59 protein-coding genes, 1 pseudogene and 1 riboswitch (1 of these 61 running past the window's edge) are annotated in these 57,341 nt (G+C 46.3%); of the genes and pseudogenes, 39 read left to right on the forward strand and 21 right to left on the reverse strand.

Annotation, left to right across the window (positions count from 1 at the left end; translation table 11 throughout):
- Positions 1-64: 64 nt before the first annotated feature.
- Positions 65-973 (reverse strand): proline dehydrogenase family protein, encoded by a 909-nt coding sequence (locus EEX84_RS10285; RefSeq protein WP_123165555.1) that lies wholly within the window; start codon positions 971-973, stop codon positions 65-67.
- Between the two features lie 385 nt (positions 974-1,358).
- Here EEX84_RS10285 and EEX84_RS10290 point away from each other — a divergent pair, with 385 nt between their 5' ends.
- On the forward strand, positions 1,359-2,768 hold the full coding sequence (locus EEX84_RS10290; RefSeq protein WP_123165556.1) for a hypothetical protein: 1,410 nt from the start codon (positions 1,359-1,361) through the stop codon (positions 2,766-2,768).
- 72 nt (positions 2,769-2,840) lie between these two features.
- Here the strand turns inward: EEX84_RS10290 and EEX84_RS10295 are convergent, their stop codons facing one another.
- Positions 2,841-3,401 (reverse strand): shikimate kinase, encoded by a 561-nt coding sequence (locus tag EEX84_RS10295; protein ID WP_123165557.1) that lies wholly within the window; start codon positions 3,399-3,401, stop codon positions 2,841-2,843.
- Positions 3,402-3,515: 114 nt separating this feature from the next.
- Between EEX84_RS10295 and EEX84_RS10300 the strand changes: the two genes are divergently transcribed.
- Positions 3,516-4,568, forward strand: a complete 1,053-nt coding sequence (locus EEX84_RS10300) for a lactonase family protein (RefSeq protein WP_123165558.1) — start codon at positions 3,516-3,518, stop codon at positions 4,566-4,568.
- 166 nt (positions 4,569-4,734) lie between these two features.
- On the opposite strand, the gene EEX84_RS10305 is transcribed toward EEX84_RS10300, so the two are convergent.
- The gene (locus tag EEX84_RS10305) at positions 4,735-5,061 is read right to left on the reverse strand and encodes a hypothetical protein (RefSeq protein WP_123165559.1); all 327 of its coding nucleotides are present in this window, start codon (positions 5,059-5,061) and stop codon (positions 4,735-4,737) included.
- A gap of 3 nt (positions 5,062-5,064) precedes the next feature.
- On the reverse strand, positions 5,065-5,643 hold the full coding sequence (locus EEX84_RS10310; protein WP_123165560.1) for an SCO family protein: 579 nt from the start codon (positions 5,641-5,643) through the stop codon (positions 5,065-5,067).
- A 200-nt stretch (positions 5,644-5,843) separates the two neighbouring features.
- Between EEX84_RS10310 and glgB the strand changes: the two genes are divergently transcribed.
- Genes glgB through EEX84_RS10340 form a run of 6 tightly spaced genes read left to right on the forward strand, consistent with a single transcriptional unit; the run spans position 5,844 to position 14,579 of the window.
- Positions 5,844-7,757, forward strand: coding sequence for a 1,4-alpha-glucan branching protein GlgB (gene glgB, locus EEX84_RS10315; protein WP_240033958.1), 1,914 nt, complete (start codon positions 5,844-5,846; stop codon positions 7,755-7,757).
- A complete protein-coding gene (locus EEX84_RS10320) occupies positions 7,754-8,899 on the forward strand; it encodes a glucose-1-phosphate adenylyltransferase (protein WP_275669731.1) in 1,146 nt (381 codons plus the stop codon). Before glgB ends, EEX84_RS10320 begins: the two co-directional genes overlap by 4 nt.
- A complete protein-coding gene (locus EEX84_RS10325) occupies positions 8,899-9,921 on the forward strand; it encodes a GlgC family sugar phosphate nucleotidyltransferase (RefSeq protein ID WP_123165562.1) in 1,023 nt (340 codons plus the stop codon). The genes EEX84_RS10320 and EEX84_RS10325 overlap by 1 nt, the downstream gene beginning before the upstream one ends.
- Positions 9,918-11,354, forward strand: coding sequence for a glycogen synthase GlgA (gene glgA, locus EEX84_RS10330; RefSeq protein ID WP_123165563.1), 1,437 nt, complete (start codon positions 9,918-9,920; stop codon positions 11,352-11,354). Before EEX84_RS10325 ends, glgA begins: the two co-directional genes overlap by 4 nt.
- 9 nt (positions 11,355-11,363) lie before the next feature.
- The gene (locus tag EEX84_RS10335; protein ID WP_123165564.1) at positions 11,364-13,757 is read left to right on the forward strand and encodes a glycogen/starch/alpha-glucan phosphorylase; all 2,394 of its coding nucleotides are present in this window, start codon (positions 11,364-11,366) and stop codon (positions 13,755-13,757) included.
- 12 nt (positions 13,758-13,769) lie between these two features.
- The gene (locus EEX84_RS10340; RefSeq protein WP_123165565.1) at positions 13,770-14,579 is read left to right on the forward strand and encodes an SDR family oxidoreductase; all 810 of its coding nucleotides are present in this window, start codon (positions 13,770-13,772) and stop codon (positions 14,577-14,579) included.
- Positions 14,580-14,883: 304 nt separating this feature from the next.
- Here the strand turns inward: EEX84_RS10340 and EEX84_RS10345 are convergent, their stop codons facing one another.
- Positions 14,884-16,050, reverse strand: a complete 1,167-nt coding sequence (locus EEX84_RS10345; protein ID WP_123165566.1) for an RNA-guided endonuclease InsQ/TnpB family protein — start codon at positions 16,048-16,050, stop codon at positions 14,884-14,886.
- Positions 16,051-16,328: 278 nt separating this feature from the next.
- Here EEX84_RS10345 and EEX84_RS10350 point away from each other — a divergent pair, with 278 nt between their 5' ends.
- Together EEX84_RS10350 and EEX84_RS10355 are read left to right on the forward strand one after the other, a co-directional pair.
- Positions 16,329-17,315, forward strand: a complete 987-nt coding sequence (locus EEX84_RS10350; RefSeq protein ID WP_123165724.1) for an MBL fold metallo-hydrolase — start codon at positions 16,329-16,331, stop codon at positions 17,313-17,315.
- A 4-nt stretch (positions 17,316-17,319) separates the two neighbouring features.
- Complete coding sequence (locus EEX84_RS10355; protein ID WP_123165567.1) at positions 17,320-17,592, forward strand: DUF3006 domain-containing protein; 273 nt, start codon at positions 17,320-17,322, stop codon at positions 17,590-17,592.
- 53 nt (positions 17,593-17,645) lie between these two features.
- Here EEX84_RS10355 and EEX84_RS10360 read toward each other — a convergent pair whose 3' ends face one another.
- The 4 genes from EEX84_RS10360 to EEX84_RS10375 all read right to left on the reverse strand — a co-directional run bounded on the left by EEX84_RS10360 (position 17,646) and on the right by EEX84_RS10375 (position 20,870).
- On the reverse strand, positions 17,646-17,942 hold the full coding sequence (locus EEX84_RS10360; RefSeq protein WP_123165568.1) for a DUF3219 family protein: 297 nt from the start codon (positions 17,940-17,942) through the stop codon (positions 17,646-17,648).
- 3 nt (positions 17,943-17,945) lie between these two features.
- Positions 17,946-19,103: an acyl-CoA dehydrogenase family protein gene (locus EEX84_RS10365; RefSeq protein WP_123165569.1), complete on the reverse strand. Its 1,158-nt coding sequence runs from the start codon at positions 19,101-19,103 to the stop codon at positions 17,946-17,948.
- 61 nt (positions 19,104-19,164) lie between these two features.
- Positions 19,165-20,253, reverse strand: a complete 1,089-nt coding sequence (locus EEX84_RS10370; protein ID WP_123165570.1) for a YkvI family membrane protein — start codon at positions 20,251-20,253, stop codon at positions 19,165-19,167.
- A gap of 98 nt (positions 20,254-20,351) precedes the next feature.
- Positions 20,352-20,870, reverse strand: coding sequence for a PPC domain-containing DNA-binding protein (locus EEX84_RS10375; RefSeq protein WP_123165571.1), 519 nt, complete (start codon positions 20,868-20,870; stop codon positions 20,352-20,354).
- Between the two features lie 145 nt (positions 20,871-21,015).
- A riboswitch (SAM riboswitch) is annotated at positions 21,016-21,129 on the forward strand.
- Between the two features lie 96 nt (positions 21,130-21,225).
- Here EEX84_RS10375 and EEX84_RS10380 point away from each other — a divergent pair.
- The 7 genes from EEX84_RS10380 to EEX84_RS10410 all read left to right on the forward strand — a co-directional run bounded on the left by EEX84_RS10380 (position 21,226) and on the right by EEX84_RS10410 (position 27,385).
- Entirely contained in the window at positions 21,226-22,035 is an 810-nt protein-coding gene (locus EEX84_RS10380) for a MetQ/NlpA family ABC transporter substrate-binding protein (RefSeq protein WP_123165572.1), read from the forward strand.
- A 67-nt stretch (positions 22,036-22,102) separates the two neighbouring features.
- The gene (locus tag EEX84_RS10385; RefSeq protein ID WP_123165573.1) at positions 22,103-23,131 is read left to right on the forward strand and encodes a methionine ABC transporter ATP-binding protein; all 1,029 of its coding nucleotides are present in this window, start codon (positions 22,103-22,105) and stop codon (positions 23,129-23,131) included.
- Positions 23,118-23,789, forward strand: coding sequence for a methionine ABC transporter permease (locus EEX84_RS10390; protein WP_123165725.1), 672 nt, complete (start codon positions 23,118-23,120; stop codon positions 23,787-23,789). The genes EEX84_RS10385 and EEX84_RS10390 overlap by 14 nt, the downstream gene beginning before the upstream one ends.
- A gap of 18 nt (positions 23,790-23,807) precedes the next feature.
- Positions 23,808-24,584 carry an enoyl-CoA hydratase/isomerase family protein gene (locus EEX84_RS10395; protein ID WP_123165574.1) on the forward strand — a complete coding sequence of 259 codons (777 nt, stop codon included), beginning with the start codon at positions 23,808-23,810 and terminating at the stop codon, positions 24,582-24,584.
- Between the two features lie 16 nt (positions 24,585-24,600).
- Positions 24,601-25,743, forward strand: a complete 1,143-nt coding sequence (locus tag EEX84_RS10400) for an alpha-hydroxy acid oxidase (protein WP_123165575.1) — start codon at positions 24,601-24,603, stop codon at positions 25,741-25,743.
- 15 nt (positions 25,744-25,758) lie between these two features.
- A complete protein-coding gene (locus EEX84_RS10405; protein ID WP_192892955.1) occupies positions 25,759-26,967 on the forward strand; it encodes a CaiB/BaiF CoA transferase family protein in 1,209 nt (402 codons plus the stop codon).
- 40 nt (positions 26,968-27,007) lie between these two features.
- A complete protein-coding gene (locus EEX84_RS10410; protein WP_123165576.1) occupies positions 27,008-27,385 on the forward strand; it encodes a hypothetical protein in 378 nt (125 codons plus the stop codon).
- Between the two features lie 147 nt (positions 27,386-27,532).
- On the opposite strand, the gene EEX84_RS10415 is transcribed toward EEX84_RS10410, so the two are convergent.
- The gene (locus EEX84_RS10415; RefSeq protein WP_123165577.1) at positions 27,533-27,859 is read right to left on the reverse strand and encodes a YflT domain-containing protein; all 327 of its coding nucleotides are present in this window, start codon (positions 27,857-27,859) and stop codon (positions 27,533-27,535) included.
- A gap of 113 nt (positions 27,860-27,972) precedes the next feature.
- On the opposite strand from EEX84_RS10415, the gene EEX84_RS10420 reads away from it, so the two are divergent.
- From EEX84_RS10420 to EEX84_RS10445, 6 genes are all read left to right on the forward strand, one after another.
- A complete protein-coding gene (locus EEX84_RS10420; RefSeq protein WP_123165578.1) occupies positions 27,973-28,707 on the forward strand; it encodes an MBL fold metallo-hydrolase in 735 nt (244 codons plus the stop codon).
- Positions 28,708-28,786: 79 nt separating this feature from the next.
- Entirely contained in the window at positions 28,787-29,794 is a 1,008-nt protein-coding gene (locus EEX84_RS10425; protein WP_123165579.1) for an LLM class flavin-dependent oxidoreductase, read from the forward strand.
- Between the two features lie 18 nt (positions 29,795-29,812).
- Positions 29,813-30,454 (forward strand): NAD(P)-dependent oxidoreductase, encoded by a 642-nt coding sequence (locus tag EEX84_RS10430; RefSeq protein ID WP_123165580.1) that lies wholly within the window; start codon positions 29,813-29,815, stop codon positions 30,452-30,454.
- Positions 30,455-30,661: 207 nt separating this feature from the next.
- Positions 30,662-31,810, forward strand: a complete 1,149-nt coding sequence (locus EEX84_RS10435; RefSeq protein ID WP_123165581.1) for a glycerate kinase — start codon at positions 30,662-30,664, stop codon at positions 31,808-31,810.
- An 82-nt stretch (positions 31,811-31,892) separates the two neighbouring features.
- The gene (locus tag EEX84_RS10440; protein ID WP_123165582.1) at positions 31,893-32,153 is read left to right on the forward strand and encodes a hypothetical protein; all 261 of its coding nucleotides are present in this window, start codon (positions 31,893-31,895) and stop codon (positions 32,151-32,153) included.
- An 86-nt stretch (positions 32,154-32,239) separates the two neighbouring features.
- On the forward strand, positions 32,240-33,529 hold the full coding sequence (locus EEX84_RS10445) for a purine/pyrimidine permease (protein WP_123165583.1): 1,290 nt from the start codon (positions 32,240-32,242) through the stop codon (positions 33,527-33,529).
- Between the two features lie 147 nt (positions 33,530-33,676).
- Here the strand turns inward: EEX84_RS10445 and pepF are convergent, their stop codons facing one another.
- Complete coding sequence (gene pepF / locus EEX84_RS10450) at positions 33,677-35,488, reverse strand: oligoendopeptidase F (RefSeq protein ID WP_123165584.1); 1,812 nt, start codon at positions 35,486-35,488, stop codon at positions 33,677-33,679.
- A 646-nt stretch (positions 35,489-36,134) separates the two neighbouring features.
- A complete protein-coding gene (locus EEX84_RS10455) occupies positions 36,135-36,332 on the reverse strand; it encodes a DUF2188 domain-containing protein (RefSeq protein WP_123165585.1) in 198 nt (65 codons plus the stop codon).
- Positions 36,333-36,577: 245 nt separating this feature from the next.
- Between EEX84_RS10455 and EEX84_RS10460 the strand changes: the two genes are divergently transcribed.
- From EEX84_RS10460 to EEX84_RS10470, 3 genes are all read left to right on the forward strand, one after another.
- Positions 36,578-37,633, forward strand: a complete 1,056-nt coding sequence (locus tag EEX84_RS10460) for an LLM class flavin-dependent oxidoreductase (RefSeq protein WP_123165586.1) — start codon at positions 36,578-36,580, stop codon at positions 37,631-37,633.
- Between the two features lie 16 nt (positions 37,634-37,649).
- On the forward strand, positions 37,650-38,600 hold the full coding sequence (locus EEX84_RS10465; RefSeq protein ID WP_123165587.1) for an ATP-grasp domain-containing protein: 951 nt from the start codon (positions 37,650-37,652) through the stop codon (positions 38,598-38,600).
- A gap of 193 nt (positions 38,601-38,793) precedes the next feature.
- The gene (locus EEX84_RS10470; protein WP_123165588.1) at positions 38,794-38,982 is read left to right on the forward strand and encodes a hypothetical protein; all 189 of its coding nucleotides are present in this window, start codon (positions 38,794-38,796) and stop codon (positions 38,980-38,982) included.
- A gap of 156 nt (positions 38,983-39,138) precedes the next feature.
- Here EEX84_RS10470 and EEX84_RS10475 read toward each other — a convergent pair whose 3' ends face one another.
- A complete protein-coding gene (locus EEX84_RS10475; protein WP_123165589.1) occupies positions 39,139-39,432 on the reverse strand; it encodes a hypothetical protein in 294 nt (97 codons plus the stop codon).
- Between the two features lie 130 nt (positions 39,433-39,562).
- Here EEX84_RS10475 and EEX84_RS10480 point away from each other — a divergent pair, with 130 nt between their 5' ends.
- Complete coding sequence (locus tag EEX84_RS10480) at positions 39,563-40,243, forward strand: hypothetical protein (RefSeq protein WP_123165590.1); 681 nt, start codon at positions 39,563-39,565, stop codon at positions 40,241-40,243.
- Positions 40,244-40,307: 64 nt separating this feature from the next.
- Here the strand turns inward: EEX84_RS10480 and EEX84_RS10485 are convergent, their stop codons facing one another.
- A complete protein-coding gene (locus EEX84_RS10485) occupies positions 40,308-41,573 on the reverse strand; it encodes an erythromycin esterase family protein (protein WP_123165591.1) in 1,266 nt (421 codons plus the stop codon).
- A 19-nt stretch (positions 41,574-41,592) separates the two neighbouring features.
- Complete coding sequence (locus EEX84_RS10490; RefSeq protein ID WP_123165592.1) at positions 41,593-41,862, reverse strand: GNAT family N-acetyltransferase; 270 nt, start codon at positions 41,860-41,862, stop codon at positions 41,593-41,595.
- A 98-nt stretch (positions 41,863-41,960) separates the two neighbouring features.
- Here EEX84_RS10490 and EEX84_RS10495 point away from each other — a divergent pair, with 98 nt between their 5' ends.
- Entirely contained in the window at positions 41,961-42,875 is a 915-nt protein-coding gene (locus tag EEX84_RS10495; RefSeq protein WP_123165593.1) for a catalase family peroxidase, read from the forward strand.
- A gap of 41 nt (positions 42,876-42,916) precedes the next feature.
- Here the strand turns inward: EEX84_RS10495 and EEX84_RS10500 are convergent, their stop codons facing one another.
- The 3 genes from EEX84_RS10500 to EEX84_RS10510 form a co-directional block, all read right to left on the reverse strand.
- Positions 42,917-44,296, reverse strand: coding sequence for a Glu/Leu/Phe/Val family dehydrogenase (locus EEX84_RS10500; protein WP_123165594.1), 1,380 nt, complete (start codon positions 44,294-44,296; stop codon positions 42,917-42,919).
- A gap of 109 nt (positions 44,297-44,405) precedes the next feature.
- A complete protein-coding gene (locus tag EEX84_RS10505; RefSeq protein ID WP_123165595.1) occupies positions 44,406-45,896 on the reverse strand; it encodes a glycine betaine uptake BCCT transporter in 1,491 nt (496 codons plus the stop codon).
- Between the two features lie 115 nt (positions 45,897-46,011).
- The gene (locus tag EEX84_RS10510) at positions 46,012-46,569 is read right to left on the reverse strand and encodes an SLOG family protein (protein ID WP_123165596.1); all 558 of its coding nucleotides are present in this window, start codon (positions 46,567-46,569) and stop codon (positions 46,012-46,014) included.
- A gap of 366 nt (positions 46,570-46,935) precedes the next feature.
- Between EEX84_RS10510 and EEX84_RS10515 the strand changes: the two genes are divergently transcribed.
- Entirely contained in the window at positions 46,936-47,391 is a 456-nt protein-coding gene (locus EEX84_RS10515) for a DUF4878 domain-containing protein (protein ID WP_123165597.1), read from the forward strand.
- An 82-nt stretch (positions 47,392-47,473) separates the two neighbouring features.
- On the opposite strand, the pseudogene EEX84_RS10520 reads toward EEX84_RS10515, so the two are convergent.
- A pseudogene (locus EEX84_RS10520) lies at positions 47,474-47,602 on the reverse strand (IS3 family transposase); the annotation flags it as partial.
- Between the two features lie 47 nt (positions 47,603-47,649).
- Between EEX84_RS10520 and EEX84_RS10525 the strand changes: the two are divergent.
- The 9 genes from EEX84_RS10525 to EEX84_RS10565 all read left to right on the forward strand — a co-directional run bounded on the left by EEX84_RS10525 (position 47,650) and on the right by EEX84_RS10565 (position 55,537).
- Positions 47,650-48,600 carry a threonine/serine dehydratase family protein gene (locus EEX84_RS10525; protein WP_123165598.1) on the forward strand — a complete coding sequence of 317 codons (951 nt, stop codon included), beginning with the start codon at positions 47,650-47,652 and terminating at the stop codon, positions 48,598-48,600.
- A gap of 77 nt (positions 48,601-48,677) precedes the next feature.
- Positions 48,678-48,839 (forward strand): YfhE family protein, encoded by a 162-nt coding sequence (locus tag EEX84_RS10530; RefSeq protein ID WP_123165599.1) that lies wholly within the window; start codon positions 48,678-48,680, stop codon positions 48,837-48,839.
- Between the two features lie 252 nt (positions 48,840-49,091).
- A complete protein-coding gene (locus tag EEX84_RS10535) occupies positions 49,092-50,075 on the forward strand; it encodes an MBL fold metallo-hydrolase (RefSeq protein WP_240033959.1) in 984 nt (327 codons plus the stop codon).
- A 20-nt stretch (positions 50,076-50,095) separates the two neighbouring features.
- Entirely contained in the window at positions 50,096-51,028 is a 933-nt protein-coding gene (locus tag EEX84_RS10540) for a ketopantoate reductase family protein (protein ID WP_123165600.1), read from the forward strand.
- A gap of 99 nt (positions 51,029-51,127) precedes the next feature.
- Positions 51,128-52,864, forward strand: coding sequence for a carbon starvation CstA family protein (locus EEX84_RS10545; protein ID WP_123165601.1), 1,737 nt, complete (start codon positions 51,128-51,130; stop codon positions 52,862-52,864).
- A 70-nt stretch (positions 52,865-52,934) separates the two neighbouring features.
- Positions 52,935-53,192: a cory-CC-star protein gene (locus EEX84_RS10550; protein ID WP_123165602.1), complete on the forward strand. Its 258-nt coding sequence runs from the start codon at positions 52,935-52,937 to the stop codon at positions 53,190-53,192.
- Positions 53,193-53,216: 24 nt separating this feature from the next.
- On the forward strand, positions 53,217-54,149 hold the full coding sequence (locus EEX84_RS10555) for an ArsA family ATPase (protein WP_123165603.1): 933 nt from the start codon (positions 53,217-53,219) through the stop codon (positions 54,147-54,149).
- Positions 54,150-54,154: 5 nt separating this feature from the next.
- Positions 54,155-55,138, forward strand: a complete 984-nt coding sequence (locus EEX84_RS10560) for a zinc-binding dehydrogenase (RefSeq protein WP_123165729.1) — start codon at positions 54,155-54,157, stop codon at positions 55,136-55,138.
- A 90-nt stretch (positions 55,139-55,228) separates the two neighbouring features.
- Positions 55,229-55,537: a DUF4870 domain-containing protein gene (locus EEX84_RS10565; RefSeq protein ID WP_123165604.1), complete on the forward strand. Its 309-nt coding sequence runs from the start codon at positions 55,229-55,231 to the stop codon at positions 55,535-55,537.
- Between the two features lie 40 nt (positions 55,538-55,577).
- Here EEX84_RS10565 and EEX84_RS10570 read toward each other — a convergent pair whose 3' ends face one another.
- Both EEX84_RS10570 and EEX84_RS10575 read right to left on the reverse strand, forming a co-directional pair.
- Complete coding sequence (locus EEX84_RS10570; RefSeq protein WP_123165605.1) at positions 55,578-56,018, reverse strand: YtoQ family protein; 441 nt, start codon at positions 56,016-56,018, stop codon at positions 55,578-55,580.
- A 63-nt stretch (positions 56,019-56,081) separates the two neighbouring features.
- Positions 56,082-56,303: a transcriptional regulator gene (locus EEX84_RS10575; protein WP_123165606.1), complete on the reverse strand. Its 222-nt coding sequence runs from the start codon at positions 56,301-56,303 to the stop codon at positions 56,082-56,084.
- Positions 56,304-56,707: 404 nt separating this feature from the next.
- Here EEX84_RS10575 and EEX84_RS10580 point away from each other — a divergent pair, with 404 nt between their 5' ends.
- On the forward strand, positions 56,708-57,341 hold the 5' portion of the coding sequence (locus EEX84_RS10580) for an exonuclease SbcCD subunit D (RefSeq protein WP_123165607.1). The gene runs 533 nt beyond the window's last position; 634 of the gene's 1,167 nt are visible here — the first part of the coding sequence; the start codon lies at positions 56,708-56,710; its stop codon lies off the right edge, out of view.

Below are 57,341 nucleotides of genomic sequence, written 5' to 3' on the forward strand. Positions count from 1 at the left end.
ACCCGTACGTACGGTGTTGTGAGAGGGGCGAAAATAAGTCAGCTTATTTTCCCTCTACTCGATTCTACTTAGACACAAGGCCCCTTAACGCCAAATTGATGTTCTGTGGCCGTTCCGCTAAGCGTCTCATATAATATCCATACCAGTCCTGACCGAACGGTACATAAGTAGTAAAGGCATATCCTTCCGCCGCCAATTCTTTTTGCAATTCAGTTCGGAAACCGTACAGCATTTGGAATTCGAAACGGTCATTTGAAATGTTATGTTCTTTCACAAACTTCTTCACTTCGTTGATGATGCGATGATCATGTGTAGCGATGGAAGTGAAGCCGGGATCCAGTAAATGGATTTTAATCAGCTTCAAATAATTTTCGTCAATTTCCTGTTTGCTTTGAAAAGCCACTTCCTCGATTTCTTTATAAGCCCCTTTAACCAAACGCAATCGTACGTTCTTCAGCCTTTCCAGATCCTTTTCCGAACGGTAAAGGTATGCCTGGATGACCGTCCCTACATTGCTGAAGTCTTCCATCAAGGCATAAAGAACATCGAGCGTTGGCTGCAAATGAGCATAATCTTCCATATCTATGTTAACGAACATTTCATATTTTGCTGCAATTGTCAGTATCTCTCTCATATTATCAAGACAGAACTCCTGGTCTACATCCAAGCCGACTTGCGTCAATTTTACGGACATATGCGCGTCCACTTCATATGCATGGATGGCTTCCATCGTCTCAATGATATGCTGTTTCGCTTCTGTTGCTTCTTCTTTGCTGAATACAAATTCTCCCAGATTGTCAATCGTTGCACTGATTCCATCATCATTTAATTTTTTGACAGACTTCATCATACTGTCAATATCGGTTCCGGCAACCATTTTACCGGCTCCTAACTTTAAGCCCCATTTTTTTGCACCGCTGTTCAGTAATTGGTTTTTGGACAATGCGATAAAAAAATCTCTAGTTAAACTCACTTCTATTCCTCCTATGCTTTTAAAAGCCGTATTTCTCTCGATAAGCGAGCAGATGATTTCAGAAATTCAAAACTGTGCAACGAGTTAGAATCCCGGGTGAAGGCTGCCAGAAGAACGGCGAAACCTAGCTTAATTATAATTGATATATCGGATTTCGCATATTGCAAATATGTATGAAAAATAAAAAAATTTTCCATACACATCTGCGTTAAAGTTAACTGGTACGAAAGACCGGTGTCTTAGTAGTATAGCCTTTTTAAGCGTCTTAAAACTTCTGTTTTTTAAAGAATTCCAAAAGGAATCAACGGAGAAGGACAACCATTTTTGCTGGAAAGGTGTAAAATAGGGAGGAACTTGCCATGAAATTGGTCAAAGGAGTTTTGTAATGAAAACCATAGCAGCGAAAGGCTTTACTATTTTCATCAGTTTGTATGCATTGCTGCATTTTATTTCCTATTTTGCCGAGTGGCCATCTTTTGAATTGTTATTGTCCATTCTTGGTATTTTCACTTTGGCCTTCGCATTCTGGTTGTTGCCGTTCAATCGGGCGAAGTTGCAGTTTTTCCTGATTTTGACGGCTGTGATCATTCTTGTTTTAACGAGCGACTCCAGCTGGAATGGAATGATAGAAGGCTTGCGGCAAATGCGTAATCTGGTCGGGTTATTGTTTATCGTCCCCATGATCAGTTGGGTTCTGAAAGAAGAACCATATATTGAGGAAATTATGAGTTTTGCTCATAACCTGTTGAACAAAAGCCATAAGTTTTATTTTGGATTAATGGCGATGACACAGGTAATCGCGCATTTTCTCCTTTTTGGAGCGGTGCCGATGATGTATCGTTTTATCGATTCTTTTCTGAAAGAACAAAAAGGGGAAGCGTGGGAGCATTTTAAAGGAACAGCCATTCTCAGATCCTTCGCTCTTTCCACCATGTGGGTCATCAGCATTCCGAGTTTTATCTTTGCTGTTGAAGCGCTGAATGCCACTCTGTGGAAATCCATGCTGTATGGTTTTCTTTTTGCGTTCGCCGGCACTGTCCTCTCAGTGATCTTCATGTCTTTTCAGGAGAAGAAGTACGACGTCGATTTTACGTCTGAACTGAAGGTGGAAATTGATAAAGCGATGCGCAATTCACGCAATACAGGTCGATGGAACAGGGATGTCATCGAATTTGTTTTTCTGTTCATCTCGTTGTTCGGCACCATTTTCATCGTTCATGAGATTTGGGGGTTGGAATTTTTACTGGTGATTCCACTGGTGATTTTTGTGTGGACCTTTCTTTACTTTTTCATTAAAAAAAGAAAGGAGAGCATCGTCAGCGATACAAAAATGTATTTCTCCCGCGGCATCGCCAACCAGGCTCAGCAATTCAGTATACTCCTGGCTGCCGGGTTACTGATTTTTTCATTGAACCAGTCAGGGGTGGGGAGTTATGTAATCAACGGCATGAATTACCTGACTGCCATTGTACCCGTCTTGAATATTCTGTTCCTCATTCCGTTCATCGTCATTTTCATGGGATTTGTGGGGCTAGGACCTTTACAGGCGATTGTATTGGTGACAGGGATATTGGAGGGGGCGGCACTTCCGTATCCGCCGGAACTGATTGTGCTGTCAGTAACTTCAGGAAGCGTGATTTCGATTCTGCTGTCTCCTTTTGTAATGCCGCTGATTATTTTAAGCAGTGTCAACGGACTGAGCGGTTTGAGAAATGGCTTGCACTTTAACTTGAAATTCGCCATCGTCTTTTATTGTATGGTGCAATTGTATATTCAGACCGTCATTTTGTTGTAAAGCCGCATAAAAACGGCAAACAACCGCCTTCTGCCAGTTGAGAAGGCGGTTATTTTATGTGAAAACCTGCTATTAATTTGAGTGAGGAGCATGAATCTCCCAGGACAATTTCAGTGCATCAGCAATGTACTCTGCCGCTTCTTCTGCCTGGAAATTGTCCACTTGTAATGTGGAATGGTTCAACGAATAAATACTTTGTCTTTCATAGAAAAGCCGTTCAATATCCTCCAGGGATCTGCCCTTCAGAAGTGGGCGGCTGTCTGAAAGAATGTGAATCCGCTCTTTCCAGGATTCCCAAGTGATGTCCAAAAACAAGACGACACAATTGGTCATGCAAATTTCCCGGATTTCCTCTTGCAGAAAAGCACCGCCGCCGACCGAAATGACATTCAGAGGCTGTTGGCTGAATTTCCGGATCAATTCTTTTTCTTTTTCCCGGAAGGCTTTTTCACCATACGTCTCGAATATTTGAGGAATCGGCATGGAAAACTCCTTTTCGATTTCCACATCAACATCAATGAAATTACGGTACAGCCTGCGGGCAAGCATTTTGCCGACAGTTGTTTTCCCTACACCCATGAAACCAATGCAAACAATACTTTTTTCTCTGATGGACAATCCGAAATTTCTCAATGCACACACTCATTTCTTTATAGGATTAGGCTTTGTGATATTTCATCTCTAACTTACTTTACATCACACGACCGATAAATTCATGGATTAATAAAACTTTTTGGAGGGATTTTGATGACAGGAACTTATCTGCTTACCGGTTCGTATTCCACTGCAGCAGAAGAAGGCATCAAGTTATGGAAATTTGATGGCTCGACCGGCTCCATTGACCCGCTAGCAGCAACCAAAGGCATTGAACGCCCATCTTTTCTGGCAGTTCACCCGAATGGAAAAAATTTCATCGCCACGAGTGAAGTGGGGGATGGAGAGCTGGTATCTTACAAGTTGGATACCGGGTCAAGCAGCATCTCCGAAATCAACCGCCAGAAGTCAAACGGCGACCATCCTGCTCACGTTTGCATCGATGAAACGGGGAAGTGGGCAATAGCCGTTAATTATTCGGGAGGAAATGTGAACCTGTACCCTTTGCATACTGACGGCTCCCTGGGAGAACTGGCAGATTCCGTAAAACATGAAGGGACAGGGCCCAATAAAGAACGTCAGGACGCAGCGCATCCTCATTCAGTATTTCAACTACCCGGAAAACCCTTATTCTTTGTATCGGATTTGGGGACCGATGAGATTTACACATACGAACTGGACGACAAGAAGGGCAAGCTGAACTTAAAGTTTGTGACAGAAGCACATCCTGGAATGGGTCCGCGGCACCTTGCTTTTCATCCGTCTGAAAACTTCGTGTACTCATTGGGGGAGTTAAACTCGACATTGGCCGTTTATACCTTGAATGCTGAAGGCGAATTAGACCTCACCCAAACGGTTTCGTTACTGCCGGAATCCTACAAAGGAGAAAACACCAGCGCTGAAGTCTGCGTGTCGTCGGATGGCCGCTACCTCTATGCGTCCAACCGCGGCCATGACAGCATCACAGCTTTTACCATCCAGGAAAACGGACAGTTGGAAACGATCGGTTTTGCGTCTTCCGGCGGAAAAGGGCCGCGTCATTTCACAGTGGTTCCAGAAACTCCATGGATGGTAGCCGCCAACGAAGAATCGGATCTATTGACCATTTTGAAAATCTCAGACAAAGGACTGCCCTGCCTGCAAGGTGAACCGGTTCCGACAACAGCGCCGGTTTGTGTAAAAGTAATTGCAGCAGAGTGGAAATAAAAAGCAGGCAAAGATTTTTTTCTTTGCCTGCTTTTCTTATTGTCCAGACTCCAGCGCCCAGCCCCTCGAGGTCGCTTCGGTCTTGCCAGCAATGGCAAAAAGCGCCATTACTTTCAAGCCCTCCAGCGCTTGTCGGGGCTACCCGGGCGCTTGCGCTTTTCTTTCATCACCAATCTGTTGCTTCTTTCTCCATTACGCCAAGCTCTTTCATCAAGCTGACAAACCGGCTGTCATTGTTTCCTTCAAAAGCTTTTTCTGTACACTCGGCATTAGGAGGGTAGCCCAGTTCCCGTGCATGTTCGAGCGTTGATTCTTCCAGAAAATTCGTCGGGTCAGCCTCCTGGAAGCAAGAAGGGGCGATATAGGTCCGGTAATTATGCTCCAGAACCACCCGTGTATCCGGTCCCGGCTGATTATCCCTCGGAAGGAAGAGCAATGCGACCAGGGCTCCTGCAAACAGCACTGCAGCTGCAATCGTCAGTTTCTGCTTCATGTATTATTCCTCCGCAAGCAAGATTTTGGCATCCGCTATAATTTCATCTGTTGGCGGATTGACCCCATTATAATCTTTCATCACCACACCATTTTTATCGACCAGGTAGAATGAGGTGCCATGAAGCACTTGATCATCATTTTCTGGTTTACGGGCAGGAGCTTTAAAGTTTTGAATGGCAAATTCATCGATTTTTTCAGGCGAGTAGCCCGTCAATAAATCCCAGGATGATAAATCAGCGCCGTAACTTTGAGCGTACGACTTCAATACTTCCGGTGAATCCACTTCAGGGTCCACGCTGAAGGAAACAATCCGTACATCCAGCCCTTCTTCTTTTAATTGCTCCTGTAAATCCGTCATGTTCGCCATCATCGGCAAACATACTGTGGTGCAGTTGGTGAAGACGAAATCAGCCAGCCAAACCTCTCCTTGTAAATCGTCCAAGCTTATATCTTCCCTATCCTGATTTATAAATGTAAATTCTTCTATTTCCCAGTTCAGAGGATCTTCAATTGCCGATCCGCATCCGGCCAGCAATAAGCTGAAAAATAGAAGCAAGGGGATCCATCTTTTTTTCTGCAATTGTCCTCGCCCTTTCTTATATTGAAAGTGATCCTCCTAATCGTAGTTGAAAAATACCTGCCAAACAAGGGGCGGATCTCCGCAATTTATGTAAAAATAGCGAACAACTTTCCTTGAAAATACTCATTCTTCCAATAATTTTGTATATTCACAAGGGATTGCCAAGCTCTGCAGCGAATATTGTTAGGAATGATACCGACATGGAAATGATCATTGATGGAGGTGCAATTTTGATTAAGCAGCTTGAATTATTGACACAGGAAAAATTGGCGGATTTCCATAATGGCCGAATGATCGATGCGTATTTATACTTTGGTGTTCACCTTGACCAAGATGCAACCGTATTTACAGTGTGGGCGCCGGACGTGAAAAAAGTGACGGTTGTTTGTTCTGATGCCGGGGAGCTCCAGGAAGAACGTTTTGACATGCAGATGCATCCACTGGATAACAGCGTATGGCAAGTCAGTATTCCAAAAAGAATGGTGGATGTGCGGTATGAATACGAAATTACTGCTGCGGATGGGGAAATCCTAAGAAAATCAGACCCCTATGCGCAGCGAGGGGAAATGCGGCCGAAAACACGGTCGGTCGTTTCTGAAAATTCAAGGCACGTCTGGTCGGACTCGACGCTGCATCAAAAGAAAAATATTGCAACGAATCATTACGAAAAGCCGATGACGATTTATGAGTTGCATATAGGAACATGGAAGCGCAACGACAAAGGCGAGTTTTTGTCGTATCGGGAACTGGCTGATGAGCTGCTGCCCTATATTAAAGAGCTGGGGTTTACCCATATTGAAATTCTGCCGATTACAGAACATCCGTTGGACGAATCATGGGGTTATCAGACAACAGGGTTTTTTGCGCCCACCATCCGTTACGGGACAGCAGATGACCTGAAATATCTGGTAGAACAATGTGCAGAAAATGGAATCGGCTTGTTTCTCGATTGGGTACCCGGCCATTTTTGCGTAGATGATCATGCTTTGGCGTGTTTTAACGGCACTTATTTATATGAAGAGGCCAGACCCGAACGCCGGACAAATCCGGACTGGGGGACGCTGAACTTTGACGTGCAAAAAGGCGAAGTCGTCAGCTTTATCCTGTCCAGTGCCCATTACTGGTTAAGTGAATTTAAATTTGATGGGTTGCGGATGGACGCTTTGGTGAACCTGCTTTTTATCCCGAACCGTCCGGAGAGGCCCCATAATGACGAAGGGGCTGATTTTCTCCGGAATTTGACAACGAGTTTGAAGCAGCACTACCCCGACGCCATTTTAATCGCAGAAGATGCATGGCATTATCCGGATGTGACAAAAGATGTGAAAGATGGAGGCGTGGGATTCCATTATAAATGGAATTTCGGCTGGATGCGGGACACTCAGGATTATATGCAACTGCCGCCATCCGAGAGGCCGGATGCCCATAAAAAGATCAACTTTGCGATGATCTATTATTACAATGACCGATTTATCTCTACTTTTTCGCACGACGAATTTGTCCATGGCCGCGGTTCATTATTGAACAAGTTTCCGGGGACCATCGAAGAGAAGTTTCATCAACTGCGGCTGCTTCTTGGGTTTTGGATCACTTTTCCAGGGAAGAAATTATTGTTCATGGGGCAGGAATTCGGTCAATTTGAAGAATGGAAGTTCCAACCGGAATTGGAATGGTATTTGCTGAAGGAACCAAAGCATTTACAGATGGCCACATTCACGAAAGAGCTGCTCGCTTTTTATAAAAGCGAAAAAGCATTATACGAATTGGATGACCGGCGAGAAGGATTTACCTGGTTGGATGCCAACAATCACGAGCAAAGTGTGGCATCTTTTATTCGCAGGGGCTTTTTGCCACAGGATGAATGTGTTGTTGTGTGCAATTTCTCCGACCGTGATTATGCAGAGTTCACGGTTGGTGTACCGGCAGAAGGAGATTATGAACAAGTGTTTTGTACAGCCCATAAAATGTATGGAGGCGGTACAGAAGCCACAGAAACGGTTTGCCGGTCGACGGATATTCCAGCGGATGAACAAACCCATTCCATCAAAGTCGAGTTGCCGGCATTTGCTATGTGCGTATGGAAACCAAAAAGGGAAAGAGGCGAGGCCAAGTGAAAAAAGAAATTGTCGCCATGTTATTGGCGGGCGGGCAGGGAACCCGTTTAAAAGAATTGACGTATACGGTTGCCAAGCCGGCTGTCCCGTTCGGCGGAAAGTACCGGATCATCGACTTTCCTTTATCAAATTGCCTGAATTCGGAAATTCATACTGTCGGTGTCCTGACGCAATATCAACCCCATATCCTGCATCATTATATTGGAATTGGTACACCGTGGGATTTGGACAGGCGCAATGGAGGGGTTACAATGCTGCCTCCTTACGCAGAAAAAGAAGGCATTAAATGGTATGACGGTACAGCAAACGCCATCTATCAGAACTTGCGGTTTCTGGAACAGTACGACCCTGAATATGTCCTGATTTTATCCGGGGATCATATTTACAAGATGAATTATGAGTTGATGCTGGAGTTCCATAAGCAAAATGATGCGGATGTGACAATCTCGGTCATTGAAGTGCCTTGGGAAGAAGCCAGCCGTTTCGGTATTATGGAAGCAGATGAGAACATGAAAGTGAAAGAATTTGCGGAAAAACCGGAAAAGCCGAAAAGCAATTTGGCTTCCATGGGCGTCTATATCTTTAATTGGCAGAAGCTGAAAAAGTACTTGAAAATCGATGTGGAAAACGAAGAATCCACCCATGACTTCGGGAAGGACATTATTCCGCTGATGCTCAGCGAAAAAGAAAAACTGTTTGCTTATCCTTTCAAGGGCTATTGGAAAGATGTCGGTACCGTCGCCAGTTTATGGGAAGCCAATATGGATTTGCTGAGAAGCGATTCAGGCTTGAATTTACACGATTCAGCGTGGCGGATCTATTCTTCGAATCCTCAGCTGCCGCCGCAGGTGATCACGAGAAATGGAGAAATCCAAAACTCACTCGTGAATGAAGGGTGCATCATTGAAGGGGAAGTGTCAAACTCGATTATCTCCCAAAACGTTGAATTGCGGACCGGATCGTCTCTTTCGGAAAGTGTAGCCATGAGCGGTGTCGTAATCGGGCATGATGCAACACTGATCCGCACGATTATTCCACCAAATCTCATCATTCCGGATGGTTTTCAGGCAGAAGGAAAAGACGGGGAAGTCGTGCTGGTGACTGAAGAACTTATCGCCGAATGGAAAGGAAGTGACGAGTAATGCGTTTAGTAGCAGTAGTGGATGCTTCGGTGAACATTCCGGGATTGGAAGATTTGACCATGTACCGATCCGTTGCTTCTGTGCCGTTTGCCGGCCGGTACCGCCTGATTGATTTTGTCTTATCGAATGTAGTGAATTCGAATATCAATTCCGTTGGCATTTTTCCTTCTTATCCTTTTGTTTCACTGCTTGACCATATAGGAATGGGGAAAAGCTGGGATTTGGACCGAAGAAAAGAAGGGCTGTTTTTCCTTCCGGTCGGTTTGCGCAAAGGAAATCATCTCGGTGTGGGCGATTTCGAAGCACTCGAAGAGCATATGGATTTCTTCAGAAAAAGCAGGCAGCAGTACGTAGTAATAACAAATTGCTTTACGGTGTGTCAGTTGGACTACAATGAGATGCTGGATGATCATCTGGCTTCAGGAGCGGACGTTACAGAAGCAGTGAGCAACGGCACATCGTTGAGAACATATATATTGGAAAAGAGCCTGTTGGTCCACATGATCAAGACTTTCCGCCAGCAGCGGGTCATCAGTGTGGAAGACGTCGTTAATCTGAAAAAGAACTATTACACCTATAACCAATATGAATACACCGGGTATCATGCAATCATCAATTCAAAGGAAAGCTATTTCGCTGAATCCATGAAGTTGTTGGAAGAGCCTCATTGGCGGAGCCTGTTTTTGCCGGACCGTCCCGTATATACGAAAGTGAAAGATGAACCGCCGACACGCTACATGGAAGGGTCATCAGTCAAAAGTGCACTCGTCGCAAATGGCGGCCAACTGGAAGGGATTGTCCGGAACAGCATCATCAGTCGCGCTGTGATCATTCAACAAAACGCAAGAGTGGAAAATTGCATCATTATGCAGAAATGCGTGGTGGAGGAAGATTGCGATTTATCGTATGTGATAGCGGATAAAGATGTCCGCATCGAAGCGGGAACCGTTCTTCACGGAACGAAAGAAAAGCCGATTGTACTGCGTAAAGGCGAGCATGTGATGAAGGAGGATGCTATATGAAAATTGTGATGGCTGCGTCGGAATGCATTCCTTTTGTCAAAACCGGCGGCCTGGCAGATGTAGTCGGTTCTTTGCCGAAAGAATTGGCGAAATTGGGGCATGACGTGACCGTTATTCTCCCGAAATACAGTGTGATTCCAGAAGAGCAGCAAGCAGAGTTTTCGCGAGGGGAAGAAATTCCGGTTCCTTTTGCCGAAAAGATGGTCAGCAGTGCACTGTTTACAACGGTACAGCACGAAGTCCGGTATGTTTTTGTGGAACATGACGGATATTTCGGGCGTGAGCAAATTTACGGGCAGGCGGACGACGGCGAACGCTTCGCTTTCTTCAGCCGTGCGGTATTGGCAGTGCTGCAAAACCGGGAATATCCTGCGGACATCCTGCATCTTCATGATTGGCATACGGCATTGATTCCGTTTTTGCTTGAAAAAGATCACCGGTATAAGGACTTACAAGGGGCATTGAAGACCGTTTTAACGATTCACAACCTGCAGTTCCAGGGCGTTTTTCCAAAGGAGTTATTGACAGCTTCACTGCAAATGGACGAACAGTATTTCAATGAACAAGGAGTCGAGTGGTATGGCAACTTGAACATGCTGAAAACCGGAATCCTGTTTGCAGACAAAGTGACGACTGTCAGCCCTTCTTACCGCGATGAAATTCTGACCGAACAGTACGGAGAAGGGCTGCATCCGCTTCTTCAGAAAAGAAAAGCAGATTTACAAGGAATCCTGAATGGGTTGGATACGTCTTTTTATAACCCGGCCACGGATTTGGCGATCGAGATGGAATTCGATTACACTTCAGTGGAAGGAAAAGGGGTTAATAAGCGGGCTGTCCAATCCCGGTTCGGCTTCCGCCAAAGAGGCGACATTCCATTGCTGACGATGATTTCCAGATTGGCAGGCCAAAAAGGGATCGATGTTTTAAAAGAAACGTTACCGGGGATATTGGAGAAAAATGATGTGCAGTTTGTTTTGCTGGGATCAGGAGAAGAACAGTACGAACAGTTTTTTCAGAAGCTGGCCACGGATTTCCCGGGAAAAGCAGCCGTTTATATTGGCTTTGATGAGCCATTGGCGCACCTTTTATACGCAGGAGCAGATATCTTTTTGATGCCATCCCATTTCGAACCGTGTGGGCTCAGCCAATTGATTTCCATGCGTTACGGAACCGTGCCGGTGGCCAATAAAACAGGAGGCTTAAAAGACACAGTCCACGAATACGATGCAGCTCAGCAAGCAGGAAATGGATTTTTAAGTGATTTTTCAAAAGGCGACTCATTCGATGATGCTATTCAACGGGCATTGACGATGTATCAGCAGTCCAGTCATTGGGATAAGATAAAACGAAACGGAATGCAAGGCGATTATTCCTGGTCCCGATCGGCAAAAGAATATGCTGAGGTATACGCAGGAGTCGCTGAAAGGTGATGATAATGGATGTTCCATTCCAAAGAAGAATTCAAAGAGACGTTCAGACGCCACTTGGAACAGCGAGACGGTAAAAAGGATCATGCTGCAGCTTATTCGGTGCTTGCCGGTATGGTACGTGACCATGTACACGAAAATTGGGAATACACGAAAAAGCTGGATCGGCAGGAACACAAAAAACAGCTTTTCTATTTTTCCATGGAATTTTTAGTTGGTCGAATGCTGGGACAAAATCTACAAAATCTGAAGATCCATGACATGGTCGAGGATGGTTTAAGGGAGCTCGGATTTCATTTGACGGACCTGGAAGAGATGGAGCCGGAACCAGGGCTGGGCAACGGAGGGCTTGGAAGGTTGGCTGCCTGTTTCCTGGACTCATTGGCATCGCTGGAGATGTCCGGTCATGGTTATGGTATCCGGTATAAAGGCGGTTTGTTCACGCAGCATTTTGTCGACGGATTCCAGACTGAGCGACCGACAAAGTGGATTGATGAAACGGATGGATGGGATGTAAGAAGGGAAGACTTGGCAATAGAAATCCCTTTTTACGGTGAAGTTCAAATCAGCTTAAAAGATGAATGGAGCCACCCGACATTAAACAATGCTGAGTGGGTGAAAGCAGTGCCTTATGACATGCCGGTAGTCGGAGCTTCGGGCAAACAGGTCAATACATTGCGCCTGTGGCAGGCGGAACCCTCCAATCAGCCACTTCCTTCATCCAAAACCAAAGATGAGTACCTGCAGGAAACCGAAGCGATCTCTGACCGTCTATACCCTGACGATCAACTGGACCCCGGAAAAATCCTGCGATTGAAGCAACAGTATTTTCTGTGCAGCGCTTCCATCCAAACCATTCTGAAAAACCGTGATTTCGAGCTTCATGAAATACCGGAGTACATTGCAATCCAAATCAACGACACTCACCCTGCGCTGGCAGTGCCGGAACTGATGAGAGTATTGATGGATGAAGAAGGTTTAAGCTGGAAGGACGCTTGGGATATTACGGTTCGCACGGTTTCGTATACCAACCATACCATTCTGGAAGAGGCCATGGAAAAATGGGAAATCCGATTGCTGCGGCCTTTGCTTCCACGCATTTACATGATTATTGAAGAAATCGATAGGCGGTTTAAAGAAAGTTTGGAATCGCAGGATATGGACGAAAAAGCATTCCATAAATTATCCATCATCGACAACGGCATAGTCAAAATGGCTGTACTGGCGGTCGTCGGAAGTTACAAGGTGAATGGAGTGGCCAAACTTCACACGGAAATTTTAAAGAAACGGGAATTGAAAGAGCTGTATGGACAGTTTCCAACTAAATTTCACAACAAGACAAATGGCATTACGCATCGGCGCTGGCTATTGAAAGCAAATCCGGAACTGTCCGAATTGATCACAGAATCAATTGGGCCCGAGTGGACAAAAGAACCGGAACGCTTGAAAGAACTGAAGTACTTTGCGCAGAGCCATTCCTTTCTTCAGGATTTTCAAGCGATCAAGCGGTTGAAAAAAGATCATTTGATTTATCACATTGAACGCACGCAAGATATCGTGGTGAATCCTGATTCCATATTTGATATACACATCAAGCGATTTCATGGTTACAAGAGGCAATTGATGAACATCCTGCATGTGCAGATGCTGTATGACCGGATCAAACGGGATGCTTCGTATCGCCCTTATCCCCGCACATTCTTTTTCGGCGGGAAAGCGGCACCGAGTTATCATTTTGCCAAGCAAGTCATCAAGATGATCAATACCGTTGCGGAAAAAGTGAATAATGATCCACTGGCAAAACAGCACCTGCACATCGTCTTTGTGGAGGATTACAATGTATCCCATGCGGAATATATGATTCCTGCAGCTGAAGTCAGCGAACAGATTTCGACCGCCTCCAAAGAAGCTTCGGGAACCGGGAACATGAAATTCATGATGAATGGAGCCCTGACACTTGGAACGGTTGACGGAGCAAACGTGGAAATCTTTGAACAGGCAGGAGAAGAAAATGCGTTTCTCTTCGGACTGCGGTCAGAGGAAGTGATGCGTTACGAAAAAGACGGAAACTATCATGCAAAAGAGATTATTCAGCAGAATCCGGAAATCGAACAATTGATGGAAGAATTGATCAATGGAGACTTGACCGGTGGCAAGCAGCATGGGTCTTTCATTGCACAACAGCTGCTGGATGATAACGACCCGTTTTTTGTTCTGGAAGATATCCAAAGCTATGCGGCAGCCCATGAGCGAATAGTGGAAGCTTATCAAGATTCGTCGAAATGGCTGGAGATGGCAGTGAAAAATGTAGCGGCTTCAGGCATCTTCTCGAGTGACCGGACCATTCAGCAATATTCGGATGAAGTATGGCAACTTCAGCGTTCATTGAGAAAAACGGGAGTGTAAGGAGGACGAAACATGGCGCAGGACACCTTTGACAATACGGATTTAAAAGATTATAAAGCAAGCGGCGTACTCGAAGGAAAAGTGGCAATCGTGACGGGAGCGAGCAGCGGCATCGGCCAGGCAGTGGCGATTGCCTACGCCAAAGAAGGGGCAAAAGTGGTGATCGGCTACCTGGATGATGACGAAGGGGCAGATAAAACCGTGCAGCTGGTTAGGCATTACGGCAGCGAAGCCAAAGCACTGAGTGGTGATTTGAGCAAATCGGACAACTGCGGGAAACTCGTCAACTTCGCATTGGATGAATTTGGCCAAATTGATATCCTGGTGAACAACGCAGGCTATCAATATCCGCAAACTTCTCCTCTTGATATTACGGATGAACAAATGCTGAAGACATTTGAGATCAAATCATTCGCTATGTTCTATCTCACCCGAGCGGCTCTTCCTCATTTGAAGAAAGGCGCACGCATCATCAATACCGCTTCGATCAATGCATACCGGGGACATTCCGATTTAATCGATTATTCGGGAGCGAACGGAGCGATGGTTTCCATGACACGGGCGCTCGCCAGGCGTCTGGTGCGCGAGGAAATTGCGGTGAACGGGATTGCGCCCGGACCGATATGGACGCCGCTCATCCCAAAAACCTTCGGTGATTTGAACCCGAATGTAGCGGATGATTTTGGAGAAGATGTGCCGGCAGGACGTGCGGGGCAGCCATACGAATTGGCAAAAGCCTTCGTCTTTCTGGCGGATCCGCAGAATTCCTATATGACTGGACAAGTGCTGCACATAAACGGCGGCGATTATATGTCTACGTGAAATATAATAAACAAGAGGCTGTCGAGAAACCCGGCAGCCTTCTTTTATTCTGTTCCACGGGAAGCTTTTCCCGTTCTATTGCAATTGTGTTGACATCCTCCCCCCACCTAAAATCCTGGCAGATTTTTGAGGAAGGGGATTCCAACAAAGGAGCCATTGATCGGGACCCTCTTCGTTGAATGGTTACCTTTCCCTCCTCTCCGTCCCGCTCGCCGGTTGAACCGGGGTACGGGTAGAGACTCAGCGGGGCAGGTGTACAGCGCAGTCGGGCGCCTTGCGAAGGGTATAAGACTCTTCGCAGCGGTCAGTTTACCGCAGTCGAAATCGGTGGTCTGGCGGCGATGACAAAACTCGCGTTGACGTCCGCGTTGTGCCGGTAGCCGCAAGAGCACGTGTAGCGAGAACCTCTTCGGTTCGTCTTCAAGGTGGTGCCGCACGCAGCACATTCCTGGCTCGTCTTGAACGGACTGACTTTCTGCACGACCAGCTCGGCTAGCTCGGCTTTGTACGCCAGTTTCGTTTCCAGGTCAAAGAACGCCCAGGAATTCACATTCCGGTCGCTGCGTTTCCAGTATCTCTTCATGGAGCGGATGCCTTTCAGGTCTTCGATCTTGATGATGGATGCACCTTGTGTTTTCGCAAACGCCACGATGTCTTTCGCAATCACATGATTCCAGTAATGGATGATGCGCTGTTCCTTGTTCTTCAGCCGCTTCAGCGCTTTCTGGTTTTTCTTCTGCATCAACGTTCGTCTCAAATTTGAAAACTTCCGGCGGACATGGCCGATTCGTTTGCCGGAAAACAGTAGATACTCACCGGTTGTTTGATCTCCCGCCACCGCAATAGCCTTCAGTCCGCGGTCGACACCGATCGCTTTGCCACTCGTGAGAGAACCTTTCATCTCAAATGAGAGGGCAAAGGAGAAATACCATGTCCCTTTTTTGCAGAACAGCTGGCCGCTGCCTTTCTTCGGCTGGATCGCCGGGTTGATGGATGGATTGTAGTAGTTCGACGTCTCATCCATTTCACCACTCAAGAGATAGTTCACCCAGAATAGCGTATAGGCGTTCGTCTTCAGTGGCACGTACTTCTCCACGGTCAACCGCCCTTCGTCTGCGGTTGGAACGCCCAGTTTGAGAAAGCCGTTGTCGAAGCGGAGATGCCAGTTCTGGTTGTTGAACGGGATGGCGATTTTCTGTCGGAACTGTGGGAACCCTTTCGTTTTGGTGTGTTTCTTCCAGTCCGCATAGCGGGAACAGGCCAGCTTGCGCGCTTCCTGTCGCAACGTGGACGGCAACTGGATGGGCGCGAGTGTCCGGTCGATTTCGGAAGCCTTGGACTCCGGGTTTTCCCGTTTCACACGGATTGCCACGTTGCAGGCTTCGGAAAAAGACGCGCGCATGTCTTCGTACAGGTGGATTTTGGCGTGTGTCGGTTCAAACAGCGGCAGCTTGATGGAAAGGATGGGCACGAAAGGTTCCTCCTTGTTTTCCTATTTCCATCAGCATACCAAAACGAACACACGTTCGCAAATAAATAGACGGACTATTTGAAAAAAACAGGCCAGAGATTCGTCTCCTCCCGAAACGCTGAAGCGTTTTGAGGAAGGAGTCTTTTCGCCAGTTGTGATAAACTTCTTTTGAGAAAGAAGGTGAATTGTTGAAAAACCTCTTGTTTATTTTACATATAATTCTTATTTGCTTTCTGTTTGCCGGATGTCTTCAGGAAACCGACAGACCGGAACAATCAATGGGAAAGGCAGAACCTGCAGCCGATTTGGAAGTGCATTTTATTGATGTCGGACAAGCGGATGCGACGTTGGTGAAATCAGACGACTTCACTGTTTTGATTGATACCGGAAATTGGAATTCAAGTGCTGCCGTCGATTATTTGCATGGGCAGGACATTACAGAGATCGATATCTTAATCGGTACCCACCCGGATGCAGACCACATTGGCCAAATGGACCGCATCATGGAGCAGTTCGAAGTCGGGGAAGTGTGGATGTCCGGAAATACAAGCACATCGGATGTATTTATCCGGACACTTGAAGCGATCGATTCCAGCGGTGCGGACTATTACGAACCCAGAGCAGGAGAGATATTCGATATCGGGGACATTCAAATTGATGTGCTTTATCCCGAAGAAATTACCGGAAAGGCGAACGAAGAATCGATTTCCCTGAAACTGACTTATGGAGAGGTTGATTTTGTGTTTACGGGAGATGCCGGGGTGAAGGAAGAACAGGAAATGGTAAATGCCGGTTTTGATTTGGATGCAGAGATTTTGCAGCTCGGGCATCACGGATCCAATACGTCAACCAGCTCTGAATTTTTGCAGGCGGTTTCTCCAGAGGTGGCGATTTACAGTGCGGGCGCCGAAAATTCATACGGGCATCCTCACGCAGAAGTGATTGCTGCGGCTGAAAATGCAGGAGCAGTCGTGTATGGCACCGATGTCAATGGGACTGTGATTGTGGAGACAGATGGAGAGCGTTATTCCGTGAGCGCCGAGCGGGAAGGTGTGCCGGTTGAAGGAGTGAATCGCTGCATCGATCTGAATGTCGCGTCATCAGCAGAGTTGCAGGAAATCGAAGGCATTGGGCCTGCCTACGCTGAAGACATCATCAGCGGACGTCCATTTGAAACAATTGATGATCTTGAGGAAATCAAAGGCATCGGTCAAGGGACGATTGATCGCATAAAGGCGCAAGGCCTAGTATGTACAGGGGGGTGACGGAATGAAAGGGACACTCGATCGGATTGAAGACGATGGACGCGCTGTGATCCTGCTCGAAGAACTGCAGCAGGAAATTGTTCTGCCGATGGAACGTTTGCCGGCAGGAAGCGACGTGGATTCCTGGTTTGACATTACATTGGAAAACGATGAAGTCACCTCCATTGTCCTGGATGAAACCACTTCCGCAAAAAAAACGGAGCAGGCAAACGAACTATTACAGAAATTGAAAAGCAAAAACTCCGGCAGTAAATTCAAAAGAAATAAGAGAAGCTAAAGAGAAACCCCAGAACCATCACGTAACGTGGTTCCGGGGTTTTATCGCCTGGTTTATGTTTTTTCGATCAGCTCCAAATAATAATCGGCTGTCTGGCCTTCTTTGTACAAATTAGTGATGGAAGTTGAATAATTGGAGATGCTGGCTTCAAAATCCAACTCTTCTTCAGGCACTTTGATGCGAAAATCCATTCCATAGAGCAGTACTGCAATATCGTGATATTCCTCGCTTGTCACTTTAAAATCGAATTTGATTTTTTGCAGCGGCTGTCCCGAAGAGCCGCTGACTTGTTCTTTCTGAAAGTTCAATGCTTCAATTTCCGTGTCGTTGATCCATACTTTTGTCGTCATTTGTTAGTCCACCTTTCTTTTTGTGAAAGCTTCGATTGCTTTTCCTGCCAGTTGGCTCTTGACCATATCTTCCATTGGAGGATTATAAAGGCCGGCACGGACATTCATGTAATGGCGGTGCATTGGATTGGATTGGGATAAAGCGCGGGATCCGACAATTTTCATGGCTTTGTCGACGATACCGATGGCGGCGTTGGTCACTGCGATTTTTGTCACATTGAGGGCTTCACCCATCGAGCTTTTATCGGCGGCGTTCTCATAACGTTCTACAGTGCCATAAAGAAGGTGGCGGGCAGTAACAAGTTCGAGTTCCATTTCTCCGATGGTTTGTCGGATGTTTGGTGCTTCGGCAATAGGCTTTTCCAGTGAAGCCGGTGTATACGTTGCTGCAAAGTCGACGGCATAAGCTCGCGCAGCTGCGGCAATTCCGATATAGCAGGCAGGAATGTGCAGCAGCCAGCCTTTGGCGCCTGCCGGCACTGATGGTGATTTTAATATAAAAGAAGCGGGGACGCGGACATTTTCCAGTACAAGCGTATGGCTTGCCGTTCCCCTCATCGCCAGCATATCCCATGATTCTTCAAAGGACACCCCAGGAGCATTTCTTGGTATGATGACAGTCTCTACTTCACCATTTTCCATTGCTGCGGTGACGAAGATATAGTCGAGGACTGGTGACATGGAAACATACGTTTTTTCCCCATTGACAATCAAGTCGTTGCCGTCGCGAATCGCCGTTGTCCGCGGCAAAGCTCCGCGGGCCGGACTGCCGGCATTGTTTTCAGTAGCCGCCGTATTGATCAGTGCTCCGTTACGCACTTCCTGCAACACCCAGTCAGCAGATTGCTGGAGCCAGTGCCGGTTTTCAGCATACTCGAGCAGGATGCCCACATGCCAGCCAATCGACAAGCCGGTTTCGCCGGAGGCTTCTGAAATGGCTTCCTGGGCAAGTATGTATTCGTATAAGCCAAAGCCCTGACCACCGTATTCTGTCGGAAGCGTCAGTTTGTGGTATTGTATCTGTTTTAACTCTTCGATGTTTTGAAATGGAAATGAACCGAAAGCATCCAGCTCAGCTTCCCGCTGTTGGAAAGCGGGAGTGAGCGATTTGATCTGCCCGATCAAATTCTGTTGTTCCGGAGTTTTGACAAACGCATTCATTAACAATCGCTCCTTCTGATTTGCTCTGTTAAAACCATAACATGAAAAAACCGTCAAAGCGTTATTGCACGCTTTGACGGTTTGCAGGTCCGGTAAGACCAACGGGTTTTACTTTTTTCCTGAATGAAGAGAAAATCAGCGCTCCGACAAGGAAAAGCCCAAGATAGCCGACGACCGGATAGAACATATTGACGAGTGATGTAAAGCCTACAAAACTCAATACATAAGCGATACCTCCGACAACCAATACAAAAATCCTGAATTTGTTGGTACCCATTACGACAAAACGGGCTGAGAATGAAAACAGCATGCTGACAGCCGTATTGTAAATCATACCGAAAAGAATGAAGGACATGAAAAATCCAAGGATTGGAGAAATATCATCGGCAATTTGCAGCATCGGCATTTCGGAGCCGCCGACTGAATCGATTTTCGAGAAAAGCGCCAAATGGCTCAACAAAATCAGAACCCCGATGCCGAGGCCGCCGATAAGTCCACCACGGGCTGCGACTTTTTCATCTTTTTCCGTGCCTCCCATGACGATAGCCATAGAAGCTCCGACAGCAATATTAAATGATACATAATTGATGGACGACAGGAACCAGTTAGGGACTGCTGAAATCTGCTCTTTGGCCAAAGGGTTAAGCTCAGCAAATGACAGCTCCATCGTGGTTAGGCTATAAATCATTAATGCAATGACGGTAAAAACGAGAAAAGGTGTGATGGTTCCAATGACGGCAATGACTTTCTGGACATTCATCATAATGGTCAAAATAACCAGTATCGCCATTACTGTGCTTCCGAGTGCGGAGGAAAGGCCGAACTGCTGGGAGAAAATAGAGCCTGCTCCGGCAATCATGACCACTCCAACACCAAATAAGGTAAGGATGATTATGTAATCCACGATTCGGCCAATCCATTTTCCGCTGATCCCGTAAATCACTTCGCGATGTGAAGTGGTCTTCATCACGCTGCCGAGACGGGTCAGGCTCATACCGAGATAGGCGAACAAAACGGTGGATATTAATGCTCCGATAATGCCAAGGTAACCAAAGCTTGTAAAATATTGAAGAATCTCCTGACCGGAAGCGAAACCAGCTCCCACGATGATTCCGATAAACGCACTGCCCATTTTTATGCTTCTTTTCATACTGTTCCTCCTAGATGTCTGGTCCAAAATCTCAAAAAATTGAACTTATACCAATATAGCAAAAACATACGACTTTCACAACAAAAGACAGAATAATTTCAGTCTTTCGAAACCTCGATGAATGCGGTTTCTTTTTGTCCTTTGGTGACAGGGTAAAATTGATTAACTCCACTTTCTGCGTCCAACTGTCGCAATAATTCCATGCCTTGAATTTCCGTTATCAGCAAATCGACTGTATACACAGGGTTTTCCCCTTTCACTAAATGGCCGCCGAACACTGTTCCTTGTTGGTCGCACATGGTACCGTGGAGATGGATTTCGTATTCGCTGTCCCGCTGGCATACAAGCCCTGTGCCGTTCAGAAATTCAATGGGACCTTCTTTGGAGATCAATTCCCCGTACCCAGCGCCCAGTTTCGAGTCCGGTACAGGCACCAAATAAAAAAATCCTGATTTCTGAAAGCTGCCGAAGCACGTTGAAATCTGTGCATACGTTATGTCATTTGCCGAGCAAAGTTCTTCAATCCCTGTCATCAGGTCTGTCCCTGGCAATAACCGGGCAGCTATCACCTTGCCGGTAGAGCCGTTTGCATAATGAATCCGGGTGGAATCTTTCATTCAAATCATCCTTTCAGTCTTTTATTAATCATATACTACAATAGATAACAAAATGAAAAAATAATAAATATAAAAAGTGTTGACTTTAATTTAGTGATGCGCTAAATTATGTATTAACGTTTCAATAACTGAATTAGCTGATAATCTCTTATCAAGAGTAGCGGAGGGACTGGCCCTATGAAGCTCGGCAACCATTCATGCAGCGGCATGGAAAGGTGCTACATCCAGCAAAACAGGCAACTGTTTTGAAAGATAAGAGAGGATGGATTTTCTTTTGAATTTACGCCTCTCTTTCTTAATTGAAAGGGAGGCTTTTTAATTTATTGAGCGAAAAAAATTCAATGGGGGAAACAACATGAAAAAATTAGGTTTTTTGTCAACGGCGGTATTGGCAGCAGGTTTATTGGCAGGATGTACAGGAAGTGCGGAGTCTGAAGAATTGAGCGAAGACAAATTGGTGATTGGTGTTACTTCAGGACCACATGAACAAATTGTCGAGAAGGTTGCGGAAGTGGCCGCAGAAGATGGATTGGAGCTCGAATTGAAAGTTTTCACTGATTATGTATTGCCGAATACAGCTTTGGCTGAAGGAGATCTGGATGTCAACAGCTACCAGCACGAACCTTTCCTGGAAAAATTCAATGATGACCACGATACAGACTTAGTTACTGTATCTACCACAATTTTAAATCCAATGGGTGTTTATTCAGATCAGTATGCCTCCATTGAAGAACTTCCTCAAGGCGCTACATTCGGCTTGCCGAATGACCCGACGAATGGTGCCCGTGCCCTTTTCATCCTGGAAGAAGCAGGAGTCATTACACTTAAAGAAGGCACAGGACTAACAGCTTCAATTTTCGATGTGGAAGAAAATCCGAAAGAACTGGAATTCATTGAGCTGGATGCCGCTCAAATTCCAAAGCAGTTAAGTGAAGTAGATGCAGCGGCGATCAATACAAACTTTGCGATTGAAGCTGGCTTGAACACTATCAAAGATTCAATTTTGCTTGAGTCAAGCGAATCACCATACGTCAATTACCTGGTAGTAAGAGAAGAAAATGAAAACGATGCGGTGCTTGAGAAATTAACGCAAGCCTATCAGTCAGATGAAGTAAAAGCTTTCATTGAAGAAGAGTTCAAAGGATCAGTTTTAGCAATCTGGTAAAAATTTGGAAAGCCATTGGGCGTTTGAGCCGATGGCCTTTCCTGCTTTAAAGGGAAGAGGGACTAACTTGATACAACTTGAGAATATATCGAAAAAGTACACAACGAAAAAAGGCACCATCGAAGCTGTGAAAGATGTTTCATTGCACGTGAAAAAAGGGGAAATCCACGGGGTCATCGGCTACAGCGGAGCAGGGAAAAGTACGTTGATCCGCTGTGTCAATCTATTGGAAGCTCCTACTGCCGGGAAGGTACGGCTCAATGACAAGGAGTTCACCGAGTTGTCAAAAGCGCAGCTTCTGGCTGAACGAAAAAACATCGGCATGATTTTCCAGGGCTTTAACTTATTGAAAACAGCCACTGTTGGCGATAATATTGCCATTCCACTGAAACTGATCGGTGTGAAGCCAAGTGATATAGCAGCACGTGTTGACAAATACTTGGAAATCGTCGGGTTGACTGACAAGAAAAATGCATTTCCGGGTCAATTGTCGGGCGGGCAAAAGCAGCGTGTGGCCATTGCCCGTGCGCTCGCACAAGAGCCGGATGTATTGCTGAGTGATGAAGCCACCAGTGCTCTTGATCCGGAGACAACCGAATCCATTCTGGATCTATTGTTGAAAATCAACGCAGAATTCGGCATTACGATTTTGCTGATTACACATGAAATGCAGGTGATTCAAAGAATCTGTGACCATGTCTATGTAATGGAAGCAGGGGAGATCGTGGAAGACGGTCCGGTGATCGATTTGTTTTCGCAGCCAAAACATAAGACAACACGGAGTTTCTTAAACACCATTTCACAACGGAAATTGTCAAAGGAATTTGTCGACAATTTGAAAAAGACCGGCTCGGTGCTGCGATTGACTTTCAGAGGCGAGGCTACAGGCGATCCGGTACTGGCGGCCGTTTCAAAAGAATTTAACGTAAAGCCGAATATTTTAACTGCCAATATCATGGAGTTGAAAAACGGGGTGATCGGAAACCTCGATGTCCACATGGCTGGAGAAAAAGAAGAAGTGGCCCGTTCGTTGGCTTTTCTGGAAGCGCAGGGCGTAGTTATAGAGGATTGGGATGATCAATATGGAAAGAATTAATACATTTATCTCAGAATGGCTTCCGATTATCGGAGGTTCTATCGTTGAAACAGCACAAATGGTGATAATTTCCCTTCTTATCTCCACGGTACTCGGAATTCCTCTTGGGATTTTACTCGTTTTAACACGTCGCGGGCAAGCATGGGAAAACAAATGGGTATACCAAATTCTGAACCTGGTCGTCAATATTATCCGTTCGATTCCGTTCATCATCCTGTTATTCTTCATCCTGCCGTTCACCAAGCTTCTTGTGGGAACGACAATTGGTGTTCAGGGTGTAATTGTGCCGCTCGTTATCTATACGGCCCCTTATATAGCACGGTTGATGGAATCTTCCTTGTTGGAAGTGGAAAGCGGCGTCAGAGAAGCGTATGAAGCAATGGGCATTAAAACGCGCCATATTATTTGGAATGTCATGCTCCGTGAAGCTCGTCCGTCCATCGTTCTTGGATTGACGATTGCTACAGTCGGCTTGATCGGGGCTACTGCAATGGCTGGTCTTGTCGGTGCAGGAGGACTTGGTGACTTAGCTTACCGTTATGGCCACTTACGTTACGAAGTGGACGTCATGTACGCCACTGTGTTTGTTTTGATCGTTTTGGTACAGGGAATTCAAAGCCTCGGAAATTACGTGGCAGCACGTCTGAAGAAAGATTGACGAAGGGAGCCAACAGTAATGGGGAACGAATTATATATAGAAAAAAACGGCCCGGTTGCCACATTGGTTATCGACCGTGCAGAACAGCGCAATGCCTTTTCACTTGAAATGTTCCAGAAGTTGCCGGAACTGTTGGAGGAAGTAGCAGCAGACCCCACACTTCGGGTCTTGGTAGTGAGAGGTGTGGACGATCGGGCTTTCTCCGCAGGCGCTGATATCAAAGAGTTTCTGGGCAACCGGCTGTCTCAGGAAAAAGCGAAAAATTACAATGACCATGCGCTGCAGGCAGTGGAAAAGCTTTACCGTTTTCCGAAACCGACGATTGCCCTGATCCGGAAGCTGGCGATTGGCGGGGGCTTGGAACTGGCCATGGCCTGTGATTTCCGTTTTGCTTCACGCAACAGCAAATTCGGCATCACCGCCGCACGTCTCGGCATCATTTACAATTTGACGAGTACGAAACGGCTGATGAATGTCATCGGACCGGTAAAAGCAAAAGAGCTATTGTACACCGGCAAGCTGATTGATGCACAAGAAGCAAAAGAGATCGGAATTATTCAGGAACTGTATGAAGGAGATGCGGCCAATGAGGCGGCATACCAGTTCGCAGGTGAACTGGCGGCCACATCTGCTACCGCGCTCAGAGGCAATAAGAAAGTCATTCAGGCCATCATTGATGGCGATCAATCTGAAAACGAAGAGATTGCTTCCATGATTCTGGATTCTTTTGAATCCGATGATTACAAAGAAGGCATTCAGGCTTTCATGGAAAAAAGACAACCGAATTTTACATAAAAGAGGAGAGAGACCGATGAGCAGCACAGTAAAAGGAGACGCTTTACTGAAGAGCATTGTGTCACAAAACGAGTCGCCTTTGACACATGAAGAATGGGAAGAAAGTGCAAAAAAGAAAATGAAGCCTCATGAATTTGGCCATATCCGTTCAGGCGCGGGGGCGGAAGAAACGCTGCGCCGCAACCGTGAAGCTTTTTCAAAATGGGCAATCGTTCCGCGGATGCTGAACGATGTCTCTTCTGTTGATACGTCGATTAATTTGTTTGGACGTAAATACGATCATCCTTTTCTGCTTGCTCCAATCGGTATGCAAAAACTTGCGGACGAAGAAGGCGATCTGGCATCGGTCAGAGGAGCCGCCAAATGGAACGTTCCTTTTATCACCAGTACAGTTTCCAGCTATTCATTGGAAGATATCGCGGAAGCTGCTGGCTCGAACCCGCGTTGGTTTCAGCTTTATTGGTCCAATAACGAGAAGATTTCCTACAGTATGCTGCAGCGCGCTGAACAGGCAGGATACGAAGCGATTGTCGTAACGGTGGATACGGTTATGCTCGGTTGGCGGGAAGAAGATCTCCGCAATGGCTATTCACCTTTGCGCGCAGGAGTCGGCAAAGCGAATTATGTGAATGATCCGGTTTTCATGGAGTCGTTGACGGATAAAAGTGATGCGGGAGTTATTCAAGGAATTCTGGAAAACGTCTATCATCCTTCTTTTAACTGGAAAAAGATCGAGGAAATAAAAAAAGCGACCAAATTGCCGGTTTTACTGAAAGGGATTTTACACCCGGAAGATGCGATATTGGCGATGGAAGCAGGGATAGATGGTATCATCGTCTCCAATCATGGTGGCCGTCAGCTTGATGGCGTGACGTCTTCGCTGGATGCACTTCCGGCAATTGCCGAAGTAGTCAACGGCAAAATTCCATTGATTTTGGACAGTGGAATCCGCAGAGGAACTGATCTGGTCAAAGCGTTGATCCTTGGGGCAAGCGCTGTCCTTCTGGGCCGGCCTTATATATACGGCTTAGCGACAGCCGGTCAGGCAGGTGTCGAACAAGTGCTTGGAAATTTCATCGAAGAAACGAGAGTCACCCTTGCTTTGTCAGGGATTGCAAAAGTGGCGGAGATGCCTTCGATTAAACTGATCCGACAGTGAGGAGGTTGAGTGACAATGACACAACAACAGGCATTGACAGGCATGCGCGTGATTGATTTGACGCAAGTACTGGCAGGTCCGTATTGCACAATGGTTCTGGGGGATATGGGGGCAGATGTGATCAAAGTGGAAAAAGCGGCGGGTGGAGACGACACCCGCAAAATGGGCCCTTATATCAACGAAGAAAGTTATATGTATATGATGGTCAACCGCAACAAAAGAGGCATGTGCCTGGATTTGAAAGCGCCGGAAGGGCTGGAAGCGTTCAAGCAATTGGTGAAAACGGCCGATGTTTTAATCGAGAATTACCGGCCTGGTGTAACGAAAAAACTGGGCATCGATTATGACACATTGAAAGCGTTGAACCCAGGGCTGATTTATTGCTCAATTTCAGGATATGGACAAACCGGTCCCTACAGCCAAAAAGGCGGCTATGACATCATGGCGCAGGGGCTGACTGGATTTATGGACATGACAGGTGAAAAAAACGGGAAGCCAGTGAAAATGGGCATCGCCATCAATGACATCGCTGCCGCTCAAACAGCTATTCAATCCATTATGGCCTCTTATATTCATCGCCTGAAAACAGGGGAAGGCCAGTACATCGATGTGTCACTTGTCGACTCCGGTTTGGCCTGGACGGTATGGGAAGCAGCGGCTTACTTTGGAAAAGGGGAAGTGGCGACACGAAACGGCACTGCTCATCGGGTGTCTGCTCCTTATCAGGGATACCGCACAAAAGACGGCTCGATTTTGATCGGTGCCGGCAACCAGAAGCTCTGGGAAAAGTTTTGCCTGGAAGTGGCGAACAAACCGGAATGGTTGGAAGAAGCCCGTTATGAGACCAACAGCAAACGAAATGACCATGTCGAAGAGCTGGAGAACGATATCGAACAAGTGCTGACGCAGGAAACATCTGAGCACTGGCTTCGGCTGCTTGAGCAAAGCGGCATACCTTGTGGTCCAATTTATTCCTACGATCAGACATTGGCGGATCCTCATATCGAAGCCCGTGAAATGGTCCAGCAACTCGAACATCCTGTTGCGGGAACGTTAAAGACATTGGGTTTCCCGGCGAAGTTTTCAGAAACGCCGGGTCAATTACGAAAAGCAGCACCGTTGCTGGGCCAGCACAACGAAGAATTGCTGGCGGAACTTGGCTATACACCAGACCAAGTCAGCAAACTGCAGCAAAAGAACGTCTTTCTGACGCGTACTGTATAAAGTGGAAAAAGGACATCTCCTGTTATTGTAGGAGATGTCCTTGACTGTTGAGAAACTTTTGTCGACTTTTCCATTTTACTCCAGGTGGACGCTTTCCGCGGGCATGGCTTCAGCCTCCTCGTCGCTGAAAAGAACGGTGCTCCTGCATCGCTGCGCTAGCTTCGTCGCAAACGAGTCAGGCAAAATGCTTTTGCCCAACTCGCTTCCTGCGGGGTCTTCAGCTCATGTCGCTCCGTCGCTTTGCTCCGTCACTGCTCCCGCTGGAGTCGCCACCTTCCGCTTCATTCAGTTTCCATTATTGATTGTGAGAAGGTTAGAACAAGAAGTTGTAACACATCAATTGATTTTTTATGAAATAGAACATTTTTTAGATATGGAGCAAAACAGCGGAGACTCCAGCGGGATAGCGAAGTGCTGAAATCCACTCGGGCGCCGAGCCCGAGTTAGTTCAGCGCAAGCCCGCAGGAAAGCGGAGCTGTTTTGCGGAATATCGGTTACTGAATTGTTTCTTCACAAGCTAAGGACATCTCCTGTTACTTCGGGAGATGTCCTTTTTTGATATTGATTATTCACCTTTGTTTGCGACGATGACAAGTTTTCCTTCATCCAGGATTTCTTCGTATTCCTCAGCTTCCTGATCAGAAAGACCTGCTGCTGCGAGTTTAGCGCGAAGTTCATCGCCCCGTGAGCTGGTCATGTTCTTCATGCTGTCGAGGAAACCTTGTTCTTTCATGCCGACCGAGCCGGTGTCGAGTGCATCACTGACGTCTTTCGTGCGCTTTTTATCGTGCGCAAAAATATAAATGTCGTCATGCTCGTAGCCCTGTGCCACTAATTTGTCGATTTCTGTTTTCGCTTGTAATGCATTTTCTACAGTTAGTTTTACTGTCACGATGATCCCTCCAATTAATGTCTTACTACTATGCATACCACTTGATTACGGACGCTAAACAACGACTGAAGAATCTCATATGCTAAAATAGACAAAAAGGGAGGAGTGATGTGATGAACGTTACACCTATCGGAATTTGGGGAGGCTACCCAAATAAAAATGAAGCGACTTCATCTTTCTTAATTGAACAGGAAGGTTTCCGTTGTTTGGTTGATTGCGGCAGCGGGGTGTTGGCGGCGGTCCAGAATTATACGTCGCTGAATGAATTGGATGCTGTCATCATCAGTCATTACCATGCCGATCACATTGCTGATATTGGCGTATTACAGCATGCGGCAATGGTCGGTATGCAATTGAAAGAATGGAATGTTCCGCTGCTGATTTATGGTCATGATCGTGACCGGCCGGAGTTCGAAAAACTGTCTTATAAAGGGGTGACGGAAGGACGGTCTGTAAGAGCAGAGGAGACTCTCCAGCTCGGCCCGTGGGAAGTAACGTTTTGTGAGACTATCCATCCCGTTTACTGTCTTGCTTTGAGATTCTCCTCGAAAGGCAAAACGGTCGTGTTTACAGCAGACACAGAGTGGAAAGAAGAGTTGGTCGGATTTTCAGAAGGTGCGGATCTTTTGGTGGCTGAATCGAATTTGTACGAAAAATACATTGGCATCATCAAAGGGCATATGAGCGGGAAGCAGGCAGGAGAGCTGGCGCAGCGCGCGGGGGCGAAACACTTGCTGCTGACGCATTTACCCCAGTATGGCAATGTGAAGGAAATTGAGGAGGCAGCCGCTGGCGCATTCAGGGGCGGCGTGGAAATTGCCCGGATCGGACATACGTATAACGTGTAAGGTACAGGCAGATATCTTGAGTTGAGCATCGTTTGATTCTATTCTTATATAGCATTCTGGAAAGAAAGGAAGTTAAGAAATGAATCAACCAATAAAGCCTGTACCTTTATCCATTCTCGATTTAGTGCCTGTACGCGAAGGCCACACAAGCAAAGAAGCCCTGGAGGACATGGTCGAGCTTGCCCAACATGCAGAAAAACTGGGATATCAGCGGTTTTGGCTGTCTGAACATCACAACACACCGACGCTTGTCAGTTCAGCCACCTCAATACTGATTTCAAAGGTATTGGATCATACCAATTCCATACAAGTCGGCTCTGGGGGAATTATGCTGCCAAACCATTCACCACTTGTCATCGCCGAACAATTCGGCACTTTGGAAACGATGTATCCCAATCGCTTGAACCTGGGGCTTGGACGAGCACCTGGAACCGATATGCAAACAGCACATGCACTGAGAAGGACCACACAGGAGACGGCGTTCGCATTTCCGCAGGACGTGACGGAACTGCAGAATTATTTCAAGCCTTTGGACAGCCAGGGAACGGTCCAGGCTTATCCGGGCGTCGGAACCGAAGTGCCGATTTTCATCCTCGGTTCCAGCACGTCGAGCGCTCATTTGGCTGCCCGCAGAGGGTTGCCGTATGCCTTTGCAGCACATTTTGCTCCTCAGCACCTGGAGCAGGCCATTGAAATATATCGGAGCCAGTTTGAACCCTCGGAATACTTGGAAGAACCTTACGTCATTGTTTGTGTCAATGCCATAGCGGGAGAGACGGACGAGGAAGCTCGCAAACTGGCGACTTCAAGCGATTTGTTTTATTTGAACGTAGTCAGAGGCACGAAGAATTTGCTTCAGCCGCCGGTTGATACAATGGATGGCGTATGGAATTTCTACGAGGAAAATATGGCGCGTGGCATGTCGCGCTATACACTGAAAGGCAGCCAGGCCGCCATAAGCGGACAATTAAAGGAGCTTTTGAACCGGTTGCCGATTGATGAGTTAATGGCAGTTTCCTATATTTATGATCAGGACAAACGAAAACGTTCTTATGAAATCCTGAAACAGGCAATGGATCAACTATAACTCGAGGAGGAGATTGGAATGAAAGTTGGAATTATTGGAGCGACAGGAAAAGCGGGGAGCTTGATCTTGAAAGAAGCGGTTAGAAGAGGGCATGAAGTTACAGCAATCGTCAGAAACGCGCAAAAGCTCGATGATTCCACCATTCCGACTTTGGAAAGAGATATTTTCGATTTGACGTCGGAAGACTTGAAACAGTTTGATATTGTCGTCAACGCATTCGGCGTTCCCGCTGACAAAGCGGAACAGCATGTGGAAGCCGGACGTTCGCTGATAGAAGCGCTGAAAGGGGCTCCTGATACGCGCCTGATTGTGGTAGGCGGTGCAGGCAGCCTGTTTGTGGACGAAGCAAAAACCACAAGGCTGAGCGAAACACCGGAGTTTCCGGAAGCTTTTAAAGCGATTGCCTCCAACCAGGCGCAGAACCTGGCTGATCTGGAACATTCGGAAGGCATCAAATGGACTTTTTTGAGTCCCGCTGCCTTTTTCGATTCAGAAGGCAGACGCACGGGACATTACCAGACAGGCGAAGACGGTTTTCTCGTCAATAAAAAAGGCAAAAGTTATATCAGTTATGCTGATTATGCGATTGCGCTTGTCGATGAAATCGAAAACGCCAAGCACATCAACAAGCGCTTTACGGTTGTGTCTGAAAGCAAATAATGGTGGAACTGAATGATGGTGGACTGCCGATAATCGGCAAAACAGTTGTACTGTAACTTTGCGTATCTGTTGCTGAATCTTTGCAAAGGCATTGACCGGATGTTCTTCGGTCAATGCCATTTTTTGAGGGCGGCTGCCTTTTTATGGCGGGATGCAAACAGAAAAAGAAAGCTCTATACTGAATGTAAAAGACTGGGAGGCGACGGCATGAAAGTTGTGTTGGCACCGGATTCATTCAAGGGAAGTTTGACGGCCCGGCAAGCGGCTGAAGCGATGGCGGCTGGAGTTGCACAATATGACGATACGATCGAGACGGTTCTGCTGCCGGCAGCGGACGGGGGAGAAGGAACGCTGGACAGTCTTGTCCAGTCCACCAATGGCAAAATCGTTGAAACGGTTGTCCGGGGCCCGTTAGGCGAAGAGGTATTGGCCAAATACGGAGTGCTTGGAGACGGTGAAACATGCATCATCGAACTGGCGGAAGCTTCAGGTCTCACGTTAGTGAAGGGCACTGAAAAAAATCCTCTCAGAGCGTCCACATTCGGTACGGGCCAATTGATTGGGCATGCGTTGGATGCAGGTTACCGGAAATTTATTGTCGGTCTCGGCGGAAGCGCCACCAATGATGCAGGAATGGGAATTTTAACAGCCCTCGGCATGAAGTTTCTGCGGGAAGATGGTACGGTTTTGCCAGAGGGGGCAGCATCCCTAAGTGAATTGCACCGAATTGACTGTTCTGGCTTCGACACCCGTATCGCACAAAGTGATTTTGTCATTGCCAGTGATGTAGACAATCCGCTTGTTGGAAAACATGGTGCTTCCGCTGTTTTCGGACCGCAAAAAGGTGCATCGCCGGGCATGGTGGATCGACTGGATGCGGCGCTCACTGTTTTTGCGGACGTGACGGAGCGGCAGACAGGTGTTTCTCTTCATTCAAAAAAAGGTGCTGGAGCAGCAGGAGGATGTGGCGGCGCCTTTCAAGTGTTTTTTCCTTCCCAATTGCGCAGAGGAATCGACGTGGTTTTGGAAGCGATGGATTTCGAAAGACGCATCGAAGGCGCTGATTTAGTGATTACAGGCGAAGGAAAATCGGATGTTCAGACGTTATCCGGAAAAACCCCGTTCGGAATTGCAGAAGTCTGCAAGGGGAAAGGGATTCCTGTTATTCTGCTGTCCGGTGCTGTGGATGGGAAAAGCATCAAAGCGTTGTCGAACATCTTCCTGGATATCCATTCTGCGGCGGAAGAAGGGATGTCGGAAGCCGAATCGATGCAGCATGCCTTTCCTTTGGTGAGAAGGAAAGCGGCTGTTGCAATGGATAGGTATCAAAAACATCACCTCCAATATCGCCATTAAATGTTCACGTTAACCGCTCATCTGAAAACAGCTTTCATGTATAATAAGTAGAAACTTAACCAATAAAGGCGGGAACAACACAATGGATTTTCTTTATTTTCCCGAGGACAAAACTGAGTACATCCCGGGGATCATCTCTGTTATTGTGATTGTTATTTTGTCGGTTCTTATAGTTTGGCTCCTAATGAAAGCTTCCCGAAAAGAAGTGAAGAAATTAGAAGAACAAGGGTATACAGCCTCTTCAGATAATAATCGCAATAACGATAAACTGGTACTGAAAGAAGAAAACGATGCCACGGATTACGATAAAGAAACACATAAGCTGCATGACAAAGAATCCTGAGTTTCTCGGGGTTCTTTTTTTACGGTCTTCAAACAGTGTATACTAACAAGAAGCGCAAGCAACCAGAAAGAGTAGGAGCCGATAATATGTTAAAAAATGTGTTTGGCGGAGTCCAATGGGCGGTATTTTTATTAGCTTCTTCCATTGCAGCTCCAATTGCCATTGCGAACGTCTTCGGAATGGATGCAGCGGATACCGCTCTATTTGTTCAGCGGACTATTTTCGTTCTTGGCATCGCCGGACTCGTCCAGGCAGTAATTGGACATAAACTGCCGATCAACGAAGGGCCGGCGGGGTTATGGTGGGGAATTTTCATTGTCTACGCCGGCTTGGTTGGCGCCATTTACTCGACGATGGAAGAATCACTGCAGGCATTGCAGAGCGGCTTGCTGTACAGTGGCGTATTATTTATCATCTTTGCGTATACGGGACTCGTTGGCAAGATGAAAAAGTTGTTTACCCCGACAGTTACATTTGTCTACCTGTTGTTGCTCGTTCTTCAGTTGAGCGGTTCCATCATCAACGGCTTGCTGGGAGTGGAAAGTCCATCTGACTCTGTGGATGCAGTGGTCCTGTTCGGGGGAATTATGGTGATTGCCATCACATTTCTCCTGATGAATTCAAAAACAGCCTGGCTTAACCGGTATTCCGTCTTATTTTCCATCGGGATTGGCTGGCTGTTGTTTTGGATCATCGGAAAAACGGAGCCGGTTTATTTCCCGGGAAATGCGGTGATCGCTTTTCCGGAAATGCTGGTGTTCGGACCCCTTGTGTGGGACAGCGGAATGTTTGTGACGTCTTTGTTCTTGACCGTCCTGCTCCTGGCGAATATGATGGCTTCCCTTCGTGTAATGGAAATGGTGTTGAAGAATTCTTTTTCCATGCAGCCGGAAAATCGTGTCAAACAGACGTCCGTTGCTTCAGGTATCAACCACATGATTGCTGGTGTGTTTTCCGCCATTGGACCGGTTCCGATTTCAGGGGCTGCCGGTTTTGTCAGCGCAACGAGAAATCCGTCGCTCAAGCCCTTTATTATGGGGGGCGTGCTGGTTGTTTTTATCAGTTTGTTTCCGAATGTCATGGCGGTGCTGGCCGCTTTGCCTGCCCCGGTGGCTTACGCCGTCATTTTTGCCATCTTCACTTCAATGGTTGAAATGGCATTCGTCGAATTATCCAACGAAAAAAATCGGCGGCAGGCCTATAGAGTTTCGGCTTTCGGCTTGATGATCGGTGTGGGCCTTATGTTTGTACCGCCCGAAAGCATGGCCAACTTACCGGTTGTGCTGGCCGCCACTTTATCCAACGGATTAATTTTCGGTACAGTGATGGCGATTCTGATCGAGCAGTTTTTAATGTGGAGAAATCCGGGGGAGTAAGGAAGAGGGCGTTTCTTTGTCGAATTTGCTGAACGCAAATACCCGTCCATTTATCGCAAATAAAAACTCCTAATCGCCAATAACTTAAAATAAACGCAAGTAAAACGAAAAGAAGCCGTTTGCGTCACCGCAAACAGCTTCTTTTTTCTACTGTCCTTCAATTTCTTCTGTTAAGCTGACCAGCTCATCGATCAATTCGCCGATATAGGAGATGGTATCACGCAATGGCTGCTCAGTCGTGATGTCGACACCGGCCATTTTCGCCAGTTCCACCGGTGATTTAGTGCCACCAGCTCTCAGCACTTCGAGCCATTCGTCGACTGCCGGCTGCCCTTCGTTCAAAATACGTTTCGATACTTGTGTGGAAATCGTCAGGCCGGCGCTGTAAGTGTAAGGATACAGCCCCATGTAATAATGCGGTTGGCGCATCCACGTAAGTTCGGCACCTGGTGTGATTTCGACGGCATCTCCCCAGAAATCCTCCAATACGCCGCGTTTGATCGAGTTCAAGACATTGGCGTTGACACTCTGCCCGGCATCGATGCGCTCGTACACTTTGCGTTGGTAGGCGCCTTCCAATAAATGAGTCACGAAGTTGTGGTAATACGTTCTTGAGACGATGGATGCAATGACCCAGCGCTTGAACTTTGGATCATCTGAATTTTTCAGCAGGTGATTGGCCATCAGCATTTCGTTCATAGTAGATGGTGCTTCGATAAAGTACATGGAAGGGCGTGCGTTGAATACGTTCTGCGCCCGGTTGGCATTGTAAAAGTGACCGGCATGTCCAAGTTCATGGGCAAGAACAAATACTTCGTTCATCCGGCCTGTCCAGGAAATTAAAATATACGGATGATAGCCGTGAGGGCTTGAACAGAATGCCCCTGTCGACTTTCCTTTGTTTTGTGCAAAGTCAATCCAGCGTTCGGAATACGAACGGTCCACCATCTCAAGATAGTCATCCCCCATAATTTCCAAGGCTTCATCGATGTATTTTTTGGATTCTTCCACCGTGATTTCCGGGTCGTAGGACGGGTCGAGTGAAATTTTCAAATCAGCGAACGTCATTTTATCCAAGCCATGGACTTTCTGCAGCAACTTGGCATATTTACGCATGTGCGGAGCCAGTTCTGTCGTGATCAAATCGATTTGGCGGTTGTACAGGGAACGGTCAACTTCCTGATCGAACAACAAATAATCGAATACCGTCTCGTAGCCTCTCAAATCAGAAGTGGTTTTTTCTGTCTGAAGATGCGTGTCATATGTTTTTGCAGTGGTGTGCTGATATTCTTTCAGTTTTTCAGAAAACGCAGCAAAGGCAGCGCGGCGCAGTTCCGTATCCGGTTCTGCTTCCCAATCGCCTTCAAATGATACGTAGCTGAGCGGATAGGATTTTCCGTTCACTTCAAAATCATCAAACGACATGTCGACCATTTTTGTCGTGTTGTAAAGCGAGTAAGGCGCATTGAATGTGGAAGAATAAGCTGCCAGAGTCTTTTCCACTTCCGGATGCAACTGGTACTGTTTTTTACGGATCAATTTCTCCAGATACACATGGAATTCTTCAGATTCTTCCATGGCTTTCTCCAAAGTCTCAGTAGGCAATGCCAGCAATTCGCTCGTTACAAAAGACAGTCTGCTGCTGATTTTTGCAGAAGCGGAGCTGAATTTGCTTGCGCGCATCTGCGCTTCGTCGTTTGTCTGGTCCGTACTCAAAGCCAGATTGGAATAGGTGCTGACAGGCACCATTTGTTCTGCCAATTTCATATAGGCCTGCAGTAAAGCGATGACGGAAGCCGGATCGCTTGCCTGTCCTTTGTATTTTTCTTCGAACGCCGCCGAATCTTGCTCGAGGGTGGCCAGAGCCTGATCGAACTCTTCGCTTGATGCAAATAGACTCTCAAGGTTCCATGTTTCTTCTGATGCTATTTCTGAGCGGGGTGGTAAACTTTTAACCATATGATCTCTCCTCTATGTATTACGGGTATCGAACTAATTACTAGTATAACGGCCATTAAAGGAAATGTAAAAATAATCAATAAATTATTTGCAAAATATTTTTAAAAAAACTTTTAAAAATAGGTTTAAGGAAAATAACAAGAGGGTACAAAGTGAATACAAGGCGGAACCACCGTAGGAAGTACGAGTAAACGAGTCAGTTTATGATCGGCTTCAGACGAGGAAATGCACAGCCTTGGCGGAAAATTTGCTTTACTGACGATTGTCACTCTCGTCAAAAACCAAGTGTTATGTTGGTTGGATGTGAAAGTGTACCAAGCAGTAAGAAGTAAGATTTTTTGTGTAAGTGCAATTGAAAGACTGACTGCCAAAAAGTGAAGTCGCTGAGAAGTATACGCGAAACAAAAGCCTGAATGGCAAATGACAGTCAGGAAGAAAAGCTGTAACGACGAGGTGGTAAACATTCGTCAACGTTATGCAGTTTGTAGAAAGAATGTTATCAAATTTTCCGCGTGCGACCCCTCTTCAAGAGGGCATGCAAAAGGGAAAGCATGGTCTGATGAAAAGGACCATGCTTTTTCTTTTGCCTTTATTTAGATGGAAATCCAATAAAAGGCCTTGAAAGCTGAACTTTCAAGGCCTTTTATCAATATTCCAGCTCTTCCACTACATTATGGTCTTCATCCAGGATGATTACCTTGCTCGGACTGTTTTCCTGCGCGAGTTCTTTGGCGGCGTCAATGGCGCCATCTTTTGTAGGGAATGACTCAGTGGGAGCCACGTCTTCCAGTTTCACGATCCAGCGAGACGCAGTTTGATCAGGTGCTACACTGTAATTTTTCATATTAAATCATGCTCCTTTCTTTACGATCCTATTTCTCTCTTCCCTTAGTCACGACTGTTTAAACGGCATAAAAACCGGGAACAATTGCGACTTGAAAAACATTGCCTGAACTGAAAAAAGCCAATTTATTTTATAACCTAGTTTACTGGTAAGGAAAGAAGGTTTTATTGTATAATAAACTTGTTGTTGAAAATGATTGAATATTAGCTATAGAATTTATAAATGAGTTAAGGGAGCGACAATAGATGAGATACGGTTTTTGGCTGCCGATTTTCGGCGGATGGCTACGCAATGTAGAGGAAGAAAATATGCCCTCAACTTTTGAATACGCAAAAAAAGTGACGCAGTCAGCGGAAAAGTGGGGGTATGATACCACCTTGATCGCTGAACTGAATTTAAACGATATAAAAGGTATGGAAGCCGATTCACTGGAAGCCTGGTCGACTGCTGCAGCCCTTGCCGCAGTAACTGAAAAAATCGAAATCATGACGGCGATTCGGCCGGCGTTCCACAATCCGGCGGTCACTGCAAAAATGGCAGCGAATATTGACCAAATCTCGAATGGGCGTTTTACATTGAATGTGGTTTCTGCCTGGTGGGCAGAAGAGGCACGCCAATATGGCGGTCAATTTACGGAGCATGATGAACGCTACGACCGGACAGATGAGTTTTTGAAAGTGCTTAAAGGCATGTGGACAGAAAATGAATTTTCATTTAAAGGAAAGTATTACGATATTCAGAACGCCCGCCTTGAGCCGAAGCCGGTTCAGCGTCCGAATCCGATTTTGTATGCGGGGGGAGAAAGTCCACGCGGGAAAAAGTCGATTGTCGAGTCTTGTGATTCGTACGTCATGCACGGGGGAACGGTTGAAGAAATCGAAGCGAAGATCCGGGACATGAAAAATTTGCGTCAACAAGCGGGAAAAACACCATTTCAGTCGTTCGGTATGGCAGCGTATGTTGTTTGCCGCGATACAGAAGAAGAAGTGAAAGAAGAGTACGCGCGTATTGTAGATATGAAAGAGTCTAGCGGTTATGCAGGCTATGACGATTTCGTCAGTAAATCCCAATTGGAACAGCAGGTGAAGCTGGAAGATTACTCGGTTTCCAACCGGGGTCTGCGTCCAAATCTGATTGGTACACCGGAACAAATTGCCGAACGGATCATTGCTTACGAAAATGCAGGACTGGATTTATTGCTGCTGCAATTCTCACCACAGCTGGAAGAGATGGAACGCTTCTCTGAAAAAGTGATGCCGCTTGTGGAACAAAAACGAAAAGCGCTACAGCCGCTTTCATAATACAGGAGGAACTACTATGACTGAAAAAATATATGTAATCCATGAAAACGAAGAATGGACAACTCATTTATTCAAGCGCCTTGAAGAATTGGGGCTGCCTTATGAGGATTGGTTTATTGATGAAGGGCTTGTCGATTTGAACGAAGAGCCGCCAGAAGGCGTATTTTACAGCCGGATGAGCGCCTCTTCGCATACGCGGGGGCATCGCTTTGCGCCGGAAATGGCGGATTCGCTGCTTGCCTGGCTCGAACATCACGGCCGGACCGTTTTCAATGGAAGCCGGGCGCTTCGCTTGGAAGTAAGCAAAGTAAATCAGTACATGGCATTAAACGCGGCTGGGATCCGCACGCCGAAAACGATTGCGGCCAACGGCAAAGAACAAATTCTGAGAGCAGCTGAAAAAATCGATGCCGGATCTTTTATCACGAAGCATAATCGCGCAGGGAAAGGCCTGGGTGTCCGTCTATTCCATTCCATCGAAGCGCTTCGTGAATACGTGGATGGTGACGAGTTTGATCCATCCATCGATGGCATCACACTGATTCAGGAGTATATCCAAGCCCCTGAACCTTTCATCACACGCTGCGAATTCGTCGGCGGAAAATTTGTCTACGCCGTACAGGTTGATACTTCAGAAGGTTTCGAACTGTGCCCGGCCGATGCGTGCCGCATTGACGACTTGTTCTGCCCTGTAGGAGAAGAAGTGGAAGAAAAGCCGAAATTCCAAGTTGTGGAAGGCTTCGATGACCCAATCATTGCCAAATATGAGGAGTTCCTGCGTCAAAACCAAATTGATGTGGCAGGAATTGAATTTATCCGCAATGAAGCGGGCGAAATCTACACCTATGATGTCAATACGAACACCAATTACAATGCTGACGCAGAAGCTGTTGCCGGAAAATACGGCATGCTGGAACTTGCCAAGTACCTTGGAAAAGCATTGAAAGAAGAGAAGGTCACTGTGTAATAGGAATTTCCTTCAGTGGGAATTCCAGTTGCAAAGCTGGAGGTTTTACTGTCTGTAACAGCATCATCATTCGATCTGCCGGATGCCTGAAAGCTCAGGATATCCGGCTTTTCTTATTTTGGGGGTTTAATGATATGGAATGAAGGGAAATTTTACTGGGAGCAGACTACCAGTGTAAAGGGGGATAAGCACGATGGAAGATGTGAAAAACAAAAAAGAGGAATTGCCGGATACTGAAGAAACAACAGAAGAAGAGGAACCAAAAGAAGGCACTTCACGCTTCGACAACATTTACAGCAAAGTGGCATCCAACCGCTATGAAAACCTCCGTACCAGCTATATCGAAAACAAAGCAAAAGAGCTGAGAAAGCGAAGAAGATAAAGAGAAACTTCACTCAGTGGGGTTTTCCTCATCCCCACTGAGTGTTAGTTGATCCAATCGGACTTTGATGGGCAGTTGATTTCCCACTTGTAGAAGTGGGAGTCTCACTGCCCGTTAAAGCGGGATAAACCAAGTGCAGCTGCACTTGGCCTTCTGTTATCTGGAAATTTTTTCTGCTTCTTCGGCCACTACAAAAGCAAGGTCGTCGTTGCCGAACATTTGCAGGACTTCCAGCAGGGTTTCGCTGCTGATGTCAATTTCTTCCTGACCGGCATCTTCCAGAGCTTCGGACAATGCTTGGTTTGGAGCTTGTGCAGGGTAAGCCCGGTGATACAACGACACAGGATCCAGTTGATGATTGGTGCACCAATGGATAAACAACAGAATCATCGTTCGCTCATCCTGCTGATATCTTTTAATGATCTTTTCATCACGATTCTCGGACTCCATTTTTATCACTCCTTTAGCTGCAGGGCTACATGAACTTAACATACCAGATAATTCTAGTATTTGCATGGACTTCTATCTCTGCATCATCTAGAATAAACGCAAGAGACACGATAGTATCGGAGGGAAAAAGATGAAATTACTTCAAGTAAGAAAAGGGCAATTTGTGTATTATCAAAACGAATTGCACAAAGTATATTCAGTCAAACCATTGGCGAAAAAGTCTGTCTTGATGTTCCGCATCAAAGATATGGAACAAGTGGCGAGCAGAGCCGATGAAATCTCGCTTTACAGACCAAAACATATGGATTCTTTCATGTTCTTCGGTGCGCGGTATACGCTTCGGGAAGATCAGGTGGCTGAAGAAGGCGGCTATATCCTTATCCATAAACCCGATCCGGACTATATGGATCATTATTCACTGAACGAATTCGAGAAAGTCGAATCGGTCGATGGGAAGGACGTGGTCACTACACGCCAAAACACCGTCAAATCCAGAGAGTTCCTGGTAATGGTTCCTGGCCAGGATCCACAAAGCAATGACATCGCTTATTACGATAAATCGAAAGTCTCTGCCGAACAACTGGAAGAGGATGAGCAACTTGAAGAAACGCTGAAAGAAAAAAGCGCCATCCGTCCATCTATTGGAGATGTATACTTAAACCTGGATAACGGGGCTACTGCAATGGTGGTTGCCATTGTGCAGGAAGAAGTAATGCTCGGCACCGGAGACAAACTTACTTTCCATGAATTGTATAAGTCCGACAGCTGGAACTACCTGTACAATATCAATGATGGAGAATTTCTGGAATAAAGAAAAAGGCTGCCCAAGAAACCGGATTTCCGGTTCTGCGGGGCAGCCTTTTCAATTTTCTCTATCAGGGAACGATGTTTTCGACTTCCAGAGGGGTCAATGCTTTTGTTTCATCGATAAAAATAAAGGCATCGTAGCGCTCTGAAATTTTCGTTGGGACGTAATTGCCGTAAGCTTCAAATTCAGGGTTGTATACAACTCCGATTGCCCGGTGACCGGTCCAGCGGGCAAACAATTCATGGTTGTTTTCATCAAACAGGAACAGCTTGTCAAAAGCGCCTGTACGATGCAGAATTTCTTCCCATGAGTTGACACGGGCAGGAGGAACCGTGATTTGTTGGTGTCGATCCCCCCATGATTCGGCAGCGATGACTGTGCCGGAGTAGGTCCCGAAGCCGACAGCAAACACATCTTCCTGAGGGTGTTGTTCCCTCAACAATTGCCCTACATTGACCATGCCGTCATTCTTCATGTCGGTTGCCCGGGCGTCCCCGATATGGGTATTATGTTCCCAGATGATGATTTTCGTCTCTGGACCGTGATAATCAAGGATTTTATTGGCGGTCTCGACCATATGTTCATCTCGTATGTTCCATGACATGGCACCGCTTTGGACCATTGCCCGGTAATAATCCTCAGCATTTTTGGCGACCAATGCATTTACTGCCAAATTCAAGTCGCTTTCTTGCTCATCTTTATACTGCTCTTCGTTCGAGCGGATGGAAGCCAGTAATTTTGAGACTTCATCTACGCATACTTTTGAAAATGTGGACGAGGAAATGGCGTAGTTCTCCGGTTCCCGGTTGAACGGCTCAAAACAGGAAAAGGCTCTCCGGGCCAACTCCAAATCGCCCCCGGACGGATTGGTATGTGTCAAATACTGAAGAACTTCTTCCATGGATTCCCAAAGGCTGTAAACATCAAGGCCATAAAACCCGGTTTTAAGCTGGCTTTGGTTATTATGGTTTTTCAGCCACTCGATAAATTGAACCATCTCTTCATTCGCCCACATCCACGTCGGCCAACGTGTAAAAGCCTGTAAAATTTCCTCAGGCCCTTTTTGCTGACTGCTATACGCTTTGATATAGCGGTTGATCTGTTGTGCAGAAGGCCAGTCTCCTTCAACGGCAATAATCGAAAAGCCTTTTTCTTCAATCAGCCGCTTCGAAATTTCCGCACGGATGGAATAGAACTCTGAAGTGCCGTGAGTGGCTTCACCCAGCATGACGATTTTTGAATCCCCGAGAGCATCGATTAAAGGGGTCAGATCCTGGAATGTCCTGAAAGGCCGCGCATGACTTTTCGCTGCTTCCTCAAGAGATTGTTCCATTATTGAAACTCCTTTCCGATCACTTTTCCAAGACATCCTGGAATTCAGGAGTCTTTTCGATTACGCTGCTTGCAAATGCACATTGCGCCACGATTGTTTTGTCTTCATCTCTCGCGTACTGGACAATTTGCTGCACCAGTTTTTTGCCGAGTCCTCTGCCCTCTGCTTGGGGAGAAACTTCTGTGTGGGCGACTGTTAAAACGTTTCCGTTCGGGACGTATGTGATAAAGCCCAGTTCTTCTGAGTTTTCCGTTGCGGTGATTTGATTGTTTTCGTGCGTAAATTCCATTTTTGTTCCTCCTTTGAATTATTGCTTCTTTTTTGTATTCCCTGTATTTTTAAAAATATTCGCAATGGGGTATAGGTTAAAGGAAATGAGGTGAGAAAGTGAAAAGACGACAATTGGCAGAGGAAGCGGTCAATCAAATTGAAAAAGTTTTTGGCGAGTACCCGGGCCATCGCCGGGCGCACGCGAGAGGAAGCGTGTACGAAGCGATATTTTCTTCCAATGGAAATGCCTCAGCACTGACCACGGCTTCTCATTTTCAACCAGGAAAAGTACAGGCGCTGGTGCGTTTTTCGCATTTTTCTCCAGACCCGACATGGGCAGATATTATGTCCCCTGCAAAAGGGATGGCCGTGCAGTTCAAGTTGGCAGAAGGAGAAGTGACGAATATTGTCGGGGTGACGGCCCCGATTTTTCTGGCGAAAACACCGGAAGTTTTCACGGAAATGCTCCGTGTTATGAAATCATTTAAAAATGGAAAGCCGCGATTCGCCGATTTGGCAGAAGTAATGACGCAATATCCCGAAAGCCGGGCTGTCATTGAAATCTTAAAAAAAATGCAAGCCCCGAAGAGCTTTGCGACTGGCTTGTATCACTCGAATCACGCGTTTTATTTTCATAATGACAAGGGGAAGAAACAGCCCATTAAATACGAATGGGAACCAGAAGCGGGAGTTGAGGATTTATCGTTGACTGATGCCGCAGCTATGCCGATCGATTATTACAAGGCGGAATTTGAAGACCGAATCAGCCAGGGACCGGTAAACTTCCGTTTGAATATTGTTATTGGAACGGATGAGGATCCGACTGACGATCCGACAGTCGAATGGCCCGCAGAAAGGGAGAGAATCCACATTGGCAGCTTGTCGATTCAAAAGCAAGCACCTTATGCGGCTGACACCTTGTTTGACCCGACGGTTATGACCGAGGGGATTTCCTGTTCCGAAGACCGCATACTCAACTTCCGCCAAGACGCTTATCAGGTTTCACACAGCAGAAGGAAAAAAGGGCAATAAAAACAAGCCGGCGTCTCACGGGTGCCGGCTTGTTTTATGTCTCAGTATAATTTTCCTTGCTTGTACAGAACTGTAGATAATCTCTTAACAGAATGAATATAACAATTTTGGCGCAACGGGAAAGGGTCCCCGAAGTATTGCGGGAGAATCATATCCATCGTCTGTTGCATCTGCCCCACTAATTTATCGTAAATCTCCTGTTCTGAATGGTATTGTGTTTCGCGTCCCTGCAGCCATTCGAAATAAGAGACGATGACGCCTCCTGCATTAGCGAGAATGTCCGGTATGATCACCACGCCCTGATCACTGAGGTATTGGTCAGCTTCTTTTGTTGTTGGCGCGTTGGCACCTTCCACGATGATTTTGGCATGTATCTCTGTCATGTTATTTTCATGGATCTGATTTTCCAATGCTGCAAGGACCAGTACATCCACTGGCAGCGTCAGTAAATCATCCCGGCTTCTGATTTCCGCTGAAACGCCTGCTTCAGACAGTTGTTCATCAGTGACGGGCAAATCGCCTCGGTTTTTTGAAGTGAAACTGATCAAGGCCGGTATATCCAAACCGTTTTCATTGTACAAAGTGACGTTCCGGTCGCTGACAGCCACCACCGTATTGTCGACGAGCGGACATTTATATGCTTCAAGGGCAGTGATGGATCCGACATTACCAAATCCCTGTACCGCCAGAGTCAACGGGCGATTGGCATGAGCTAAAGTGGTGGCAGCAAATTTATTGCTGGTGGAAGATAATAATTGCTCATTTTCTTTGACAAAATCATGCATCAGGTAACGGAAAGTGAAGTAAACGCCTTTCCCGGTTGCTTCCCGTCTTCCCAGTGAACCTCCATTTTCTACACTTTTTCCTGTGAAACTGCCCAGGTAAGGCTCGCCGGGATGGATTTTTTTATACTCGGCCATCATCCAGTCCATTTCCCGTTCGCCGGACCCCATATCCGGAGCCGGTATGTCTTTTGTGGCGCCGATAACGTCAGCGAAATAACGGACGAATTTTCTGGAAATCATATTCAATTCCTTTTCCGAAAAATCTCTCGGGTTTATGAGTACGCCGCCTTTTCCTCCTCCGAATGGTACATTGTGAAGGGCATTTTTCAATGTCATCAAAAATGCCAGGTTGACGACTTCTTCTTCGTTGACACTTTCGTGAAAACGGATGCCGCCTTTGTAGGGGCCCATCGCATTGTTGTGGTGGACACGAAAAGAAGGGATTCTTACAACAGCACCATTATCCAACGGCACCCGCAAGAAGGATTTGTAGATCTGGTTGGGTGTTGAGAGAATGGCGCTCAATGAAGTGAATGCCTGTGAACGCATTTCTCCTTGAAGTTCAGGTAAAAACTCCTGATTCTCCATCAAAGCGTCCAAAGAGCTTTGGACAATCGCCTTTGTTTGTTCTTCCATATGATCAGCACCTCCGAATTTATGGTCCACTTCTTTTATACCCTTTCTGTTTGGATGTAAGCACAGTAAAAAGCCACTTTCCAACAGTGGCGGAAAGTGGCTGGAAATACTATTTTTTTGATTTGCTTAACGCCAGCTCTGTTTTTAACGCTTTGAATAAAGCGATGATCATCAGAATCATGACAAACGAAAACGGGAGAGCTGCGATAATGATGGTATTTTGCACAGCGGTGAGACCTCCGACCGAAAGCAGAATAGCTGCTACAAGTGATTGTGCGATTCCCCATAAAATCTTGATTTGGTTACTCGGCATCAAGGAGCCATTCGTTGACTGCATCCCGAGAACGAAAGTGGCTGAATCAGCAGACGTGATGAAAAAGGTGCTGACAAGCAGGATGGCGATAATTGACATGGTAAAGCCGATCGGCATTTCACTGAACATCGCAAACAAGGTTTGTTCTGTCGGGAAAGAAGTGAGATCAAAGCCGCTTTTTTCCATATCAATGCCAGATGTACCAAAGGCGGCAAACCAGAAAGATCCGAAAATGGTCGGTGTCAGCACTACACCGATTAAGAATTCACGGACAGTCCGGCCTTTGGAAATACGGGCGATGAACATACTGACAAACGGCGCCCATGAAATCCACCAGGCCCAGTAGAAGATTGTCCAGCCGTCCAACCAGCTGCGGTTTTCCGCATCAAGTGGCGCGGATTGGAAACTGAGGCTGATCAGGTTCTGGAAATAGGCACCGAACGTTTCAGTGAACATGTTCAAAATAAGCATTGTTGGACCGATGACCAATACAAGGATGAGCAATATGACCGCCAGCACCATGTTCGTATTGGATAAGTACTTGATCCCTTTATTGAGCCCTGACCAGGCTGAAATGATGAACAGAAGGGTGACGACACCGATAATCAGCATTTGCATCGAGTAACTCTGTTCCATCCCAAAAAGATAAGAAAGACCACCGTTAATTTGAGCAGCGCCAAAGCCGAGAGAAGTCGCAACCCCGAAGACAGTGGCAAAAACAGCCAGCACGTCGACAAGCGTTCCGAATGGACCTTCCATTTTCTTTCCAAAAATCGGCTTCAGTGTTGATGAAATTAATCCGGGTTCCCCTTTTCGGAACTGAAAAAAAGCGAGTGACAAAGCAACCATTCCATACATTGCCCACACGTGAATACCCCAATGGTAGTATGAGCGCTGCAGAGCTTCCTTGAAGGCTTCATCGGTACCCGGTTCAGCGGTGGCAGGCTGGATGGCAAAGTGGGACAGCGGTTCTGAAGCTCCATAAAAAACGAGGCCGATTCCCATCCCTGCAGAAAATAACATGGACATCCATGTAAACGTGGAAAATTCGGGACGGTCCGCATCTTTGCCAAGACGAATTTTACCGTATGGACTGAGGATGATAATGAGCGTAAGGATTAACAGCAACGCCATGATCGTCAAGTAATACCAGCCAAAAGCGGTGTTGATGAACGAGCGGATATTTCCGGTTGCCTGTTCGAAAATTTCCGGAGAGATGACTCCAAATGCAACTGTCAAAATGACTAATGCAAATGCGATATAAAATACTCTAGTAGCTTTTTTCATATTTCCTCCTATACCAATTTTATTGCAATACATAGCATTTAATAGTATAGGAATTTACTATCCTGGTCAAATGAATAAAGGGATTTGTATCAATAGGCGTGGGTCTATCAAGCCATTACTCCCATTGGTTCATTTGTTCTTCCTCTACAATCACACGCAAGTCATCAGCAGAAATGGTCATCACCGTATAGTCATGGCTTTCTGCATACCGCTCCGCTTCTTGTTTGATGAACTTAGGGGAACCGTCAGTTTCCTCATCATAGACAATGAGGATGCCATCCGAGTTGCGCAGGAAAAATTTATTTTTCTCGATAAATTGCCAGGGAGCTTCGTAAGGTTTGGACGTGAGGCTCCGATGAAAGTCGGCATGAGCGATAAGCATCTCATATTTCTCTTGTTTGGTTTCATTCCATTTCTTTTCCTGATTGAGAAACGGTGTCAGAATCGCGTACTTAAAATCAGGGAATTCTTCTTTCATATCCAGGACCACTTCGGCAGCCCAAGTCTCGACCCCCAGCTGGCCGCTCAGAATCACCCATTCAAGCCCTTCATCGAGCAACGCCCGGAAACGGCTTTCGAGGGCTTTTTTAATGTAATGAATTCCAGGATTTTTATCGTCGAATATTCCAAGTTCGTGCTGCTTGTAGCCGGTAACGACCAATCGTTTTATCAAAAAATCGGCTCCTTCCTACCCATTGTCGAATACTTTAGTTTACCCTTTTTCGTGAAATGATAATATATATTTTTGAACAGGTGGGATCAGAAAAGTCAGTTTACTAACGGCAGTTATGATAAACTGGCAACAACGAAAGGGTAAGAGTATGGTCAGCTTAAACGATGTGAAAAATGCATTCGTTGAAATTCAGGACAGTATTCATGAAACTCCCGTTTTAAAGTCAGCTCTTAATTCCTTGCCAAAAAGCTAAAAAGTAGAACATTTTGTAAAAGAAGGAGTAATATGGTTCATATTCATTAAAACGGTATGGTACAATAATAAGATGCTATGTACTTTAATAACTTGAAATGAGGAGGTAAGGGAATGAAGAAAAGAGTGGGTATAATCGGCACAGCAGTAATTACGGTTGCTGGGGTAATTTCCGTTCCATTTTTAACAAATTCGGAGGAACTCGATACTGTCTCTCCTGAAGCGTTTGTGAAGGAATATGTGGAACTAGGTAAAGCTGAGAATTACGAACGCATTGTAGATTTAGTCGTTGACGAACGTTTTAAGAATGATCGGGGCATAAAACTCGAAACTTACAAAGCGATGCAAGAAAACCTTCCGTCCTTAGTCGATTACGAGATCAAAGAAGTGAAAAACGTGACGGAAGATCAAGCCACTGTAGTAGTGGTGTTAGAATATGAAGATGGCAGTGCAGAACAGGCACCCCTGAACTTGGTAAAAAAAGATGGAGATTGGAAACTGTATTTGGATAGTCAAAGTGCTCTTACTGATGAAGCTTACAAACAAATTAGTCCTGCAGATGATATTTAGTTATATAAAAAGTGGGTGGATTCTTTGAATCCACCCACTAAGGCTGTTGAGAATGGACTGACCCAAAAAGGTAGACAAAAATTTAAGCGACTTGTTGGACATGAGTCCGGTATTCCACCGGGCTCATGTCTTTTAATTTGGTCTTCATCTCTATGTGATTGTAGTAAACGATATAAACATCGAGTTCCTGCAGAAAATGCTCAACACTTTTTACTAACAGCGGTTATGATAAACTGGCAATAACGAAAGGGTGAGAGTATGGTCAGCTTAAACGATGTGAAAAATGCACACATTGAAATCCAGGACAGTATCCATGAAACGTCCATTTTAAAGTCAGAGCTTTTAAACGAACAAAGCGGCAACCAGGTTTATTTGAAATCAGAGCATCTGCAAAAAACAGGTTCATTCAAAATAAGAGGTGCCACAAATGCTGTGAAAAAGGCAGTGCAGAATGGCGCCCGGTTTGTCACGGCTGCTTCTTCGGGAAATCACGGCCAGGCAGTGGCTTCCATTGCAAATGAATTGGGAGTGCCGTGCATAATCGTAGTGCCGGAAGATGCCAATGCCGCAAAAGTGGCTGCGATCAAAGCTTATAAAGGACAAGTGGAGTATTGCGGACTGATTTCTGCTGACCGGATACCGCGAGCCAAGCAACTGGCTGAAGAAAACGAAGGCATCTTCATACCGCCATACGATCATCCTCATGTCATTGCCGGCCAAGGAACCATCGGACTGGAAGTGATGGAGCAGGTTCCTGATGTCGACATAATCGTGGTGCCGGTTGGCGGCGGAGGATTGATCAGCGGCATATTGACGGCCGTGAAAAACAGCAAGCCGCATGTGAAAGTGATCGGTGTGGAACCTGAAGCCGCCAATGATACGTATTTATCTTTGAAAAATAAGCAAATCACCTCTATAGACAGCGCTCCTACAGTTGCAGATGGACTCCGGACTTCCCAGCCGGGCGATTTGACGTTCCCCATTTTGCAGGAACATTTGGACGATCTGCTGTTAGTCACAGAAAAACAAATCAAAGAAGCCTTCCAATTTACTGTTGAACGGACAAAGCAGCTGATTGAGCCGTCGAGTGCAGCAGCGGTGGCTGCGGTATTGTCAGGGGAATTGCAGGGGGCACAGCAAAAGATTGCAGTCGTATTGTCAGGAGGAAACGTGGACTTGCGGCAAGTGCAGGAATTCATGCCGGATTGAACGTTTACGCATGAGCGAAAAGGGAAAAGAAAAAATAAGACTTACTATAATGAGTTATACAGAAAGGAGCAGTTGACATGAGCGACGAAAAACAACCGCATGAAAAATTGGCGGATAAAGAGTTGGATTTGAAAGCTGCACAGGAAGTACATTACCAGGATGACTTTAAAAAAGCTGATAAAGCGGCAGAAAACCAAGAAGAACAGGATAAAGAAAACAAAGAAAAAGATGACAAGTAATCATTAAAAGGCTGGAGCGTTGGATAGACCAATTGCTGCCAGCCTTTTTTTATACGGCCAAAAAGAAGCGTACATTGCATTATTTTTTCGAAAGCGATACCATAATGTGTAAGTATTCTGAACATAATAACGATTGGTGAGAGGGGATGGGGAGCCACTGAAGGCTTGAACTGAAAAATTTTGAAATGAGGAGGCAGGGTTTTATTTCCCAGGAAATACAGTGAGAAAAAATGGAAAGTGGGTGGTGGGGACTTGAATAGTTATCTGCAAAACACAAAGCCGGAAATTAAAGATAAAATGAGAGATCTTGGGATTACACCGATACGGGTGGAATTGCCTTTTCGCCTCAATCACGTGAATTGTTTCATGGCAGAAGGAATTGACGGATGGACAGTCATAGATACAGGGTTGAACAATGACTATACAAGAGAGTTGTGGGAAGAGCAGATAGGAACCAAAGAAATTTCGGATTTATTGCTGACCCATTACCATCCGGATCATTTCGGTCACGCCGGAAGCCTGCAGAAAAAAACCGGAGCCAAAGTCTCCATGTCCAAAACGGACGCGTTGGCTGGTTTGTCTTCATGGCAGGACGAAGTGATTGAGACGATACCCGCAAATTACCGCGCCTGCGGAATACCGGAAGACAAGTCGATTCAAATGACGGAAAATACAGCAGGGTTCCAGGATCTTGTTTTTCCATTGCCTGAAGTCGATCGTTACTTTAAGGAAGGTGAATCCGTCGTCATCGGCCGTTACGAATACGAAGTGATCTTCACTCCGGGCCATTCAGACGGCATGGTCTGTTTTTACAATAAAGAACAGAATGTATTGTTTTCGGCCGATCACATTCTGCCGAAAATCACACCGAATATCTCTTACTGGTTTCACGGGGATGAAAATCCTTTGAAAACGTATTACCAGTCGTTGGAAAAGATGAAGGAACTGGATGCGGAGTTGGTCATTCCTTCTCACCATCAGCCTTTTTACGGGGCCAACAAGCGGATTGATGAATTGATGAAGCACCACAATGAGCGCCTTGAAGAAACCCTGGATACGGTAACAGAAGGGCGGACGGTATACGAAGCGTGCGAGCAGCTTTTTAAGCGGCCGTTGACTGTCCACGAAACGCGTTTTGCTGTCGGGGAAACTTTGGCGCATTTGGAATTCCTGCGGCATAGCGGCGATTGTGGACGGCGAAAAGAAGGCGAACAGTGGATTTACCAAAGAGCATAGAAAGAGGAGGAGTAAGTTTAATGAAGATATTGATTGTAGGAGCAGGGGCCATTGGCGGTTACTTTGGTGCCAGACTGCTGGAAAAAGGGGAAGACGTAACGTTTCTCGTCCGTGAAAAACGGAAACAGCAGCTGGAAGAGACGGGATTGAAAGTGAAAAGCGTCCATGGTGACATTGAAGCGAAACCACAATTGATCACGGCCCGGGATGTGGACAACAATTTTGACCTCGTCGTCATTTCGACGAAGTCCTATCAACTGGCTGGTGCCATCGAAGACATAAAGCCGTTTGTTGGCAGAGAAACGATGGTGCTGCCTTTATTGAATGGTGTAGCACATGTGGACGAGCTGGTGGAAAGCTTTGGGGAAGAGGCAGTCATCGGCGGTCTATGCTTTATCGAATCCACACTTGATGAAGAGGGAACCATTATACAGACAAGCCCGACCCATCAATTGGTTTACGGGGAACGCACGGGAGACAAAACAGAACGCATCCTCCGGGTGAAGCAGGCTTTTTATGGAACAAAAGCGGACTTCGAATTAAGCGGCCATATTAACCAGGATATGTGGCATAAGTATTTGTTTATTACGGCAATGTCGGGGATTACTACGGCAATGCAGTCCCCAATTGGACCGATTCTTGAGCTGGAGACGGGACAGCGGACCATCGGGACTTTGCTGGATGAGCTTGTCGGAGTTATGACTGCAATAGGCGCTCCAATCAAAGAAGGCATCGCTCAAGACCAATTCGTTAAGCTTAATATGATGCATCCGGACATGAAATCTTCGATGCAGCGCGATGCAGAAAAATCCATGCCGCTGGAATCGGATCATCTGCAGGGCTTCTTGCTGAAAAACGCCAAAGAACATAAATTGGCTGTGCCGGTACTGGAAACTATTTGGACCAAGCTGGCTTTATATGAAAGAACCAGAGAAGCCGTTTCAAACAAATAATTACAGAACATTTACATTATTAGGATAATAATTTATGATGAAAGGGCAGATACTCTGGAATATGCGGAGTGTTGGCAAGATTGAGAGGAGTTGGGTTAATTGGAAGCTATTGCACTCGCTGCTGTTGGAATTTTCATCTTTATACTGGGATACCGGTTTTATTCCAAATTCGTAGCAGAAAAGATTTTCAGGTTGGATCCGAATTATGTAACACCTGCACACCGCTTTAAAGACGGTGTCGATTTTGTCCCGACAAATAAATTTGTGCTTTGGGGACACCATTTTACTTCTGTAGCCGGTGCTGCACCGATTCTCGGACCGGCCATTGCGGTTTATTGGGGATGGCTCCCTGCAGTGTTGTGGGTTGTTCTGGGAACCGTTTTTGCGGCAGGTGTCCATGATTTCGGAACGCTCGTCTTATCGGTACGCAACAAAGGGCAGTCGGTTGGAACATTGGCACACCGATTGATCGGACAGCGTGGAAAAATCTTATTCCTTTTCATCATTTTAATTCTTGTTTTAATGGTTAATGCCGTGTTTGCCTGGGTTATCGCGAACTTATTCATTTCTTATCCGGCAAGTGTCATTCCGGTATTTATCCAAATTCCATTAGCAATTTGGATTGGCCATGCGGTTTATAAGCGGAACAAAAAAATGCTTGTTCCATCATTGCTCGCACTTGCGACCATGTACATAGTGGCGGTTATTGCCAGTAAAGTGGATTTTCTGCAGATTGACCTCGTCCAGTATATGGGCGGAGAAGGAGGGGCAGGACTATTCGGTTTAGGCGCAATTTCGACCGCGTTCTTTATTTGGATTGTCGTGCTGATGGTATATGTCTACATCGCCTCTACTTTACCTGTTTGGAAACTGCTTCAGCCACGTGATTTCATCAACTCACATCAATTGGTTGTAGGACTTGCGATTCTATACGTGGGACTGATTTTTACACGTCCTGAGATTACTGCACCGATGACCAATCCAAGTGCAGACCAATCGTGGTTTCCGCTGTTGTTCATCACGATTGCCTGTGGTGCGATTTCCGGTTTCCACGGTCTTGTGTCTTCCGGCACGACTTCCAAACAGCTGGACAAAGAAACAGATGCCCGTTTTGTCGGCTATCTGGGGGCGGTGGGAGAAGGTGTATTGGCGCTTATTTCCATCATCGCCGTTATCACTTTGTTTCCGAGTGTGGAAGAGTTCCGGGCGACTTACAGCAGTTTCACGGCTTCCAATGGAGCTGGGCTTGGCGCTTTCATTGAAGGAGCAACGAACCTGGCAACCGGTTTGCTGATTCCTGCCGATGTGGCATCCACAATCGTTTCCATCATTGTCGTTTCATTTGCTGCGACTACGCTTGATACTTCGGTCCGTTTGATGCGTTACATCATTTCTGAATTGGGCGTGGAGTATAAAATCCCTTCTTTGGAGAAAAAGCATGTAGCGACGACCATTGCAGTCGGAGCCAGTGCGGCGCTTGTGCTGATTCCTGAAGGGCCGAACGGATTTGGTTCCGGCGGTTACTTGTTATGGCCGTTATTCGGTACAGCGAATCAGCTGCTGGCGGGTATCAGTTTGCTGTTAATCTCGATCTGGCTGAGAAAACTTGGCCGAAATTACATGGTTACCATCATTCCGATGATTTTCCTGATGTTCATGACGCTTTGGGCGATGTTCGAGCAGGTATTTACTGAATGGGCATGGTACGCAGATGGGTCGAATATGCTGCTGTTTGTCTTTGGAGCCATCATCTTCGTCTTCACGCTATGGATCATTTTGACCGCAGTCCAGGCTTTGCTGAAGAAAACAGACCCTGATTTTTCAGGCGACGAATAACAATTAAGTGAAAGTGGAAAGGGATCATATACATGTGATCCCTTCTATTTTCATTAAAAGAGGTGTTACTATGCTGGAGAAACTGAAACAGCTGATCGCTTTTTACGAAGAGGTACTGGAAATGCCGCACCGGACCGAAATTGCGCGTGAACTGCGCGATGAAGACGATTTGTTTCTGCTGATGTTGTATTCGGAAATGATCGGCATTCCGAATCCGGTGTATTACTATACGCTGGAATTATACCCGTACATGATCGAGAGGTTCCATGACTGGCATCTGCGCATGGGAATGGAAAAATCGCCGATGACCGGCATTCGTTGCTGCTAAGATGGTAAGAAATGAGGAATACAAATGGAAGTCTTGAAAAAAAGTATTATTTTTGTCGGGGGCAAAGGCGGCGTCGGAAAATCGACTTCAGCGGCGGCGATTGCCTGGCAATCTGCCAAACTGGGCCATAAAACTCTGCTCATTTCGACTGACCCCGCGCACAATGTCGGTGATATTTTCAATCAGGAAATCGGCGGGAAAACAAAAGAAATCGCATCAAATCTATATGCTCTTGAAATCGATCCGGAAATCGAAACGGATAAATATATAAAAAGCGTCAAAGCCAATATTAAAGGCGTTGTGCATTCCGCTATGATGGAAGAAGTACATCGCCAGTTGGATACTGCCAAAGCTTCGCCCGGAGCAGATGAAGCTGCTCTGTTTGATAAGTTGATCCATATCATTTTGGAAGAGCGTGCGCATTTTGACAAATTGGTATTTGATACAGCACCGACAGGGCACACGATCCGACTTTTGACATTGCCGGAATTGATGGGGGTGTGGATTGATGGCTTGCTGGAGAAGCGGAAAAAGACCAATGAAAACTATACGCAATTGCTGAATGACGGTGAACCGAGGGAGGATCCGATTTACGATGTGCTGAGAGAGCGGCAGGAACGGTTCTCAAAAGCGCGTGATCTTTTATTGGATGAACAAGAGACCGGATTCATTTTCGTCTTGAACCCGGAGCGGCTGCCTATACTGGAAACGAAAAAAGCGCTGGAGTTATTGCATAAATACGATTTGCATGTGAACACGCTGCTCATCAACAAGGTGCTTCCGGCAGAAGCCGATGGCGAATTTTTGATGGAGCGGAGAAAACACGAAAAACAGTATGTCGAATTGATCGAAGAAACGTTTAAAAAACAACAGCTTATTTACATTCCATTGTTTTCACAGGACATTGTCAGTAAAGAACAATTGGAGCTCTTTAGTAAGCATTTCGGGAAAGGATGAAGAAATTGAAAGCATTTGTACTGGAGTCTGGAGAATTCAAAGTAAGAGAAATGGAAGAACCGACAGCGCAGGCTGGGGAAGTAGTCGTATCGCTTCGTGCAGCAGGCTTGAACCGCCGCGATTTGGGACTTGGCAAACGGCATGGCAACAAACCAGAACCATTGATCATAGGTTCAGATGGAGCGGGTGTCGTGGAGTCAGTTGGCGAAGGGGTTTCGCAGGTGTCGGTCGGAGATGAAGTGATTATCAATCCTGCGCTGCGCTGGTACGATAACAGTGACGCTCCTCCGAAAGGCTTTGACATTCTGGGAATGCCCGACCACGGGACATTTGCGGAGAAAATTGCCGTGTCTGCCGAACAAGTGGAGAAAAAATCGGCTCATTTGTCTTGGGAAGAAGCGGGCTCTTTGGCGTTGGCCGGGTTAACCGGATACCGCGCGTTGTTTACAAAAGGACAAGTGAAAAAAGGAGACACAGTATTTATTCCCGGTGCGGGGAGCGGTGTCGCCACGTACTTGATTCAGTTTGCGAAAAATGCAGGAGCGAAAGTGATCGTCACTTCCAGAAGCAAAGAAAAAATGCAGCATGCCAAAGAAATTGGAGCTGATATCGCGATCGATACAGAAAGTGACTGGAAGCAGGAATTGGCTGATGAAACCATTGACCTGGTCATCGACAGTGTCGGTAAAGCGACGTTCAACCGCTCATTGGATGTTCTGAAAAAAGGCGGGCGCATTGTTATTTTTGGGGCGACTACAGAAGACAATGTTGACTTCAATCTCCGTAAGTTTTTCTACGGCCAATACCAGCTGTTTGGTTCCACGATGGGCAGCCGGGAAGAATTGCGTGAAATGCTGGCGCATATCGAGCAGCATGAAACGCATCCGATCGTCGATCAGACGTTTGACCTGGCAAATGCTCAGGAAGCTTTCGATTATCTGGCAGAAGGCAAGCAGTTCGGAAAAGTCGTTTTGCAAATGAATCGGTAAAAAGAACTTTTACTCAGTGTGAAAAAAATGAAACTTTTCAGTCGCTTATGCGTAAAAAGAGTATAAGAAAAATGACTGGAGATGAATGAAATGCAGAGCACCGGATTAAAGGTTCTTGTCCATGCCAGTGCGTTCTTTATGCCGTTTTTAGTGCCGTTTATCGTGTTTCTTGTAACTGACGACAAAGAAGTGAAAAAGCTGTCGATTCAGGCATTGCTGTTCCAGCTTGTATTGGGCGCTTTGTTCTTCGTATCAAGCTTGCTGGTCGTGGTACTGATCGGTATTCCGATGTTGTTTATCCTGGGAATCGTAGGTATAATCGTTCCGGTTCTGGGTATTATCAAAGCACTGAACGGCGAAGAGTTCGATTACCCGATTGTGGGAATGTGGTATTACTGAGTACGAAAAACACGGCCATCCATGAGATGGCCGTGTTTTTTCATTCGAAAATATAAGATAGTGCCTTGATTGCCTGGTCGCAGTTCTCGACTGTGGCGTTTGCTTTTCGGGACAGTTCTTTCAATGGATGATGCAGTTTTTCCGGGCGGATAATGATGACTGGCTTGTCCAGGGCGAGAGCCGCACTGGCGTCCATGGCAGTGTTCCACTGTTTGTACTGTTCGCCGAACAAAGCGATGACCAGATCCGCTTTTTGCATCAATACCGTCGTACGCAAATTATTGAAGCTGGATGCTGCCGCATCTTTGAAGACGGCATTCGGCTGTTCGCCTAGAATTTCTTCTCCGATATTGTCCGACCGGTCATGGTCTTCCATTGGCCCGACAAATTCGACCGGCAAATTGAGTGCTGCAGATTTCTTTTTGATTTCGTCTCTCCAGGTACTATGAATTTCTCCTGCAAGGTATACGGTTACGTTCATCATTTCACCCTCCAAAATCCATTTCTTCCAGTGTATCATATTAAGGGAAGAGACTGGAGGAGATTAGATGATCAGCCGTTCTTTTTGCGCCACCGGAATCAATGAAAGCACATTGTCCATTTTGAAAGTGCGCTTTTTGTTCCGGAGAAAACAGTAGGCCTGAAACGAATCGCCGCTGACTTTCAGGATTTTCACACGGCGTTTGCTGATGGCGCCATCATGAGCCATATACATCATATCCACTGGCTGCTGGTGCTTAAAGGCCTTCAAAATTTGTGCTTTCATTGATTTTCACTCCTTTTTCTTGGTGTCCGGCTGTGCGGCACAAACACGCCGCTTCGCCAAATCGTCTTATGCCCGTCGAGGGACCGCAGGAAGCGGGTCAGATAAGCGTTGCGACAGGACGTCGCGTTTTTAGCTTATCTTCCTTTAACGGGCGCCTGCGCTTTTCTGAGTGTCCAGACTCCGGCGCCCAGATTCTCGGGTCATAAGCCACTCCGGCTGTGCGGCACAAACACGCCGCTTCGCCCGATTGTCTTATGCCCGTCGAATCTCCACGGGCGCCTGCGCTTTTCTGATAGAACGTTTGTTCTTATTATATATCGGAAATTAAAGAAAAACAACCAAACAGAATCATGTATAATGGAACGAACATATATTCTTTTACAGCAACAGAAAGGAGTTATCGTATGAAATTTTTCCATACTGCCGATTGGCATTTGGGCAAGCTTGTCCAAGGGGTTTATATGACAGAGGACCAGCGCTTTATACTGGAGCAGTTCATTGAGGCGGTTGAGCAGGAGCGGCCTGACGCAGTGGTGATTGCCGGAGATTTGTATGACCGCGCCGTGCCGCCGACAGAAGCCGTTAATCTGCTGGATGATGTGCTGGCTAAAATTGTGCTGGAACTGAATACACCGGTTCTTGCCGTGGCAGGAAACCATGACAGCCCCGGCCGGTTGAATTTCGGCAGCCGTTTTATGAAACCGAACGGCATCCACATAGCAGGCCATGTGACAAAAGAACAGACGCCGGTCGTATTGAGTGATGAGTTTGGGGAAGTGCATTTCCATCTTGTGCCGTATGCCGATCCTTCCCAGGTGCGGCATGTATTTGAAGATGCAGACGTCCGGACGCACGATGGTGCGATGAAAGCCATCATAGAAAAAATCAAAAGCACGAGAGCTGCTGAAGCCCGCCATGTGTTTGTCGGCCACGCTTTTGTGACGCCGCGCGGAGAAGAAGAAGCGAATACGAGCGATTCGGAGAGGCCGCTCGCAATCGGAGGCGCCGAACATGTCGACGCTCGTCATTTCGATGCAT

Source organism: Planococcus salinus (assembly GCF_003719725.1).
In the GTDB taxonomy this organism is placed as follows: Bacteria; Bacillota; Bacilli; order Bacillales_A; family Planococcaceae; genus Planococcus; species Planococcus salinus.

Excerpts from the sequence above, each read along its gene's own strand:
- EEX84_RS10395 (WP_123165574.1), top strand. The coding sequence starts at position 23,808 with ATGGGGAACGAATTATATATAGAAAAAAACGGCCCGGTTGCCACATTG.
- EEX84_RS10530 (WP_123165599.1), top strand. The coding sequence starts at position 48,678 with ATGAGCGACGAAAAACAACCGCATGAAAAATTGGCGGATAAAGAGTTG.
- EEX84_RS10465 (WP_123165587.1), top strand. The coding sequence starts at position 37,650 with ATGACTGAAAAAATATATGTAATCCATGAAAACGAAGAATGGACAACT.
- EEX84_RS10445 (WP_123165583.1), top strand. The coding sequence starts at position 32,240 with ATGTTAAAAAATGTGTTTGGCGGAGTCCAATGGGCGGTATTTTTATTA.
- EEX84_RS10405 (WP_192892955.1), top strand. The coding sequence starts at position 25,759 with ATGACACAACAACAGGCATTGACAGGCATGCGCGTGATTGATTTGACG.
- EEX84_RS10350 (WP_123165724.1), top strand. The coding sequence starts at position 16,329 with ATGGGAAAGGCAGAACCTGCAGCCGATTTGGAAGTGCATTTTATTGAT.
- EEX84_RS10305 (WP_123165559.1), bottom strand. The coding sequence starts at position 5,061 with ATGAAGCAGAAACTGACGATTGCAGCTGCAGTGCTGTTTGCAGGAGCC.
- EEX84_RS10490 (WP_123165592.1), bottom strand. The coding sequence starts at position 41,862 with ATGGAATTTACGCACGAAAACAATCAAATCACCGCAACGGAAAACTCA.
- EEX84_RS10325 (WP_123165562.1), top strand. The coding sequence starts at position 8,899 with ATGCGTTTAGTAGCAGTAGTGGATGCTTCGGTGAACATTCCGGGATTG.
- EEX84_RS10475 (WP_123165589.1), bottom strand. The coding sequence starts at position 39,432 with ATGGAGTCCGAGAATCGTGATGAAAAGATCATTAAAAGATATCAGCAG.
- EEX84_RS10575 (WP_123165606.1), bottom strand. The coding sequence starts at position 56,303 with ATGAAAGCACAAATTTTGAAGGCCTTTAAGCACCAGCAGCCAGTGGAT.
- EEX84_RS10400 (WP_123165575.1), top strand. The coding sequence starts at position 24,601 with ATGAGCAGCACAGTAAAAGGAGACGCTTTACTGAAGAGCATTGTGTCA.
- EEX84_RS10420 (WP_123165578.1), top strand. The coding sequence starts at position 27,973 with ATGAACGTTACACCTATCGGAATTTGGGGAGGCTACCCAAATAAAAAT.
- EEX84_RS10290 (WP_123165556.1), top strand. The coding sequence starts at position 1,359 with ATGAAAACCATAGCAGCGAAAGGCTTTACTATTTTCATCAGTTTGTAT.
- EEX84_RS10390 (WP_123165725.1), top strand. The coding sequence starts at position 23,118 with ATGGAAAGAATTAATACATTTATCTCAGAATGGCTTCCGATTATCGGA.
- EEX84_RS10340 (WP_123165565.1), top strand. The coding sequence starts at position 13,770 with ATGGCGCAGGACACCTTTGACAATACGGATTTAAAAGATTATAAAGCA.
- EEX84_RS10550 (WP_123165602.1), top strand. The coding sequence starts at position 52,935 with ATGCTGGAGAAACTGAAACAGCTGATCGCTTTTTACGAAGAGGTACTG.
- EEX84_RS10460 (WP_123165586.1), top strand. The coding sequence starts at position 36,578 with ATGAGATACGGTTTTTGGCTGCCGATTTTCGGCGGATGGCTACGCAAT.
- EEX84_RS10565 (WP_123165604.1), top strand. The coding sequence starts at position 55,229 with ATGCAGAGCACCGGATTAAAGGTTCTTGTCCATGCCAGTGCGTTCTTT.
- EEX84_RS10540 (WP_123165600.1), top strand. The coding sequence starts at position 50,096 with ATGAAGATATTGATTGTAGGAGCAGGGGCCATTGGCGGTTACTTTGGT.
- EEX84_RS10500 (WP_123165594.1), bottom strand. The coding sequence starts at position 44,296 with ATGGAAGAACAAACAAAGGCGATTGTCCAAAGCTCTTTGGACGCTTTG.
- EEX84_RS10525 (WP_123165598.1), top strand. The coding sequence starts at position 47,650 with ATGGTCAGCTTAAACGATGTGAAAAATGCACACATTGAAATCCAGGAC.
- EEX84_RS10505 (WP_123165595.1), bottom strand. The coding sequence starts at position 45,896 with ATGAAAAAAGCTACTAGAGTATTTTATATCGCATTTGCATTAGTCATT.
- EEX84_RS10360 (WP_123165568.1), bottom strand. The coding sequence starts at position 17,942 with ATGACGACAAAAGTATGGATCAACGACACGGAAATTGAAGCATTGAAC.
- glgA (WP_123165563.1), top strand. The coding sequence starts at position 9,918 with ATGAAAATTGTGATGGCTGCGTCGGAATGCATTCCTTTTGTCAAAACC.
- EEX84_RS10425 (WP_123165579.1), top strand. The coding sequence starts at position 28,787 with ATGAATCAACCAATAAAGCCTGTACCTTTATCCATTCTCGATTTAGTG.
- EEX84_RS10355 (WP_123165567.1), top strand. The coding sequence starts at position 17,320 with ATGAAAGGGACACTCGATCGGATTGAAGACGATGGACGCGCTGTGATC.
- EEX84_RS10570 (WP_123165605.1), bottom strand. The coding sequence starts at position 56,018 with ATGAACGTAACCGTATACCTTGCAGGAGAAATTCATAGTACCTGGAGA.
- EEX84_RS10455 (WP_123165585.1), bottom strand. The coding sequence starts at position 36,332 with ATGAAAAATTACAGTGTAGCACCTGATCAAACTGCGTCTCGCTGGATC.
- EEX84_RS10470 (WP_123165588.1), top strand. The coding sequence starts at position 38,794 with ATGGAAGATGTGAAAAACAAAAAAGAGGAATTGCCGGATACTGAAGAA.
- EEX84_RS10515 (WP_123165597.1), top strand. The coding sequence starts at position 46,936 with ATGAAGAAAAGAGTGGGTATAATCGGCACAGCAGTAATTACGGTTGCT.
- EEX84_RS10365 (WP_123165569.1), bottom strand. The coding sequence starts at position 19,103 with ATGAATGCGTTTGTCAAAACTCCGGAACAACAGAATTTGATCGGGCAG.
- EEX84_RS10555 (WP_123165603.1), top strand. The coding sequence starts at position 53,217 with ATGGAAGTCTTGAAAAAAAGTATTATTTTTGTCGGGGGCAAAGGCGGC.
- EEX84_RS10380 (WP_123165572.1), top strand. The coding sequence starts at position 21,226 with ATGAAAAAATTAGGTTTTTTGTCAACGGCGGTATTGGCAGCAGGTTTA.
- EEX84_RS10335 (WP_123165564.1), top strand. The coding sequence starts at position 11,364 with ATGTTCCATTCCAAAGAAGAATTCAAAGAGACGTTCAGACGCCACTTG.
- EEX84_RS10435 (WP_123165581.1), top strand. The coding sequence starts at position 30,662 with ATGAAAGTTGTGTTGGCACCGGATTCATTCAAGGGAAGTTTGACGGCC.
- EEX84_RS10300 (WP_123165558.1), top strand. The coding sequence starts at position 3,516 with ATGACAGGAACTTATCTGCTTACCGGTTCGTATTCCACTGCAGCAGAA.
- EEX84_RS10485 (WP_123165591.1), bottom strand. The coding sequence starts at position 41,573 with ATGGAACAATCTCTTGAGGAAGCAGCGAAAAGTCATGCGCGGCCTTTC.
- pepF (WP_123165584.1), bottom strand. The coding sequence starts at position 35,488 with ATGGTTAAAAGTTTACCACCCCGCTCAGAAATAGCATCAGAAGAAACA.
- EEX84_RS10480 (WP_123165590.1), top strand. The coding sequence starts at position 39,563 with ATGAAATTACTTCAAGTAAGAAAAGGGCAATTTGTGTATTATCAAAAC.
- EEX84_RS10440 (WP_123165582.1), top strand. The coding sequence starts at position 31,893 with ATGGATTTTCTTTATTTTCCCGAGGACAAAACTGAGTACATCCCGGGG.
- EEX84_RS10430 (WP_123165580.1), top strand. The coding sequence starts at position 29,813 with ATGAAAGTTGGAATTATTGGAGCGACAGGAAAAGCGGGGAGCTTGATC.
- EEX84_RS10375 (WP_123165571.1), bottom strand. The coding sequence starts at position 20,870 with ATGAAAGATTCCACCCGGATTCATTATGCAAACGGCTCTACCGGCAAG.
- EEX84_RS10370 (WP_123165570.1), bottom strand. The coding sequence starts at position 20,253 with ATGAAAAGAAGCATAAAAATGGGCAGTGCGTTTATCGGAATCATCGTG.
- glgB (WP_240033958.1), top strand. The coding sequence starts at position 5,844 with ATGGAAATGATCATTGATGGAGGTGCAATTTTGATTAAGCAGCTTGAA.